Source organism: Streptomyces sp. MUSC 14 (genome assembly GCF_001866675.1).
Taxonomy (GTDB): Bacteria; Actinomycetota; Actinomycetes; order Streptomycetales; family Streptomycetaceae; genus Streptomyces.
Window position 1 is genome coordinate 1 of sequence record NZ_MLYN01000021.1, and the last position, 56856, is coordinate 56856.

Here is a 56856-nt window from a genome sequence, read left to right on the forward strand (position 1 = left end):
GCGGTGGGGGCCGGGCGGGCGGGTCTCCGGTCCGGTGCTGGTGTTGATCGGGTGTCTGCCCGGCGTCTGCGCCCTGCTGGCGCTCGTGCTGTTCGTCCGCGGGGTCGACGGCCCCGCCACCGTGCGGACCGACCGGCACGGCGCGGGGCCGGCCATGACCACGTACCGCGCCGCCCGGCCGGCCATCGTGCCGCGCTCCGCCTGGCTGGGCCCCGAAGCCGGCCATCAGCCGCCCCCGCGTTACGACGACAAGGTGGTCGCCGTCTTCCTGCACCACACCGACTCGCCGAGCAACTACGACTGCGCGGACGCGCCCGCCATCATCCGGCACCTGTACGCCGGCCAGCGCGGCGACCGCAAGTGGGACGACCTCGGCTACAACTTCGTCGTCGACCGCTGCGGCACCATCTACGAGGGCCGCGCCGGAGGCGTCGACCGGCCCGTCACCGGCGCGCACACCCTGGGCTTCAACCACCGCACCGCCGGCATCGCCGCCCTCGGCACCTTCACCGCCGGCGTCCCGGTGCCCCGCGCCATGACCGACGCGATCGCCGCCCTGGCCGCCTGGAAGCTCGGTCTCGCCGGGATCGACCCGCGCGCCACCATCCGGCTGCTCTCCAGCAGCGACCACAGCCGCTACCGGGCCGGCACCACCGCCACCCTGCCCGTCCTGGCCGGCCACGACGCCGGCTACATGACCAGCTGCCCCGGCGCCGCGCTCAGCGCCCGCCTCCCCGAGATCCGCCGGCAGGCCGCCCGCCTCCAGGGCCGCCCCGTCGCCCCGCCGATCCCGCCCCGCACCTCGACCCCGGTGCACGTCCCCGCCCCGTCCCACCGGCCCGCCACACCTCACACACCCACCGCGGCCCGTACGGCGTCCAGAGCAACGCCTTAGGCGTCGAGCAGGCGAGCTCCCCAAGTCCCTTGTACGACAGGGAAGTCGGGCCCGGATCGGGCTTGTTCGCAACTTGGCGCAACGGGCCTGGGGAGCCTACCCTTTCAGGGCAAAAGTGGGGCAGGAGTGTGTGACCGGCGGTTCGGTTCGTGCCGTGCACTGGCCACTCCCGCCGTCCTCCTGCGGGCGTCCGCACGTGTGCGATACGGTGCGTGCGGACCGGCGAAAGCGGGAAATACGGGGGTTTCCAGGCATGGGCGGCCTTGCACCGACCGGTCTTTTCCGACCGCATGGTGAGGGGTAGTCAGCGGTGGGCGAGGGGGATCTGCTCGGGCTCGACTGGCACCGGAGCAGTGCCTGCGACCCGTACGAGTGTGTGGAGGTCGCCGTGACGGGCGGGGGAGTTCGTGTACGTGAGTCCCATCGCCCCGACACGCATGGCGTCGCCTTCGCGGGGCCGGCCTGGCGGGCATTCCTGGGCGCGTTATGCGGTAGAACCCGGATGGAGCCGACGGTGCCGAAGGAGCTTCGATGACAAGCGACTTCCGGCCACGGGGCGGGGTGGAGAGCGGCGACGGGGGGTGGCTGTGGTTCGATTGGGCCCAGCGCTGAGACGACATCCGCAGCACGGCCAGAGTCCATTTCGGCTACGTGATCAGCCGCATGATCAGTTACGTGGGGGCGAGATGGGGGAATCCGCGAAGACGCCGCTCGCGGTCGCGCACGCGACCCGGCCCCGCGGCAGAGCGCTCCTGCCGCTGCTCCCGCTGATCGCCGTCGTCTTCGTGATATCCGGCGGCGCGGCCACGCTGATCGGCGTCCTGCTCTCGCTCGCGGTGACGGGGGCGCTGCGCCCCTGGGTGTGGGCCCTGTCCGGCGCGCTGACGGCGGTCGTCGCCGGGGTGCTGCTCGACCGCGGGGCTACGGCCGCGACTCGTCGCTTTCCGCAGCTGACGGAGTGGTTCCGGCCGGGCGGCTGACGGGGTCCTGCGGCCGGTTCCTGAACCACCGGCGTATTCGCAGACCGCCGAAGACGGCCGTGCCGGTCCCGCCGAGGATCCACCCGCTGCGCTCCAGCGTGCCCAGCGACGGAGTGGAGTGCGGCGCGAACGAGTGCACCAGCGCCTGGATGACGACAACGACCAGCAGCGAACCGGCGTACATCAGCAGGAACACCAGGACGAGGCTCAGCAGGGCGACGACGAACCTGCGCAGCGCGGCCGTGGAGCCGAGGACCGCGGTCTGCAGGTACATCAGCAGGTCGACGGGCGTGGAGGGCCGGTCCGGCAGGATCTCCCGGGGCGTGGGGATGTCGATGCCGGGCCGGGGGCCGGCCGGGGCACCGCCGACGGCCGCGCCCGCGGGGATGACCGCGGTCGGTACGAGCGGCGCCGGCGGGTCGGCCGGCTCCGGGTCCGCCGAGGGCGGTTCGGGCTCCGCGGCGCCCGGGTCCGAGGCCTGCGCCCGGTCGCCGGCGTCGTCGGCCCGGGGTGCCGGCTGCCCGGTGGTCCCCGGCTGCGGCTGCCCGGCCGGGGGCGAAGCGGGGTCCGGCACAGGGGTGCCGGGGCGGGGGGCGCCGTTGCCCGCCCGCCACTGCCGTATCCAGGTGAGCACACCCGCCACGGGCCCTCTCCGATCTCTGCCCGGCTGTCTCCAGTCCGGTCGGAACTGCTAGGACGGGTACTGGCCCAGCACCTCGTCGATGAACGCGATCGCCTCGTCCCCGGAGACCGCCTCCTTGCGGGACGCCTCGAACCTCGTCAGGAACTCGTCGACCGCGGTCTGGTCGTCACGCGTGGTCAGCGCGCCGTTCGGGCCCTCCACGAACAGCACGTCGTCGCCGCTCTGGAAGGTCAGCGCGATCGAACCCTCGCGCAGCACCGGGTACGCGCCCCGGGTGAAGGGCACGACGCTCAGCTCCACGTGCGCCAGCGCGGCGTCGGACTTCAGGCGGGCCAGCTGCTCGCGCATCGTGGCCGCCCCGCCGACCGCACGGCGCAGCGCCGCCTCGTCGAGCAGGAACCGCAGCCGGGGTTCGGTCGCCGTCGCGCGCAGCAGCCGGCGCTGCCGCTCGGCCCGCAGCCGGACGATCGCGTCGGTCCGCTCGGGCGGCAGCTTGCTCAGCAGCGCGCGGGTGTACGCCTCGGTCTGGAGGAGGCCGGGGACGAGCGTCGGGTCGAAGGCGGACAGTTCGCTCGCCGCGCCCTCCAGTCCGAGGAACACCGCGAACGGCGGGCTCACCACGTCCCGGAACCGGTGCCACCACGGCGGGCGCCGGCTCTCCCGGGTGGCCTGCTCCAGGTCACGGCGGATGGTGGCGTCCGTGACGCCGTAGAGATCGAGAAGGGCGCGCAGGTCGGTCACGGACACCCCGACGGAGCCGCCCTCGATCCGGATGACCTTGGAGGGCGACCAGTCGAGGTGCTCGGCCACCTCGGGCTGGCTCATGCGCGCGTCATTGCGGAAGGCGCGCAGGGCGAACCGCACCCTGCGGCGCTCCAGAGCCGGATCTATCGATGTCATCTCCTCGCGGTCCCGATTCTTTGTCGAGGGTGACTTCGAGCCGCCGCCGGCAGAAGGCCCGGAGCGCGTCTGCCAGGTGGCAACCTGCTTCCGGGCGGCCTGCTACCTGGCTGCCCTGTGGATTGCGCTCAGCCTACCTCCGGCGCACACCGAACACGGAACACGCCCCGTGCGCGCGCTTTCTGACGGTGTGTCCTGTGGGGCGCAAGATAAGGAGGGAACGGCTGAAGCCCCAGGTCAGGGGGGATCGTGGGGCCGTGGAGATCTTCTACGGGCCAGGAGGGAATGTTTTCGGTCGAATTCAGGGCACGAATCAGCCCTTGAAACGATCCCAGAGTTTGGGGTAACGCTCCGCCAGGACAGCTTCGTTCTCGAAGTCGATCGACGTGCCCTCGGGCTCGCCGGGCGCCGGGGCGATGCCCAGCTCGGGCGCGACCGTGCCGGTCAGCTGCTCGTACGCCTCGTCCGCGGCGTAGCCCAGCTCCTCGCCGTCGCCGTCGATCTCCTCGTCGAACTCGCCCAGCAGGTCGGCCAGTGCGTCCGGGTCGTGCAGCCCGCCCTCGAAGACCTCCCGGCCCTGGCCGATCAGCCAGCACCGGAAGAAGTCGAACGCGTCGTCGCTGGCCCCGTCCAGCAGCACCCACGCGGCGCCCCACAGATCCCAGCGGTAGGCGCGGTTGTAGCGGGCCTCGAAGTGACGGGCGAAGTCCAGCACCAGGTCCGGCTCCAGCTGGAGCAGCCGGTCCACGAGCAGGTCGGCCTGCTCCTCGGCGTCGCCCTCGGCGCCCTCGCGGCTGGCGTCGATCAGCTCCCAGAACTCCGTCTCGTCCATCACGGCACCAGCATCGGGCCTCGGCCCGTGCGACGCACGCGGAGTGCGCCGGAGTACGCGGATCGTTATCCGGCACCGCCGCGGCCGTACCGCGCGGCGAGCCGGGCGGCGTCCGCCGCGAACCGCTCCCGCAGACGCGCCGGTGCCAGCACCTCGGCCTCCGCGCCGAGCGCCGTCAGCTGCGCGTACGCCACCTCCTCGGACTCCACCGGGACCGTCGCCGTCACCCAGCCCTCGCCGTCCGGCTCGCCCCCGCCGCCGAGCGCCTCACGCGCGGCCGCCGGATCGACGGCGTGCCGCAGCCGCCGCACCCCCTCCGGGGACAGCCGTACGACGACCTCGGCACACAGGATCGAACGCGCGAACCGCTCGGCCTGCCCGGCCCAGTACCCGGGCAGATCGAACCCGGAGTCCCGCACGAACCCCTCGGCCAGAACCTCCACAACACCGAACCGATCGAGCCGATACGTCCGGTAGCCCCCAGCCCCAGCCCCAGCTCCGACTCCGGCTCCGGTCTCGGTTCTCGCGTCAGCTCCGGCTGCCGCTCCCGCGTCGGTCCCGGTCTCGATCCCGACCGCAGCTCCGGCCCCGGCTCCGGCTCCGGCCCCGGCCCCGGCTCCGGCTCCGGCTCCGGCTCCGGCCCCGGCTCCGGCTCCGGCTCCGGTTTTGCCCCCGGCTCCGGTCTCGGTTCTCGCGTCAGCTCCGGCTGCCGCTCCCGCGTCGGTCCCGGTCTCGATCCCGACCGCAGCTCCGGCCCCGGCCCCAGTTCTGCCCCCGGCTCCGGTCCCGGTTCTCGCGGCAGCCCCGGATGCCGTTCCCGCCTCGGTCCCGGTCCCGGCTGCCGCTCCGGTTCCTGCTCCGGTCCCGGTTCCCGTGGTGGTCGCGGCTCCGGGGCCCGTTTCGGCGTCGGTGATGCGGGCGCACAGGTACCAGACCCCGGCTTTCAGTACGAGTCCGTAGGGCTCCAGTTGTCGGTCGACCGTGATGTCCGCGCGCCGGTAGAGCGCGCGGATGCGGCGGTCGGACCACACCGCCTCGGCCACCACCGGCAGCAGCGCGGGTGTCCGCGGCTCGCGGAACCAGGCCGGCGCGTCCAGGTGAAAGCGCTGGGCCGCGCTGTCCGGGGCGTCTCGCAGCGAGGGCAGCAGGGCGGCCGACACCTTCAGCCGGGCGGCGGAGGCGGCGTCCTCCAGGCCCATCTCCCGCAGCGCCCCCGGCACCCCGCTCAGGAACAGTGCCTCGGCCTCGCTCCGGGCCAGCCCGGTCAGCCGTGTACGGTACCCGCCGACCAGGCGGTAGCCGCCGGCCCGCCCCCGGTCGGCGTACACCGGCACCCCTGCCTCCGACAGCGCCTGCGCGTCCCGGGTGACCGTCCGCTCCGACACCTCCAGCTCCCGCGCCAGCTCGGCCGCGGTCATGACGGGCCGGGACTGGAGGAGGAGCACCATCTTGATGAGCCGGGCGGCGCGCATACGGCCATCATGCAACGAGGCCCCCGCCGCGGTGTCCGCGGCGGGGGCCTCGTCGGAAGGCTCTTACGGCCCGTTCTTACAGCCCGTACTTCTCCCGGGCCTCCTTGACCGCCGTGGCCTTGACCTCGCCGCGCCGGGCGAGCTGGGCCAGGGCCGCGACGACGATCGACTTGGCGTCGACGCCGAAGTGGCGGCGGGCCGCGTCGCGGGTGTCCGACAGGCCGAAGCCGTCGGCGCCCAGCGAGGAGTAGTCCTGCTCCACCCACTGCGCGATCTGGTCCGGGACCTGGCGCATGTAGTCGGAGACGGCCAGCACCGGGCCCTCGGCGCCCTGCAGCGCCTGGCGGACGTAGGGCACGCGCTCCTCGCCGCGCAGGAGGGCCGCGTCGGCCTCCATGGCGTCCCGGCGCAGCTCCGTCCAGGAGGTCGCGGACCAGACGTCGGCCGCGACACCCCACTCCTCGGCGAGCAGCTTCTGCGCGTCGAGGGCCCAGTGGATCGCCGTACCCGAGCCCAGCAGCTGGATGCGCGCGGCGTTGGCGGCCGGGGACAGGCCCGCGGACTCCGCGGTGTTGAAGCGGTACAGACCCTTGACGATGCCCTCGTCGATGCCGAGGCCCTGCGGCTTCGCGGGCTGCGGCAGCGGCTCGTTGTAGACCGTCAGGTAGTAGAAGACGTTCTGGTCCTCGCCCGGCTTGGCCTCGCCGTACATCCGGCGCAGACCCTCGCGGACGATCACCGCGATCTCGTAGGCGAAGGCCGGGTCGTAGGAGAGGGCGGCGGGGTTCGTCGCCGCGATCACCGGGGAGTGGCCGTCGGCGTGCTGCAGGCCCTCGCCCGTCAGGGTCGTACGGCCCGCCGTGGCGCCCACGAGGAAGCCGCGGCCGAGCTGGTCGCCGAGCTGCCACATCTGGTCGGCCGTGCGCTGCCAGCCGAACATCGAGTAGAAGATGTAGAAGGGGATCATCGCCTCGCCGTGCGTCGCGTACGACGACGAAGCGGCGATGAAGTCGGCCATCGAACCGGCCTCGGTGATCCCCTCGTTGAGGATCTGGCCGTTCTTGGCCTCCTTGTAGTACATCAGCTGGTCGCGGTCGACCGGCTCGTACGTCTGGCCCTTGGGGGAGTAGATGCCCAGCGAGGGGAACAGGGACTCCATGCCGAAGGTGCGCGCCTCGTCGGGGACGATCGGCACCCAGCGCTTGCCCGTCTCCTTGTCGCGGACCAGATCCTTGACCAGGCGGACGAAGGCCATGGTGGTGGCCACGTTCTGCGAGCCGGAGCCCTTGTCGAAGGAGGCGAAGGCCTTCTCGGCGGGGGCGGGCAGCGGGGCGAGGGCGTGCGTGCGGCGGGCGGGGGCCGGGCCGCCGAGGGCCGCGCGGCGCTCCTGGAGGTAGCGGACCTCGGGGGAGTCGGCGCCCGGGTGGCCGTAGGGGACCACGCCGTCGGTGAACTGGCTGTCGGAGATGGGCAGTTCAAGGAGATCGCGCATCGTCTTGAACTCGTCCACCGTCAGCTTCTTCATCTGGTGGTTGGCGTTCTTCGACGCGAAGCCGTCGCCCAGGGTGTGGCCCTTGACCGTCTGGGCCAGGATCACGGTCGGCGCGCCCTTGTGCTCGACGGCGGCCTTGTACGCGGCGTAGACCTTGCGCGCCTCGTGACCGCCGCGCGAGAGGTGGAAGCACTCCAGGATCTTGTCGTCGCTCAGCAGCTTCGCCAGCTCGGCGAGCGCGGGGTCCGTGCCGAAGAAGTCCTGGCGGATGTAGGCGGCGTCGCGGGTCTGGTACGTCTGGACCTGCGCGTCCGGTACCTCGCGCAGGCGGCGTACCAGCGCGCCCGTCGTGTCGAGGGCGAACAGCTCGTCCCAGGCGGAACCCCAGAGCGTCTTGACGACGTTCCAGCCGGCGCCGCGGAACTGGGCCTCCAGCTCCTGCACGATCTTGAAGTTGGCGCGGACCGGGCCGTCGAGGCGCTGCAGGTTGCAGTTGATGACGAAGGTCAGGTTGTCCAGGCCCTCGCGGGAGGCGAGCGCGAGTGCGGCCGTCGACTCCGGCTCGTCCATCTCGCCGTCGCCGAGGAACGCCCACACGTGCGAGGCGGAGACGTCCTTGATGCCGCGGTTGGTCAGGTAGCGGTTGAAGCGCGCCTGGTAGATCGCGGAGAGCGGGCCGAGGCCCATCGACACCGTCGGGAACTCCCACAGCCAGGGCAGCCGGCGCGGGTGCGGGTACGACGGCAGGCCGTTGCCGCCGGCCTCCTGGCGGAAGTTGTCGAGGTGCGCCTCGGTCAGGCGGCCGTCGAGGAAGGCGCGGGCGTAGATGCCGGGGGAGGCGTGGCCCTGGATGTACAGCTGGTCGCCGGAACCGTCGCCCTCCTTGCCCTTGAAGAAGTGGTTGAAGCCGGTCTCGTACAGCCACGCGGCCGACGCGAAGGTGGCGATGTGGCCGCCCACACCGTGCTTCGAGCCGCGGGTCACCATGGCGGCCGCGTTCCAGCGGTTCCAGGCGGTGATCCGGGCCTCCATCTCCGGGTCACCGGGCAGGCCCGGCTCCGCGGAGGTGGGGATGGTGTTGACGTAGTCCGTCTCGAGAAGCTTCGGCAGCGCGATGCCGCCCGCCTCGGCACGCTCCAGCGTCCGGCGCATCAGGTACGCGGCACGGTGCGGCCCGGCCTGCTGGGCGACGGCGTCCAGAGAGGCCTGCCATTCGGCGGTCTCCTCCGGGTCGCGGTCCGGGAGCTGGTCGAGCGCGCTCGGCTGGATGGCGTTGGGGTCGGTCATGTCGCCGCCTTCCTCAGTCGAAGGGGGTTCCCTCATCGGTAAAGGGTTCGGGGGTGCCCTTGGTCTTTGGCAGGACAGGGCGAGGACTTCGGTGGAAGTCCGTCGAAGACCATAACTCCTTGATCGATGATCGATCAAAGGGTTGAGGGGCAAAACTTCTCGATGGGAAGAAAGTCGGCACCCGGTGCCCTGGGTGGTGGCACCGGGTGACGCTGATTCGCCTTGTTTTCGCAGGTGGGGCGGCGTATGAGCGAGGGCTTGCTCGACTGAATCAGGCGCGCGGGGCGCAGCCGAGGACGTGGGCCTTCACCAGCTCCGCGATCCGCGGATCCCGGCGCTTGAAGGCCTGCACCAGCTCCTCGTGCTCCTCCGCGTACGACTGCTGGACCGTGCCCAGCCAGCGGATGGACAGCGCCGTGAAGACCTCGATACCGAGGCCCTCCCAGGTGTGCAGCAGCACCGAGTTGTCCGCCGCGCGGACCAGCTCGCGGTGGAAGCCGACCGTGTGGCGGACCTGGGCGGTGCCGTCGGCGTCGCGGTCGGCCTCGTACAGGGCCAGGACGTGCGGCTCCAGGGCCGAGCAGTCCTCGGCGAGGCGGTCGGCCGCCAGCTCCGCGGCGATGGCCTCCAGCCCGGCCCGGACCGGGTAGCTCTCCTCCAGGTCGGCCGCGGTCAGATTGCGCACCCGGACGCCCTTGTTCGGCGCCGACTCGATCAGCCGCAGCGACTCCAGCTCGCGCAGGGCCTCGCGGACCGGGGTCTGGCTCACCTCCAGCTCGGTCGCGATCCGCCGCTCCACGATGCGCTCGCCCGGCTGCCAGCGCCCGCTCACGATTCCCTCCACGATGTGCTCGCGGATCTGTTCGCGCAGCGAGTGGACGACGGGCGCGGTCATGGAGGCTCCTTAGGGAGGGCTGACGTTTAGACAATACGGCGGGTTCGCTCCGCGGGCTGGACGTGTGGGGGTGCTTTTGCGCAGGTGAGACGAGGCTTACACGTACCGTGTGCCGACAAACACGAACACCCCGTCCGGAAGGGTTCCGGACGGGGTGCCGTACTGCCTGATCAGGTCAGGAAAGCCAGAGACCTAGATCGACTTCGTTGAGATCCTCGGCCCTTTACAGCCCGAGCTCGACCTCGAACTCGCCCGCCTCCAGGATCGCCTTGACGGCCGTCAGGTAGCGGGCCGCGTCGGCGCCGTCGACCAGACGGTGGTCGTAGGAGAGGGTCAGGTAGGTCATGTCGCGGACGCCGATGACCGTACCCTCCTCGGTCTCGATGACGGCCGGACGCTTGACCGTGGCACCGATGCCGAGGATCGCGACCTGGTTCGGCGGCACGATGATCGTGTCGAACAGCGCGCCGCGCGAGCCGGTGTTGGAGATGGTGAAGGTCGCGCCGGACAGCTCGTCCGGGGTGATCTTGTTGGCGCGCACCTTGCCGGCCAGGTCGGCCGTGGCCTTGGAGATACCGGCGATGTTGAGGTCACCGGCACCCTTGATGACCGGGGTCATCAGGCCCTTCTCGGAGTCCACCGCGATACCGATGTTCTCGGTGTCGAAGTAGGTGATGGTGCCCTCGGCCTCGTTGATCCGGGCGTTGATGACCGGGTGGGCCTTCAGCGCCTGGGCGGCGGCCTTGACGAAGAACGGCATCGGGGAGAGCTTGACGCCCTCGCGGGCCGCGAACGAGTCCTTGGCCTGGTTGCGCAGACGCATCAGGCGGGTCACGTCGACCTCGACGACGGAGGACAGCTGGGCCTGCTCGTGCAGCGCCTTGACCATGTTGTCGCCGATGACCTTGCGGATGCGGGTCATCTTGACGGTCTGGCCGCGCAGGGGGGAGACCTCCAGCGCCGGGGCCTTCTTGGCGGCAGGGCCTCCGGCAGTCACAGCTGCGGCCACGGGGGCCGGGGCAGCGGCGGCCTTCGCGGCCTCGGCGGCGGCGATGACGTCCTGCTTGCGGATACGGCCGCCGACGCCGGTGCCCTTGACGGCGCCCAGGTCGACGCCGTTCTCGGCGGCGAGCTTGCGCACCAGCGGGGTGACGTACGCGCCCTCGTCCGTCGCCTGGGCGGCGGCCGGAGCGGGAGCGGCGGGGGCCGGGGCGACCGGAGCCGGAGCGGCCGGGGCCACCGGAGCGGCCGGGGCAGCGGCGACCGGGGCGGGCGCCGGAGCCGGAGCGGCGGGCGCGGGGGCGACCGGAGCCGGGGCAGCCGGAGCGGCCGGGGCAGCGGCGGCGGGGGCCGGGGCGGCAGCAGGGGGCGCGGCGACAGCCGCTCCAGTGGAGCCGGTGCTTGCACCGGGGGCACCCGGGGCGCCGATGACGGCGAGCTTGGCGCCGACCTCGGCGGTCTCGTCCTCGCCGACCACGATCTCCAGCAGGACACCGGCGACAGGCGCCGGGATCTCGGTGTCGACCTTGTCGGTGGAGACCTCGAGCAGGGGCTCGTCCTCCGCGACCTCCTCGCCGACCTGCTTCAGCCAGCGGGTGACGGTGCCCTCGGTGACGGACTCACCGAGGGCGGGGAGGACCACGTCCGTGCCGGTGGCGCCGGCGGCGGCCGGGGCAGCGGCGGGGGCGGCCGGGGCAGCCGGAGCCGCGGGGGCCTCGGCGACCGGGGCCGGGGCAGGCTCGGCGGCCGGGGCCGGAGCGGCAGCGGGCGCGCCCGTGCCGTCGTCGATGATGGCCAGCTCGGCGCCGACCTCGACCGTCTCGTCCTCGGCGACCTTGATGGAGGACAGCACACCGGAGACGGGCGAGGGGATCTCGGTGTCGACCTTGTCGGTCGACACCTCCAGCAGCGGCTCGTCGGCCTCGACGCGCTCGCCCTCGGCCTTCAGCCAGCGGGTGACAGTGCCCTCGGTGACGCTCTCACCGAGCGCCGGAAGGGTTACGGAAACCGCCATGGTTTCGGTTGCTCCTTACGAAATTGCGGAAGTCTGTGTCGTCGCGCCCGTTGACCGAAGGCTCAGTCGTGGGAGTGCAGCGGCTTGCCGGCCAGCGCCAGGTGCGCCTCGCCCATCGCCTCGTTCTGCGTCGGGTGGGCGTGGATGAGCTGGGCGACCTCGGCCGGCAGCGCCTCCCAGTTGTAGATCAGCTGGGCCTCGCCGACCTGCTCGCCCATGCGGTCGCCGACCATGTGGACGCCGACCACGGCACCGTCCTTCACCTGGACGAGCTTGATCTCGCCCGCGGTGTTGAGGATCTTGCTCTTGCCGTTGCCCGCCAGGTTGTACTTCAGAGCGACGACCTTGTCCGCGCCGTAGATCTCCTTGGCCTTGGCCTCGGTGATACCGACGGAGGCGACCTCCGGGTGGCAGTACGTCACCCGCGGGACACCGTCGTAGTCGATCGGAACGACCTTCAGACCGGCCAGACGCTCCGCCACCAGGATGCCCTCGGCGAAGCCGACGTGCGCGAGCTGGAGCGTCGGGACCAGGTCACCGACGGCGGAGATGGTCGGGACGTTCGTCCGCATGTACTCGTCGACCAGGACGTAGCCGCGGTCCATGGCGACGCCCTGCTCCTCGTAGCCCAGGCCCTGGGAGACCGGGCCACGGCCGACGGCGACGAGGAGGACCTCGGCCTCGAACTCCTTGCCGTCGGCGAGGGTGACCTTCACGCCGTCCTGCGTGTACTCGGCCTTCTGGAAGAAGGTGCCGAGGTTGAACTTGATGCCGCGCTTGCGGAACGCGCGCTCAAGAAGCTTCGAAGAGTTCTCGTCCTCGACCGGGACGAGGTGCTTCAGGCCCTCGATGACCGTGACGTCGGCACCGAAGGACTTCCACGCCGAGGCGAACTCGACGCCGATGACACCGCCGCCCAGGATGATCGCGGACTTCGGCACGCGGTCCAGGACGAGGGCGTGGTCGGAGGAGATGATGCGGTTGCCGTCGATCTCCAGGCCCGGCAGCGACTTCGGCACGGAGCCGGTCGCCAGCAGGACGTGGCGGCCCTGGACGCGCTGGCCGTTCACGTCGACGGAGGTGGGGGAGGACAGCCGGCCCTCACCCTCGATGTAGGTCACCTTGCGGGAGGCGATCAGACCCTGCAGGCCCTTGTACAGGCCCGCGATGACGCCGTCCTTGTACTTGTGGACGGCCGGGACGTCGATGCCCTCGAAGGTGGCCTTGACGCCGAACTGCTCGCTCTCGCGGGCCTGGTCGGCGATCTCGCCCGCGTGGAGCAGGGCCTTGGTGGGGATGCAACCCCGGTGCAGGCAGGTGCCGCCGACCTTGTCCTTCTCGATCAGGGCGACGTCCAGGCCCAGCTGCGCCCCGCGCAGGGCCGCGGCGTAACCACCGCTACCACCGCCGAGGATCACTAGGTCGAAAACGGTGCTGGCGTCGTTCGCCACGTCACGTCCTCCATGCATGTGCGCCTTGCGCCGATCTCCAGTGACCGACGGGCGGCTGGTGTCCGGCCGCTTGATGCTTCGGCCCTTCGGTGGGGCCCTGTCCTGCCGGGCTCCATCTTTGCACTTGTTCGAGGCGTACGAGACGCCGGGCCGGGGTGTGAGACGCCCCACTAGAGCGCCCGAAGGGGCGCGGGGCTGTATTTGATATGCGGCTCCGCCGCGCGGGCGCGACCAGCCCCCACGCGGCGGAACGGCGATACGACAGTGAGCCCCGAATCAGCCCAAGTCGCCGGAGGCGGTCTGCTCCGCCAGCCGGACCAGCGTCCGCACCGCCGACCCCGTACCACCCTTCGGCGTGTACCCGAACGCCCCGCCCTCGTTGAACGCCGGGCCGGCGATGTCGAGGTGCGCCCAGGTGATGCCCTCGCCCACGAACTCGCGCAGGAACAGACCGGCGACCAGGCCGCCGCCCATCCGCTCGCCCATGTTCGCGATGTCGGCGACCTGGGACTCCATGCCCTTGCGCAGGTGCTCCGGCAGCGGCATCGGCCAGGCCGGCTCGCCGACCTCCTCGGCCGCCTCGTGCAGCGCGGAGCGGAACGCGTCGTCGTTGGCCATGACACCGAAGGTGCGGCTGCCCAGCGCCAGCATCATCGCGCCGGTGAGGGTCGCGACGTCCACGATCGCGTCCGGCTTCTCCAGCGAGGCCGCCCACAGCGCGTCGGCGAGCACCAGCCGGCCCTCGGCGTCGGTGTTGAGCACCTCCACCGTCTTGCCGCTGAACATGCGCAGCACGTCACCCGGGCGCACCGCGGAGCCGGAGGGCATGTTCTCGGCCAGCGCGAGCCAGCCGGTGACGTTGACCTCCAGGCCGAGGCGCGCGGCGGCGACGACCGCGGCGAACACGGCGGCGGCACCGCTCATGTCGCACTTCATGGTCTCGTTGTGGCCGGCCGGCTTCAGCGAGATGCCGCCCGAGTCGTAGGTGATGCCCTTGCCGACGAAGGCCAGGTGCTTGTCCGCCTTCGGGTGCTTGTACGTCAGCTTCACCAGGCGCGGGGTCGCGGCCGAGCCGCCGCCGACGCCGAGGATGCCGCCGTAACCGCCCTTGACCAGCGCCTTGTCGTCGAGCACCTGCACCTTGAGGCCGTGCTCCTTGGCCGCGGTCTGCGCGATGTCCGCGAAGATGGCAGGCGTCAGGTCGTTCGGCGGGGTGTTGATCAGGTCGCGGGCGCGGTTCAGCTCCTCGGAGACCGCGACGGCGCGGGCGACGGCGCTCTTGTGGGCGGCGTCGCGCGGCTTGCCGCCGAGCAGAGCGGCCTCGGCGAGCGGCGCCTTGCCGTTCTTGCCCTTGGCGGCGCCGTTCGCCGCCTCCTTGTAGGCGTCGAAGGCGTACGCGCCGAGCAGCACGCCCTCGGCGATCGCGCCGACGGCGCCCGGGCCGTCGACGGGCAGCGCGAACGCGGCCTTCTTGGCACCGGCGAGCGCCCGGGCGGCCACGCCGGCCGCCTTGCGCAGCGCGTCGGCGCCGAAGCCGTCCGTCTCGTCCTTGGCGTCGGACTCGGCGCCCAGACCCACCGCCACCACGAGCGGGGCCTTGAAGTCCGCCGGAGCGGGCAGCTTGGTCAGCTCACCCTCGGCACCCGAGGCGCCGAGGGTCTCCAGGACGCCGGCCAGCTTGCCGTCGTACGCCTTGTCCACGGCCTCGGCGCCCGGCGCCACGACGGGGCCCTTGGTTCCCTTGGCGACACCGATCACGATCGCGTCGGCCCGGAGGCCGGGCGCCGCGGAGGTGCTGAGAGTCAGAGCAGTCACGGTGGTGAATTCTCGCTTCCGATGTGAAGTTGCTGTGGCCGATGCGGGGTGGGTCGACCGGGCCCGAGAGCCGACCCTAGGTCCAGGCCTGAGGACAGGTGGCAACCGGGGCCTTCACCGTGTCGGCGAACACCCGCAACGAGACTACGCGCGTGCGGGCGTCCACTCATTCCCCCGGGTATTCACCGGACTGTGATGTCACGGCCATGTCCCGCCCTCGGGCACGCCGCCCGGCGCATCGGCACCGGCCCGCCGGAAGGTCCCCTCGACGGAGGTGCCGGCCAGTCGGTCGGCCAGCGAACGGCGGCCGGGGAGGAACACCGGCACCGCGTTGACCAGGAACAACACCACGGCGGCCGCCCAGACCAGCAACGACAGCAGGAAGTGGCCCTCGATCAGCAGCACGCAGGCCAGCGCGAACACGGCGACGTCGGCGGCGGTGGTGACGGCCGCGCGGCGCAGGGTGTGGCGGGACCGCTGCGGGGTGACCTGCAGGCCGAGCAGGCCCTTGCCGAGGGTGCGGCCGAGCAGCCGCAGACAGGCCCACTGGTACAGGAACGTGACGAGCACGAGTGCTCCGAAGGCCTCCTCCACGTCCAGCACCACCGAGTTCCACAGGGACAGTCCGAGGTGCTCGGAGGCACCGACGACGTCGCCGCGCGAGGTCACGAGGTCGAGGCCGCCCTTCGTGGCCAGGGACGGGACGTCGGTGACGAGGGCGGTGATGCGGTGGAAGGTGAGGACGGCCAGCAGCACGGCCGCGCCCGTCACGAGTGCGAAATCTATGAACCAGGCCATGCCGCGGCGCAGCTTCAACACGGAGATCCCCCGATCGTGCTCACTTGTCCGTGTACGGGCGGAGAGCTTAGCGCTCAGTGGCCGAGAGCCAGTACCACCAGCGCCGCCGTGGCCGCCGTCTCCTCCAGTGCCCCGAAGACGTCCCCCGTCACCCCGCCGAACCGCCGTACGCAGCGCCGCAGCAGCAGTTCGGCCGCGGCCAGGGCCAGCAGCACGGCGGCCGCCGCGCGGACGGTGCCGTACGTCCCGAACGGCGCGCCCCCGGCCGCCGCCGCGAGCGTGCACAGCGCCGCGGCCGCCAGCGCGCCCCCTACCGGCACCACTTCGGCGACCGCCGCGCCGAGTCCCTCCGGACGGGCCGCCGGTACGCCGGTGCGGGCGGCCAGGGTGAGGGCGAGGCGGGCGGCCACCGCGCAGGTCAGGGCGGCCGCCGCGCCCCGGCCCCAGGAGTCGCCGTAGAGCTGGGCCAGCACGGCGACCTGGGCCAGCAGGGTGAGGACCAGGGTGATGACGCCGAAGGGGCCGATGTCCGACTGCTTCATGATCCGCAGGGCGTCGTCCGCGGGCTTGCCGCTGCCCAGCCCGTCCGCCGTGTCCGCGAGGCCGTCGAGGTGCAGGCCGCGGGTGAGCGCCGCCGGAACGGCGGCGGAGCCGACGGCGGCGAGCAGCGGGCCGGCGCCGAGGGCAAGCAGCAGCAGGCCGAGGCCGGCCGCCGCCGCGCCGACGACCAGCCCGGCCGCCGGCGCGGCCAGCATGCCGCCGCGCGCGGCCCCACGGTCCCAGCGGTGCACCCGGACGGGCAGCACGGTGAGGGTGCCGAAGGCGAAACGGAGGCCGTCGAGGGGCGAGGGTGACGAGGTCGTGGGCATCGGCGCAGGGTATCCGGCGGCCGCCGGGCTCCCCAGGGGCGTCAGGGATAAAGTGCGCACATGGGGCACTGGTGGGAGCGGAACATCCTCGAACCGGGCAAACTCCCGCTGCTGCTCGCCCTCACGGCCTTCGTGCTGACTTTCCTGGTCACCCGGGTGATCACCCGCCTGATCCGGGCCGGCAAGGGGCCGTTCGGCAACGTCAGGGCGGGCGGGCTGCACATCCACCATGTCGTGCCCGGGGTCGTCCTCACCGTCGTCGGCGGCTTCGGCGCCGTCGCCAGCGACCGGCACGGTGTCGCGGGAGCGGGCTCCGCGGTGCTCTTCGGCATGGGTGCCGGGCTGGTCCTGGACGAGTTCGCGCTGATCCTGCACCTGGACGACGTGTACTGGAGCGAGGAGGGCCGCAAGAGCGTCGAGGCCGTCGTCCTCACCGCGGCGCTCGTCGGGCTGCTGCTCGCCGGGTTCTCCCCGTTCGGCGTCAACGACCTGTCCCAGCAGGAACTCCAGAGCCGGGGCACGGTCGCCGCCAGCATCGCCGGGAACTTCCTCCTCTCGCTCATCGCGCTGAGCAAGGGCAAGGCCCGCACCGCGGTCTTCGGCGTGATCGTGCCGCTGGTCGCGCTCGTGGGCGCCGTCCGACTGGCCCGCCCCGGCTCCCCCTGGGCCCGCCGCTTCTACGTCCGCCGCCCCCGCACCCGTGCCCGAGCGACCCTGCGCGCCTACCACCACGACCGCCGCTGGGCCGGCCCCCGGCGTGCCTTCCAGGACTTGATCGGCGGCAGGCCGGATCCGCGTCCGGTGCGGTTGCCGGGTGGTCGTGGTTGAGGGTGTCGTGGGCGGCGGCTGCGCGGCTGCCGTGGCCGTGCCTCGGTGGGCCGGTGCCCGGCGGGCGTTTCGGGCCTGCCCCGCGTCCGGCGGTCACCGTCCCCCCGGCGCATCCGCCTGCGTGCCTACCACCACGACCGCTGCTGGCCGGCCCCCGGCGTGCCTTCCAGGACTTGATCGGCGGCAGGCCGGATCCGCGTCCGGTGCGGTTGCCGGGTGGTCGTGGTTGAGGGTGTCGTGGGCGGCGGCTGCGCGGCTGCCGTGGCCGTGCCTCGGTGGGCCGGTGCCCGGCGGGCGTTTCGGGCCTGCCCCGCGTCCGGCGGTCACCGTCCCCCCGGCGCATCCGCCTGCGTGCCTACCACCACGACCGCTGCTCGCCGGTTCCCGGCCTGCCTTCCAGGACTTGATCGGCGGCAAGCCGGATCCGCGTCCGGTGCGGCTGCCGGGTCGTCGCTGACGCCGCCGCTTCTGGGGGGGCATCGTCCCCCCGGCGCATCCGCTTACGTGCCTACCGCCGCGGCCGCCGCCGCTGGGCCGGTTCCCGGGCGGCCTTTCAGGATTTGATCGGCGGCAAGCCGGATCCCGGGCGGCGTTGGCCGCGGCGCATGCGGTGGGTGTAGGTGTGGTGCAGTTCGCGGCCGAAGCGGTGGTGGACCGCCACCATCAGGCACAGGGTGCCGACGGCCATCAGCGCGGCCAGGTGCTCCTTGCCCGCGAGGTTCTCCTTGACGAGCACCTCGGCCACCATGGCGACGGTCACCGCGCCCGCCGTCGCGTACGCGCCGTACCGCCAGGCCACGTACACGGCGAGGCCCACCACGGCCGCCGACGGGCCGGTGTCCACCACCTCCGCGTCCGTCCAGGGCAGCCCGAACGGGGCGTGCGTGCCGAGGGAGATGCCCACGCGCGCGTACAGGGTCCCGGCGAGCGTGGCGACGTACGCGATGGTCAGTGTCCGCCACCAGCCGATGCAGACCTCGGCGATCCCGAACACCAGCAGGATCTGCGCGAGCGCGCCCCACACCGGCAGGTCCAGCGCGGGCACGAAGAGCGAGAGCGGGGTGCGCAGCAGGGCCAGCCACAGGGGGTCCTCGGCCCGTACGGCGCCCATGTTCTGCACGAGCTGATAGCCCCACTGCTGGTTCTGCACCCACTGGAGCAGGGCCGTCAGGCCCACCGCCGTCAGCGTCATCGGGATCGCCCGCAGGCGCCGCTTCAGCACGGCTTCGCGCAGAGTGACGCACAGCAGCCCCCACTCCTCGCGGGCCCAGCCGGCGAACGTGCTCATCAGGTGTTCCTCATCCCCGGCGTCCCCGGCGTCCCCGTACGGTCATCGGTGCGTGCCGAGGTGTCTGCGGTGCAGCCACTTCGGCAGTCCCGGCGCCTCCAGGAAGCCCTCCGCGCGGGCCGAGGCGAGGCCGATGCGCAGCAGGTCCGCGCTCTTCTCGAAGAGCAGGAACCGCGGCTCCCAGATGGGCCGGTACTTGGCGTTGGCGCGGTACAGCGACTCGATCTGCCACCAGCGGGAGAAGAAGCTGAGCAGCGACCGCCACAGCCGCAGCACCGGACCGGCACCGAGGCGCGCGCCACGTTCGAAGACCGAACGGAACATCGCGAAGTTCAGTGAGACCTGCGTGATCCTGATCTCGCCCGCCCGGCGCAGCAGTTCGATGACCATGAACTCCATCAGCCCGTTGTCGGAGTCGCGGTCCCGGCGCATCAGGTCCAGGGACAGCCCGTGCGGCCCCCACGGCACGAAGGACAGCAGCGCGCGCAGCCTGCCCTCGGCGTCGGAGCACTCCAGCATCACGCACTGCCCGTCCTCGGGGTCCCCGAGCCGGCCGAGCGCCATGCTGAACCCGCGCTCGGTCGCCCCGTCGCGCCAGTCGTCCGCCCTCTCCACCAGCTGCGCCATCTCGTCCGCCGGGATGTCCGCGTGGCGCCGGATGCGCACCGTGTAGCCGGCCCGCTTCACCCGGTTGTGCGCCTGGCGCACCGTGCGCATGGCCCGGCCCTCCAGGGTGAACTCGGCCACCTCCACGAGCGCCTCGTCGCCGAGTTCGAGCGCGTCCAGGCCGTGCCGGGCGTAGATCGTGCCCGCCTCCTCGCTCGCGCCCATCACCGCCGGGATCCAGCCGTGCGCCCGCGCCTCGGCCAGCCACGGATCGATCGCCCCCGGCCAGGCCTCGGGGTCCCCGATCGGGTCCCCGGAGGCGAGCGAGACCCCGCCGACGACCCGGTAGGCGACGGCGGCCTTCCCGGTCGGCGACCACACCACGCTCTTCTCCCGGCGCAGCGCGAAGTAACCCAGCGAGTCCCGCTCGCCGTGCCGCTCCAGCAGGGTCCGCAGCCGCTTCTCGTCGTCCTCGGTCAGCGGGTCGACGGCGCGCCGGGAGCGGAAGGCGGCGTAGAAGACGGCGAGGACGAGGGCCGTGCTGAGCACGTTGATCGCGACGTTGGCCCAGTTCGGCGGGTTGACGCCGGGGAAGCGGGACTCGTCGGCGGCCACCGACACCAGGCGCAGGGCGCCGTAGTGCCAGCGCTCCAGGAAGGTCGAACGGGCCGCGTCCGGCGCCTCGTTGGTGACCGTGATCAGCAGCCCGGCGAGCAGGGAGGAGGCGACCCCGCCGCCGACGGCGACCGTCGCGGCGAGCCGGGGGTTGGAGCGGTCGCCCTTGGCGTAGAACTCCCGGCGGCCGGCCAGCAGCGCGCCGACGAAGACGGCCGTGAGGCCGAGCGAGATCCAGTTCTGCGCGTACCGCCGGATCTCCGGGAACACCATGGCGAACGCGAACAGCGCCAGGAACGCCCCGCTCATCACCAGGTTGAGGATCCACGCCGCCCGCTTGCGGCGGCGCATGGTGATCGCGAGGAACGCGGTGAAGACGCCGGAGGCGAAGCCGGCCGTCAGCAGGTATGGCGTGAAGTAGTCGTCCTGGTTGTGCCGGCGCACGTCCTGTCCGAGCGAGACCCAGACCGCGCTGAGGAAGTTGATGAAGGTGACGGTCCGCAGGTACCAGACGGCGAAGGCGGCGGCCCGTCGGGAAGCCCCGGTGGACCGCCGCCCCTCCTCACCCGGCCGCCCCGGTTCGGCGTGCGGTGGTACGGCAATTCGGGCATCTCCCATGGGTCAGGATCATATGGGGGCTGCCCTGGCGAACCACACTTTTCCGCCGGGGTGCCCCCCCTGTCCCGGGACCGTGCCGCGCTACTCCTCCGCCCCGGATTCCCCGGAGACCTCCTCCGGCTCCTCCGGCTCCTCCGGCTCCTCCGGCTTCTCGGGCTTCTCCGGCAGCTCCGCCGCCAGCGCCGCCGCGGACCGGACCAGGGGCAGCGCGAGCAGCGCGCCCGTCCCCTCGCCGACCTCGACGCCCTGCCGCAGCAGTGGCTCCAGCGCCATCCGGTCCAGCGCCTTCGCCTGCCCCGGCTCCCCGCTGTCGTGCCCGGCCAGCCACCAGTCCGGCGCCCGGAAGGCGATCCGCTGACCGACCAGCGCACAGGCCGCGGCCACCACGCCGTCCAGGATCACCGGCAGCTTCCGTACGGCGCACTGGAGCAGGAACCCGGTCATCGCGGCCAGGTCCGCCCCGCCCACGGCCGCCAGCAGCTGCAGCTGGTCCCCGAGCACCGGCCGGGCCCGCCGCAGCGCGTCCCGGATCGCCGCGCACTTGCGCATCCACGCCAGGTCGTCGATCGCGAGCCCGCCGCGTCCGGTCACCACCGACGCGTCGGTCCCGCACAGCGCCGCGATCAGGACCGCCGCCGCCGTGGTCCCGCCCACGCTGATGTCGCCGAGCACGACCAGGTCCGTACCCGAGTCGGCCTCCTCGTCGGCGATCGCCATGCCCGCCCGCAGGGCCGCCTCGGCCTCGTCCTCGGTGAGGGCGTCCTCGATGTCGATACGGCCGCTGCCGCGCCGCACCCGGTGCCGTACGACGTCCTCGGGGAAGGCGTCCGGGTCGCAGTCCAGGGCCATGTCCACGACCCGTACGGGGACCTCCTGGCGCCGCGCGAGCACGGACACGGGGCTCGCGCCCTCCAGCACCGCCCGCACCAGCTGCGCCGCGCCGCCCGCCGGCCGTGCCGAGACGCCGAGCTCGGCGACCCCGTGGTCACCGGCGAAGAGGACCACCCGTGGCCGCTCGACCGGCCGTACCGGTGTGGCGCTCTGTGCGGCGGCCAGCCACTCGCCCAGCTCGTCGAGGCGCCCCAGTGCCCCGGGGGGCACGATCTGGCGCTCCCGCCGGGCCTCGGCGTCACGGCGAACGCCCCCGTCCGGGCGCTCGATCAGATCGGTGAAGTCGTCCAGATTAAGCCTGCTCATTCGCCGAACAGTACCGCTCGCCGACGGCTCCTTCCGCGCCACATCGCCACCACGCCCGCATGACGTCTTTGCACCCAAGATCGGTATCCCATACGTTCCGTTTTGCAGCGGAATGTCGCACAGGGAGCCGCCCATGCCGACCTCGCCCCCCACCCCGCACACCGGGCCGCCCGCCGACCCGCACCACGAGCCGCGCCGCACGGACTGCCCCTGGTGCGGCGGCAGGCGGCTGCGCACCCGGGCGCGGGCCACGCCGCCGCGCCGCCGCGGCCCGGGCACCTGCGCCGTGGAGCAGTGCCGCGACTGCGGGCACGCCTTCCAGAACCCCCGGCTCACGGCGGAGGGCCTCGCCCTGCGCCACCTGGCCTTCTACGCCAGCCACCTGGGCGACTTCGCCGGCCGGACGCTGTCCCCGGGCGCCGTCCGCCGCCGGTACCTGGCCGTGGCCCACACCGTGCTGGCGCTGACCGAGCCGGAGAGCTGGCTGGACGTGGGCACGGGGCACGCCCGCTTCCCGGAGACGGCCAGGGAGGTCTTCCCGTACACGTCCTTCGACGGCCTGGACCCGACCCCGCGCGTCGAGCAGGCCCGCCGGGCGGGCCGCGTCGAGGAGGCGCACATCGGCGATCTCACGAACCCCCGGGTCCTGCCCCGCCTGCGCTCGCGCTACGACGTGGTCAGCGTGTTCCACCACCTGGAGCACAGTCCCGACCCGCGCGCCGAACTCCGCGCGGCCCTGACGGCGCTGCGCCCCGGCGGCCTCCTGCTGCTCGAACTCCCGGACCCGCGCAGCCTGTTCGGGACGCTGCTGGGCCGCCGCTGGCTCCCGTACGGCCAGCCCCGCCATCTCCACCTGCTGCCCCTGGCCAACCTGTGCGCGGAGCTGGAGGCCCAGGGCTGCACGATCCTCGCGACGGACCGCCGGACACCCCACATCCCCTACGACCTGTCGGCGGCGCTGTCCCTCTCCCTGGCCCAGGCGCCCCCGTTCCTGCGACGGGTCCTCGGCCCCCTCGTCGCCACGGCCTCGGCCCTGGACCACATGCTGGCGCCGCTGCTGCGCCGCACCCGCTTCTCGAACGCGTACCGCGTCATCGCCCGGCGCGGTCAGCCCCGCAGCACCAGCGCCTGACCCGCCACCACCAGCAGCACCTGTTCGCACTCGGCCGCGAACGCCGCGTTCAGCCGCCCGAGTTCGTCCCGGTAGCGCCGCCCGGAGGCGGTGGCCGGGACGATGCCCGAGCCCACCTCGTTCGAGACCGCCACCACCGTCCGGCGCGTGGCGCGCACGGCGTCCGTCAGTTCGCGCACCCGCTCCCGCAGCAGCTTCTCGCCGCCGCCCGCCCACTCCGCGTCGTCCCACGCCCCCACGGCGTCCATCGCGTCCGTCAGCCACAGCGACAGACAGTCGATCAGCAGTGGCGGGCCGTCCCGGCCCAGCAGGGGCACCAGGTCGGTCGTCTCCGTCGTACGCCACGAGCCCGGCCGCCGGTCGCGGTGCAGGGCCACCCGGGCCGCCCACTCGGAGTCCGCGCCGCGCGTGCCGCCCGTCGCCACGTACAGCACGTCCGGGAAGGACTCCAGGCGCCGTTCGGCCTCCACGGACTTGCCCGAGCGCGCGCCGCCCAGCACCAGGGTGCGGCGCGGCACGTCCGGCACGTCCTCGTACACCCCGACCGTCAGCGTCGAACCGTCCGGCACCGCCCGCGCCCCGGCGGCCGCCAGCCGCCGTCGCGTCTCCGGGCCGGGCGGCACGTCGTGGTCCAGGTGGACGGCGACCACGTCCGTCGTCGGGCCGGCCGAACCCACCGCCCGCAGCCGGGCCAGCGCGTCGGGCCGGGCCACCACGTCCGCGAGGACCAGGTGGTACGACTCCGCCCGCGGCTCCTCCAGACCGGCCGGCGCGCCGCCCGGCGGCAGGTACAGCAGCCGCTGCCCGTCCGGTCCCGTCACCGCGTACCCGGTGCCGCCCGCGTCCATCGCGACCGCCCGCACCCGATGCCCCGTCAGCAGCGCCAACTCCCGCCCGTCCGGCACCCGGACGGGCTGCGGCAGCCCGGCCGGCACCTCCACCGCCGGGCCGTCGTGCGGATGCGACAGCAGCACCTGGCGCACCCCGCCCAGCGAATGCCCGGCCCGCGCCGCCGCGAACGCCACGCCCGGCGTCAGATCGAGCAGCAGCGCCCCGTCCACCAGCACGGCGGTCGCCGCCCGGGCGTCCGGTCCGAGTGCACTCGCGCAGGCGGCACAGGGGCAGTCGGGGCGGGGCAGGCCGGCCGGGGCGCCGGTACCGAGCAGAGTCACTTCCACGGAATCGATTTTCGCCCGTCTGATCAGGTCTTGCGCTTCCGGCTAGTCTGCCAGCACGTGTCGGATCGAAGGAGGCCTGCATGACGGCATGGACGTGGCGGTTCGAGAAGGCCGACGGGACGGAGGCCGAGCCCGCCGTGGAGCCCGAGGAGTTCACCACGCAGGGCGATGCCGAGTCCTGGATCGGCGAGCAGTGGCGGGCGCTGCTGGACGGCGGCGTCGACCAGGTCCGGTTGTTCGAGGACGGCACCGAGATCTACCCGGCCCCGATGAGCCTGCGCGCCGCCGCCGAGAGCTGAGGGTGGCGGGGGTACGGCCGCACGGCCGTGCCCCCGGTCTCCCGCTCGCCGGTTCCTCACTGCTCGCCGAGCGTCACGTGCACCGTCTTCTCGGTGCCGCCCCGCTCGTACGTCACCGACGTCCTCTGGCCCGGCCGGTCCGCCGCCAGCGCCTCCGAGAGGGAGGTGATGGTGCTGATGGGCTGCTTGCCCAGCCGGGTGATGATGTCGCCCTGCCGCAGGCCCGCCCTGGCCGCCGCGCTGCCGGGCCTGACGCTGACCACCGCCACCCCGGCCGGCCGGTAGCTCGCGTTCACGACCGTCCGCCCGATGACGCCGAGCGCGGCCCGCCCCGAGTCGACGACCCTGCCGTCCTTCACGATCTGGCCGGCGATCGTCCGCACCATCGACGCCGGGATGGCGAACCCGATGCCGGGCGCCGCGCTGCCCCCGAGGGCGGGGTCGGCGGCGGCGAGCGTCGGGATGCCGATGACCTCCCCGTTCAGATTGACCAGCGCGCCGCCGCTGTTGCCGGGGTTGATGGGGGCCGAGGTCTGCACCAGGTTGGCGAGCGTCGCGCCCGTACCGCCGCGGGAGCGGCTCTCGCTGACGGTCCGTCCGACCGCCGAGACGATGCCCTGCGTCACGCTGGACGACAGCCCGAGCGGCGAGCCCATGGCCAGCACGATCTGGCCGACGTCCACCTTCTCGGAGTCGCCGAACGTCGCCGCCCGCAGCCCGTCCGGCACCCTGTCCAGCTTGATCACGGCCAGGTCCTGCACGGGATACGAGTACACCAGGCTCGCGGTGAGCGGCTCCTCGCTGTTGGCCGTGGTCACCCTGAAGGTCTTGTCCTGCCCGACCACGTGCGCGTTGGTGACGATGTGCCCCCGGTCGTCGTACACCACACCGGAGCCCAGCTCGTCGCGCGCCTGGATCTGCACGACCGACGGCAGGACCTCCTTGATCACCCTCTGGTACTGGCCCTGGAGATCGCCCGCGGCCATCGGTACGTCCGCCCGCGCGGTCGTCGCGGAGTCCCGCTCCGCCGGGGCGGAGGCGGGGGAGCAGCCGGCGACGAGGGCCGCGCAGCACACCAGTGCGACGGCGGCCACGGCCCGGCCGAGGGCACGGGTACGGGAAGCGTCCATGCCCCGAGTCTCACCGGGCGCCGGTCACCCGGCCCGCGCTGTTCCTCCGAACGGGCGCGGGCACCCGGCCCAGCCGTCGCCGCCGGCCGTGTCCGTGAGGACCCCGCACCCCGTGCCGGGCGTGCGGCGGGGTCGTGAGGTCGGCGAGTGTTTCGGTCGGCCGGTCGGTTTGGACGTTCGGGTCGAGGTGGGTGGGGTGGGGGTACGGCGTTGTCCGGACGGGCGGGGTGTCTGGTTCAGCCGCGTACGCCGCACAGGTGCAGCAGTGCCGCCACGCGGCGGTAGGGGTCGGTGCGGCCGGCTCGTTCCTCGGCTGCCAGGAGGGCGTCCAGGTCGTCCGGGACCGGTGCGTCGTCGGCGGCCGTGTCCGTGAAGACCCGCACCCTGTGCCGGGCGTGCGGCGGGGTCGTGAGGTCGGCGAGTGTTTCGGTCGGGCGTGCGGACGGGCGGGGTGTCTGGTTCAGCCGCGTACGCCGCACAGGTGCAGCAGTGCCGCCACGCGGCGGTAGGGGTCGGTGCGGCCGGCTCGTTCCTCGGCTGCCAGGAGGGCGTCCAGGTCGTCCGGGACCGGTGCGTCGTCGGCGGCCGTGTCCGTGAAGACCCGCACCCCGTACCAGGCGTGCAGCGGGGCCGCGAGACCGGCGAGCGTCGCGGTCAGCGTGGCCAGCCGGTCGGCCCGGACGTTCAGGCCGAGGCGGTTGTCGTACTGCGTCGTGTCGTACGCGGCCAGGGCGCCCGCCCAGTCGCCGGACAGGCCCGGACGCATGGCGAGCGCGTCGCCGTTGCGCACCAGCAGCGAGAGCAGGCCGCCGGGGGCCAGCATCCGGGCGAGGCCCGCCACCAGCGGGTCGGGCTCCTCGACGTACATCAGCACGCCGTGGCACAGCACCACGTCGAAGCTGCCCGGCAGGAAGTGCACGCCCGTGTCACGCCCGTCGCCCTGCACCAGCCGGACCCGCTCGCGGATCCCCTCGGGCTGCGCGGCCAGCGCCTCACGGGCGGCGTCGATCATCGCCGTGTCCTGCTCGACGCCGGTGACCTGATGGCCGAGGCGGGCCAGCCGCAGCGCCTGCGTGCCCTGGCCCATCCCCACGTCGAGCACCCGCAGCCGCCGGCCGACCGGGAACCGCGCGGCTATCTGCTCGTCGAGCTGCCGGGCCACCAGCTCCTGGCGGACGACGTCACGCAGCCCGCCCAGTCTGCGCAGCCAGGCCCCCGCCGCATCCCCGGTGAAGGCGTCTGCGCTCAGGGCCGCTCTCCGCGCTTGACCTGCGGCTTGGGCAGCCGGAGCCGACGCATCTGGAGGGAGCGCATCAGGGCGTAGGCGACGGCGCCCCGGGTGTTCTGGTCGGGGAACTTCTCCTTGAGGCGCTTCTTCAGCCGGAACGCGCTGATCGCCCCGTCCAGCACGATGAGCACGATCACGACCAGCCACAGCAGCAGCGCGATGCTCTGGATCGCGCCCACACGCACGATGCTCAGCACGAGGATGATCACGGCCAGCGGCAGGAAGAACTCCGCCACGTTGAACCGCGAGTCCACCCAGTCCCGGGCGAAGCGGCGCACCGGGCCCTTGTCGCGGGCCGGCAGATACCGCTCGTCGCCGGTGGTCAGGGCCTGGCGCTGGCGCTCCAGCGCCTGGCGCCGATCCTCGCGCTGGCGCTTGGCGGCGTCCTTGCGGGTCGTCGGCGTGTTGGCGACACTGCGGCGCTGGGACTGGGCCTCACTGCGCTTGGGCGTGGGCCTCCCCTTCTTGGCCTGCGGGTCACGGGGCTGCTTGGAGTCGGTCACCTGCGCCTTGTCGGCGAGGGCCTTCTCTTCCTTGGCACGGCTACGGAACACAAAGACCAAGGGTAAGCGCTGCACCGGCATGGACCCCAGCCGAGTGGGGAACGATCCGGCAACGCCAGTCGTCGTAGGGGGACAGAGGGGACGTCACGACAGGGGGTCACCTACTCCTCACGCCGGAGCGGTACGGTCCGTAGTCGTCCTTGGGGATGAGCGCATCACTCCCCGAACAGTGCGGTAATGGAGTCAGGGCCCGTACTGTGGGTCCTGTCGCAGGATCTGTGAGCTGGAGTCCGTCAGAAGGGGGCGCGCGAAGCCCATGAGCGGTGTCATGAAGCGTATGGGGATGATCTTCCGCGCGAAGGCGAACAAGGCCCTTGACCGGGCCGAGGACCCGCGCGAGACCCTCGATTACTCGTACCAGAAGCAGCTGGAGCTGCTCCAGAAGGTGCGCCGGGGCGTCGCCGACGTGGCGACCAGCCGCAAGCGTCTGGAACTCCAGCTCAACCAGCTGCAGCAGCAGTCCTCCAAGCTGGAGGACCAGGGCCGCAAGGCGCTCGCGCTCGGCCGCGAGGACCTGGCCCGCGAGGCGCTGTCCCGCCGCGCCGCGCTCCAGCAGCAGGTCACCGACCTGGAGACGCAGCACGCGACCCTCCAGGGCGAGGAGGAGAAGCTCACCCTCGCGGCCCAGCGCCTCCAGGCCAAGGTGGACGCCTTCCGCACGAAGAAGGAGACCATCAAGGCCACCTACACCGCCGCCCAGGCCCAGACCCGCATCGGCGAGGCCTTCACCGGCATCTCCGAGGAGATGGGCGACGTCGGCCTGGCCATCCAGCGCGCCGAGGACAAGACGCAGCAGCTCCAGGCCCGCGCCGGCGCCATCGACGAACTGCTCGCCTCCGGCGCCCTCGACGACCCGACCGGCACGGCCAAGGACGACATCGCCGCCGAGCTGGACCGCCTCTCCGGTGGTACGGATGTGGAGCTGGAGCTCCAGCGGATGAAGGCCGAGCTGGCCGGAGGCTCTCCGCAGCAGGCCATCGAGGGCGGTACCGCGCAGGGGCAGCCCCAGCAGCACCCGCAGGACACCCCGCGCTTCGACAAGCAGTAGTCCGGCGCCGGGGCCCGAGCCGAGGAGGCCGACGTGATCGTGCGGATCATGGGGGAGGGCCAGTGGCAGCTGGCCGACTCCCACTTCCCCGAGCTGAACAAGCTCGACGACGAGCTGCTGGACGAGATGGAGAGCGGCGACGAGGAAGGCTTCCGCCGTGTCCTCGGCGCCCTTCTCGACTCCGTCCGCCGCCTCGGCGCTCCGCTTGCGGACGATGCGCTGGAGCCCTCGGAGCTGATCCTTCCGTCGCCGGACGCCTCGCTGGAGGAGGTCCGGGAGATGCTCGGTGACGAGGGGTTGATTCCGGGGTAGCGCCGCCCGGGTGCTTGTCGTTTCCGGGTGCGGGTGCCGGTGCACCGTGGTCGCGCGCGCAGTTCCCCGCGCTCCTTCGGGGCACTCACCGGCACAGGGTGTTACAAAGCCCCCGTACTGTTCCTCTCGTGAGCACTCTCGAACGCGCCCGCTGCAGCGTCAGGGCGCATCCGTGGGCCCTGGACGCGGGCGTCGCCGCGGGCGTGCTGGGATGCATGATCGCGGGCTCGTTCGTGACGCCGCGCGGCACCGACGGGGTCGCCTGGGGTGCCCGCACCCCGGCCGCCCTGAGCCTCCTCCTCATGCTGCTCGCCGCGGGCGCGCTCGTCTTCCGGCGCCGCGCCCCCATGCCGGTGCTGGCCGTCACCAGCACGCTCGCCGTCGTCGAGTGCGTCACCGGTGACCCGCGTGCCCCGGTCACGATGGCCGCCGTCGTCGCCCTCTACACCGTCGCCTCGACCACCGACCGGACCACCACCCTGCGCGTCGGCCTGCTCACCATGACCGTGCTGACGGCCGCCGCCATGCTCGGCGGCCCCCTGCCCTGGTACGCGCAGGAGAACCTGGGCGTACTCGCCTGGACCGGGATCGGCGCCACCGCCGGGGACGCCGTGCGCAGCCGGCGCGCGGTCGTGCAGGCCATCCGCGAGCGCGCCGAGCGGGCCGAGCGGACCCGCGAGGAGGAGGCCCGGCGCCGGGTCGCCGAGGAGCGGCTGCGCATCGCCCGTGATCTGCACGACGTCGTCGCCCATCACATCGCCTTGGTGAACGTGCAGGCAGGGGTCGCCGCGCACGTCATGGACAAGCGGCCGGACCAGGCCAAGGAGGCCCTCGCCCACGTCCGCGAGGCCAGCCGCAGCGCCCTCGACGAGCTGCGCGCGACCGTCGGCCTGCTCCGGCAGTCCGGCGACCCCGAGGCGCCCACCGAGCCCGCGCCTGGGCTGAGCCGGCTGGAGGAGCTCGCGGGCACCTTCCGCAGCGCCGGGCTCCCGGTGGAGGTGGCCCGCGCCGGACCGGACGCCGATCTGCCGGCCGCCGTCGAGCTGGCCGCCTACCGCATCGTCCAGGAGGGCCTGACCAACGTGCAGAAGCACGCCGGGACCGGTGCCAGGGCCGAGGTCAGCGTCGTACGCGTGGGACCGGACATCGAGGTGACCGTGGTGGACGACGGTCCGGGCGGGCCGAGCGCGCCCGGCACCGGCGGCGGGCACGGGCTGCTCGGCATGCGCGAGCGGGTCACCGCCCTCGGCGGCACCCTCACCACCGGACCCCGCTACGGCGGCGGCTTCCGCGTCCATGCGATCCTGCCCGTCAAGACCCGCACCGAGACCCCTACGGCCTGAGCGCCGTACGACGGCCCCCGGGGGAGCCCGCATGACGATCCGTGTCCTGCTCGCCGACGACCAGGCCCTGCTGCGCAGCGCGTTCCGGGTGCTCGTCGACTCCGAGCCCGACATGGAGGTGATCGGCGAGGCCTCCGACGGCGCGGAGGCGGTCCGGCTGGCCAGAGAGCAGGGCGCCGACGTCGTCCTCATGGACATCCGGATGCCGGGCACGGACGGGCTCGCCGCCACCCGGATGATCAGCGTCGATCCCTCCCTCTCCGAGGTCCGCGTGGTCATCCTGACGACCTTTGAGGTCGACGACTACGTCGTCCAGGCGCTGCGCGCGGGCGCCTCCGGCTTCCTCGGCAAGGGCAGCGAGCCGGAGGAGCTGCTGAACGCCATCCGGGTCGCGGCGGGTGGCGAGGCCCTGCTGTCCCCGGTGGCCACCAAGGGGCTGATCGCCCGCTTCCTCGCCCAGGGCGACGGCGACGACGGCCGCGACCCCGCCCGCTCCGAGCGGCTCGGCGCGCTCACCGGACGGGAGCGGGAGGTGCTGATCCAGGTCGCCGGCGGCCACTCCAACGACGAGATCGCCGAGCGCCTGGAGGTCAGCCCGCTCACGGTCAAGACGCACGTCAACCGGGCCATGGCCAAGCTGGGCGCCCGCGACCGGGCCCAGCTCGTGGTGATCGCCTACGAGTCGGGGCTGGTCAGGCCGCGCACGGACTGATCTCCACCCCGGGGCCGAGCCACGGTGTACTCCGCTCTCCACCCGGCGTACTGCGGGCGGAGTAGGGAGCGGATAAGGAAATGGACTCTGGGGCTACGGTTTCGCCCTCCGTGATGGGCGAGGGTGAGAGGGTCTGCCGCTCATAGATTGAGAGACCCTGACCCATGTCCTGGCTGTCGAGGTTCAGCCTGCGCCAGAGGGCCCTGATCGGCCTGATGTCGCTCATCGCGCTCGTCTTCGGGCTGATCGCGATACCCCAGATCAAGCAGCAGCTGCTGCCCACCATCAACCTGCCCATGGTCTCGGTGATCGCGCCGTACCAGGGCGCCTCGCCCGATGTGGTCGAGAAGCAGGTCATCGAGCCGATCGAGAACAACCTCCAGGGCGTCGACGGCGTCAAGGGCGTCACCTCGACCGCCAGCGAGGGCAACGCCGTGATCATGGCGTCCTTCGACTACGGCAACGACACCAAGCAGCTCGTCTCCGACGTCCAGCAGGCCGTCAACCGGGCCCGCAACCAGCTCCCGTCCGACGTCGACCCGCAGGTCGTCTCCGGCTCGACCGACGACATGCCGACCGTCGTCCTCGCCGTCACCTCCGACAAGGACCAGCAGGCCCTCGCCGACCAGCTGGACAAGACCGTCGTACCGACGCTGAAGGACATCTCCGGTGTCGGCCGCGTCGCGGTCACCGGCGTGCGCGATCTCCAGGTCACGGTCACCCCGGACGACGCGAAGCTGGCGCGGGCCGGTCTCACCCCCGCCGCACTCGGCCAGGCCCTCCAGGCGGGCGGCGCGACCGTCCCGGCCGGCTCCTTCGACGAGGGCGGCGCCAACCGCACCGTCCAGGTCGGCGGCGGCTTCACCTCGCTCGCGCAGATCCAGGACCTGACGGTCACCGGCGAGGGCGGCGGCAAGCCCGTGCGCCTCGGTGACGTGGCCGCGGTCAGGGAGCAGCCGGCCCCGGCCGACTCCATCACCCGCACCGACGGCAGGCCCAGCCTCGCCGTCAGCGTGACCATGGACCACGACGGCAGCGCGGTCACCATCTCGAACGCCGTCAAGGACAAGCTGTCCGACCTGCGCACGCAGCTCGGCTCGGGTGCCGAGCTGACGGTCGTCAGCGACCAGGGTCCGGCCGTCTCCAAGTCCATCAACGGCCTGACCACCGAGGGCGCGCTCGGCCTGCTCTTCGCGGTCCTCGTCATCCTGGTCTTCCTCGCGTCGATCCGCTCGACGCTGGTCACGGCGGTGTCCATCCCGCTGTCCGTCGTCCTCGCCCTGATCGTGCTGTGGACGCGCGGCCTGTCCCTGAACATGCTCACGCTGGGCGCGCTGACCATCGCCATCGGCCGGGTCGTGGACGACTCGATCGTGGTCCTGGAGAACATCAAGCGGCACCTGGGCTACGGCGAGGAGCGGCAGGAGGCGATCATCACCGCGGTGCGCGAGGTGGCCGGCGCGGTCACCTCCTCGACCCTCACCACGGTCGCCGTGTTCCTGCCGATCGGCCTGGTCGGCGGCATGGTGGGCGCCCTGTTCGGCTCGTTCAGCATCACGGTGACGGCGGCCCTGCTGGCCTCGCTGGTCGTGTCGCTGACAGTCGTCCCGGTCCTGTCGTACTGGTTCGTGCGCGCCCCCAAGGGCACCCCGGACGACGCGGCCGAGGCCCGGCGCCGGGCCGAGGAGAAGGAGGCGAACAGCCGCCTGCAGCGCGTCTACGTCCCGGTCCTGCGCTTCGCCACGCGCCGCCGTCTGACCAGCCTGCTGATCGCGGTCGTGGTCCTCGTGCTCACGTTCGGCATGGGCGGCATGCTGAAGACCAACTTCTTCGACCAGGGCGAGCAGGAAGTCCTCACGGTCAAGCAGGAGTTGAAGCCCGGCACCAGCCTCGCGGCCACCGACGTCCAGGCGAAGAAGGTCGAGCGGCTCATCGCCTCGACCAAGGGCGTCAAGGACTACCAGGTCACCGTCGGCTCCTCCGGCTTCATGGCGGCCTTCGGCGGCGGCACCGACACCAACCAGGCGTCGTACCAGATCATGCTGAAGGACTCGAAGTCGTACGACGACGTCCAGAAGCACCTGGAGGACGGGCTGAAGAAGCTCCAGGGCATCGGCACGACCACCGTGTCCGCCGGTGGCGGCTTCGGCAACCAGGACCTGAGCGTGGTGGTCAAGGCGGCCGACCCGCAGGCGCTGCGCACGGCGGCGGACCAGGTCCGCGCCACGGTCGCGGGCCTCGGCGGCGTCACCGACGTCACCAGCGACCTCTCGACCAGCGTGCCGCGGATCTCGGTCAGGGCGAACGCCAAGGCGGCGGCCGCCGGTCTGGACGACCAGAAGCTCGGTGCGGTGGTCGCGGAGGCGGTGCGCGGTACGACGGCGGCGAAGGCGGTCCTCGACGACACCGAGCGCGATGTCGTGGTGCGGTCGGCCGAGCCCGCGACCACGCTGGCCCAGCTGAAGAACCTGCGGGTGGGCCCGGCCAGGCTGGGTGACATCGCCACGGTGCAGGTGGTGGACGGGCCGGTGTCGCTGACCCGGATCGACGGGCAGCGCGCCGCGACGATCACGGCGAAGCCGACCGGTGACAACACCGGTGCGATCAACACCAAGCTCCAGTCGAAGATCAAGGCGCTGAAGCTGCCGACGGGTGCCACGGCCGAGATCGGCGGTGTCACCTCCGACCAGAACGACGCGTTCAAGAACCTGGGCCTGGCCATGCTGGCGGCGATCGCGATCGTCTTCATGCTGCTGGTCGCGACGTTCCGTTCGCTTGTCCAGCCGCTGATCCTGCTGGTCTCGATCCCGTTCGCGGCGACGGGCGCGATCGGCCTGCTGGTCGCCACCGGCACCCCGATGGGCGTCCCGGCGATGATCGGCATGCTGATGCTGATCGGCATCGTGGTCACCAACGCGATCGTGCTGATCGACCTGATCAACCAGTACCGCGGACAGGGCTACGGCGTGGTCGAGGCCGTGATCGAGGGCGGCCGCCACCGGCTGCGCCCGATCCTGATGACGGCCCTGGCGACGATCTTCGCCCTGCTGCCGATGGCCCTGGGCGTCACGGGCGAGGGCGGCTTCATCGCCCAGCCCCTCGCGGTGGTCGTCATCGGCGGCCTGATCACGTCCACCCTGCTGACCCTGCTCCTCGTCCCGACGCTCTACGCCATGCTGGAACTCCGCAAGGAGCGCCGGGCGAAGAAGCGGGCGGCGAAGAAGGGCACACCGGTCCAGACCGAGTCCGCCGTGGACGAACCGGAGCCGGCCGGAGTGTAGAAGCCGGTCGTGCCGTCGGCCGGGCCCGCCTCGCAGCGCGGGCCCGGCCGACGCGTGTGTCAGGACCGCTCCACCGAGACGACGGCGTCGAGCGGTTCACCCCGTGTCCTTGCCCGTGCGACGGGCGTCGAAGGACCTGCTGGCCGACCGGCGGGCGGGAGTGCGGGAGCTGCGCTTCGCCGGGGTCCGGCTTGCCGGGGTGCTGCGGGACGCGGTGCGCATCGCCGCCGGCAGGGGCGCTCGGCTTTCGGAGAGGTGATCGGTCAGAGGAGGTCGGTGGTCTTCAGCTCGAAGCCGAAGGGCTCCGGGAGGGCGAGGGGTTTGCCGAAACTGACCGTGTATCGCTGGCGGTATTCCTCGTTCTTGGGGTCGCTGAACAGCGTGATCGAGGAGGCGTCCCGGTCCACCAGCAGGTACAGAGGGATGGCCGCGCGGGCGTGACAGCGGCGCTTGGCCTCGCGGTCCCTCCCCGGCTTGGCGGAGGTCACTTCCAGGACCATGGTGACGCCCTCGGAGGGCATCCAGGGATCCGCGGTGCGGTAGAGGTGCAGGTGGGCGGGGGCGAAGGTGCCGTCTGGGATCACGTGGTCCCTCGTGCCGTCGTCTCCCTTTCTCAGCTTCAGTCCTTTGTTGCCCGAGAAATCCATGTCGATCCGGGACCGCCTGATCACCTGTTTCATAAGCCGGGTGATGTAGTGCTCGTGCTCCCCGTCCGGCGGCGGTGTCACGACGATCTCCCCCTCGATCAGTTCGGCCCGGAAGCCCTCCGGGGTGTCGAGGGACAGGAAGATGTCCAGCAGTCCCTCAGCCGGCGTGGTGGGCTCATGCGCCACGGCAGTCATGTCACGCCCCTCCTTCGGTCGCTCGCCAGACTGGGACATCGCAAGATCACCTGTTCATGGGATCGGAAACCGTTCCCTCGATCGTGGCACGACAGGGGCGCCCCCCGACACCGGGAGGCGCCCCTGTCCTGCGTACAGCCGAAGCTGCCTACGGCAGCGCCAGCATCCGCTCCAGGGCCAGCTTGGCGAACGCCTCGGTCTCCTTGTCGACCTCGATCCGGTTGACCAGGGTGCCCTCGGCCAGGGACTCCAGGGTCCAGACCAGGTGGGGCAGGTCGATGCGGTTCATGGTCGAGCAGAAGCAGACCGTCTTGTCGAGGAAGACGATCTCCTTGCCCTCGGGAGCGAAACGGTTCGCCAGTCGGCGGACCAGGTTCAGCTCCGTGCCGATGGCCCACTTGGACCCGGCCGGCGCGGCCTCCAGGGCCTTGATGATGTACTCGGTCGAGCCGACGTGGTCCGCCGCGGCCACGACCTCGTGCTTGCACTCCGGGTGCACCAGCACGTTCACGCCGGGGATGCGCTCACGGACGTCGTTCACCGAGTCCAGGCTGAAGCGGCCGTGCACGGAGCAGTGCCCGCGCCACAGGATCATCTTCGCGGCCCGCAGTTCGTCCGCCGTCAGACCGCCGTTCGGCTTGTGCGGGTTGTAGACGACGCAGTCGTCCAGGGACATCCCCATGTCACGGACGGCGGTGTTGCGGCCCAGGTGCTGGTCCGGCAGGAAGAGGACCTTCTCGCCCTGCTCGAACGCCCAGTCCAGGGCGCGCTTGGCGTTGGACGAGGTGCAGATCGTGCCGCCGTGCTTGCCGGTGAACGCCTTGATGTCGGCGGAGGAGTTCATGTACGAGACCGGCACGACCTGCGCGGCCACGCCCGCCTCGGTCAGCACGTCCCAGCACTCGGCGACCTGCTCGGCCGTCGCCATGTCGGCCATGGAGCAGCCGGCGGCGAGGTCGGGCAGGACGACCTTCTGGTCGTCGGAGGTGAGGATGTCCGCCGACTCGGCCATGAAGTGCACACCGCAGAAGACGATGTACTCGGCCTCCGGGCGCGCCGCGGCGTCCCGGGCCAGCTTGAAGGAGTCACCCGTGACGTCGGCGAACTGGATGACCTCGTCGCGCTGGTAGTGGTGGCCGAGTACGAAGACCTTGTCGCCGAGCTTCTCCTTGGCCGCGCGGGCGCGCTCGACCAGGTCCGGGTCGGAGGGCGACGGCAGGTCACCGGGACACTCGACGCCCCGCTCGCTCTTCGGGTCGGCCTCACGGCCGAGCAGCAGCAGGGCGAGCGGAGTCGGCTGCACGTCGAGCTCCGGGGTCTGGGCGGTGGTCACGACACGCACCCTTTCTACTTTTCGTCTAACTGACGCTATCTATCATATCCGCTTCACGTCACTTTGACGATGGCCATAGCGTCGATGTGACATGAATCCCCATGAGGCGTTTTCCGCTCCGCAGGCCATGTGCGAGCATGAAGAAGGAGCCGAAAGACAGGCGCCCGGCCCGGAATGAATCCGCGGCCTTGCCGGTTGCACTCGTCGGCAAGCAGTCTCCGTACAACCCGGGAGAGATGTAGATGTCCGTATCGGACGAGACCACCACCGTCACCGACGGCATCATCCTGACCGACGCCGCCGCGGCCAAGGTCAAGGCCCTGCTCGACCAGGAAGGCCGTGACGACCTCGCGCTGCGTGTCGCCGTCCAGCCCGGCGGCTGCTCCGGCCTGCGCTACCAGCTCTTCTTCGACGAGCGCTCGCTCGACGGCGACGTGGTGAAGGACTTCGGCGGGGTCAAGGTCGTCACCGACCGCATGAGCGCTCCGTACCTGGGCGGCGCCACCGTCGACTTCGTGGACACCATCGAGAAGCAGGGCTTCACGATCGACAACCCGAACGCGACCGGCTCCTGCGCCTGCGGCGACTCCTTCAGCTGAGCCCGCCACGGCATGAGAAAGGCGGCGGCCCCCTCCGCGGGACCGCCGCCTTCGTCGTACACGGGGCTACCGCACCGGTGCCCCGCTCTGCGGCCGCGGCGCGCCCGCGTCGGCCCGGGGGACCGGCGTGCCGTCCGCACCGACCACCGTCCGCCCGTCCAGCGGCGCGGCCAGCCGTACGGTCTTCACGTACTCCTTGGCGATCATCACGCACACCTTGTCCGGCCAGGGATGCTCGGTGACGGTGACGGTCACCTTGCCGCCGCTCTCCTTCGCCGCCGCCGTGTAGTCCGCGCAGACCCCGCCGTAGAAGCTCACGGTCAGCTCCCGGCCGTCGGCCGTGTACCCCTCGACCTTCACGGTGTGCGGCTTCGGCGCCGTACTCGGTCCGCCGGAGGGAGCCCCGCCGGACGGGGCCCCGATGGAGGGAGCGGGCGCCAGATACGCGGGATCGACCGCCGGATACGTCACCGTGTACGCGCCGCCCGCCGCGTCGCCCTTCACCCGGAACAGCCAGGACGGCACCAGCGCCTGCTTCCCGGCGACGGAGTGTGCGGCGAGCCCGAACACCGCCGTGCCGACGGTGGCGGTGTCCGCCGGGGAGGTGCCGGCGCCCGCACCGCAGGGCTGCTCGAACCGGTCCTTGACCGGTACCGGGCGCGTGCAGCCGCCGATCCCCATCCGGTGGTCGCCCTTCGGCGCCGCGTTCATCAGCTTCAGCGTCTTCGCCGCGTCCAGGACCGGGTACGTGTCGCCCTTCACCGGCGCCGCGAGCATCCCGTGCCCGCCGACCACCTCGCCCTGCCCGCCGACCGTCAGACCGGTCGTCCAGCCGTACGTCGGCAGCCCGCCGACCACCGGCTCGGCGTTCACCACCCGCTGGACGCCCATCACCTGGCTCGCGTCGACCTTCGCGTCGTCCAGCCCGGCCGCCTTCAGCACGGGAGCCGCCGCCGCGGTCGCCTTCGCCACGCTCACCGCGCCGCCCGCCGGACCCATCGGGTCGTGCGTGCACAGGGCGCCCTTCGCGCAGTTGTCGGTGCCCGGCGCGTAGCGGCTGAAGGTCCAGCTGCCCGGCGCGTCGCGGTTCACCGTCAGGCTCGGGCCCGTGCCGTCCTTGCCGCCGACCCGCCAGATCCCGCCCTCGGCCACCGGCGTCCCGGCCACCCCGAGCGCCCGGGCGAGCCTGGCCACCGCGTCCTTGCCGACCTCGCCCCGCGGGGCGTACACCGGCGCGGAGCCGGGGCCGGCCGGCAGCCTGCCCTGGGCCACGTACGTCGCGCCGTACGGGTCCTCGCCGCTCAGGCGGTCGAGGGCGAGCGGCGGGGGAGCGGCACCCGAGCCGGCCGCGCCGGGTCCGTCCGTACGGCCGCCCGTGGCGCCGCTCGCCGCGACGTAGGCGCCACCGCCGCCGACCAGCAGCACGGCGGCGGCCACGGTGAGGACGGCGACCCGGGACCGGTGCCGCCCGCCGCGCTCGTCGTCGGCGCGCTCGGCACGGCTCCCGGTGCGTTCGGAGCCCTCAAGGTGCTCGCGGTCCTCGGGTCGCTCGGTGTTCACCGCATCGCTCCTCGTCGGTCGAGGGAGGTCGTATCCCGCCTCCCCCCGGTGGGGGACGGCGATGGGACGTACGAGGGGAGCGTGCGGTTCCCGGGCAGTGCGCCCGGCGCGTCAGTCGCCGTAGTCGGACATCTCGTCCAGCAACCGCGCGGAGCGCGTCGGCACCCTCACCCCATGGATACGGGACGGCGGCACCGGCCGCGACTCGGCATGCGCGGGCACCGACCACCGCGCCGCCATCCGGGCGCAGTCGCCGCGCAGCGTGGCGAGGTCGCCCTCCAGGTCGGCCGGGGCGGGGGAGTGGACCCTGAGGTTCGTCATGCTGGCACCGTAGGCACGGTCGACGGTGCGAAGAAAGACCTACTATCGGGTAGTTTTGCCAACTACAACGGTGTCGCCCGACCGGATAGCGTGAACTGTCAATCCCCCCTCCCGCAGGAGAATGCCCGTCGTGCGCATCGCAGTCACCGGCTCCATCGCCACCGACCACCTCATGACCTTCCCCGGCCGCTTCGCCGACCAGTTGGTCGCGGACCAGCTGCACACGGTGTCGCTCTCCTTCCTGGTCGACAACCTCGACGTGCGCCGCGGCGGCGTCGCCGCCAACATCGCCTTCGGCATGGGCCAGCTGGGTACGCGGCCGATCCTGGTCGGTGCCGCCGGCTTCGACTTCGACGAGTACCGGGCCTGGCTCGACCGGCACGGCGTGGACACCGCTTCGGTCCGGATCTCCGAGACCCTGCACACCGCCCGCTTCGTGTGCACCACCGACGCCGACCACAACCAGATCGGCTCCTTCTACACCGGCGCGATGAGCGAGGCCCGCCTCATCGAGCTGAAGACCGTCGCGGACCGCGTGGGCGGCCTCGACCTGGTCCTCATCGGCGCCGACGACCCGGAGGGCATGCTCCGCCACACGGAGGAGTGCCGCTCCCGCGCCATCCCCTTCGCCGCCGACTTCTCCCAGCAGATCGCCCGCATGGAGGGCGACGAGATCCGGATGCTGATGGAGGGGGCGACGTACCTCTTCTCCAACGAGTACGAGAAGGGCCTCATCGAGACCAAGACCGGCTGGAGCGACGCCGAGATCCTGGAGAAGGTCGGCCACCGCGTCACCACGCTCGGCTCGCGGGGCGTGCGCATCGAGCGGACCGGCGAGGACCCGATCGAGGTCGGCTGCGCCGAGGAGGAGCGCAAGGCCGACCCCACGGGCGTCGGCGACGCCTTCCGCGCCGGCTTCCTGTCCGGGCTGGCCTGGGGCGTGTCCCTGGAGCGGGCGGCGCAGGTCGGCTGCATGCTCGCCACGCTGGTCATCGAGACGGTCGGCACGCAGGAGTACCAGCTGCGCCGGGTCCACTTCATGGAGCGCTTCACCAAGGCGTACGGCGACGAGGCCGCGCAGGAGGTCCAGGCCCACCTGGGCTGAGCCCCGCGCGGCTCAGCCCACCCTGCGCACCACGTACGCCGTCCCCCGCTCCGCCGGCTCCTCCCCGACGTACTCCTGCCCGCGCATCTCGCACCACGCCGGAATGTCCAGCCGGGCGGCCTCGTCGTCGGAGAGGACGCGTACGGTGCCGCCCACCGGCACGTCACCGAACACCCTGGCCAGTTCGATGACCGGGATCGGGCAGCGCTTGCCGAGGGAGTCGACGACGAGTTCCCCGGCTCCCCCTGCCGCCGCGGCCGGCGCGGGGACCGGGGCGCCCAGCTTCTCCCGGACGCCCGCCACGGCCCCCGGCAGCACCTCCAGGAACCGCTCCACGTCCGCCTCGGCCGCCCCCGGCGGCAGGGACACCCGGACGTTGCCCTCGCTCAGCACCCCCATCGCCTTGAGCACATGGCTGGGCGTCAGCGTGCTGCTCGTGCACGACGATCCGGAGGAGACGGCGAAACCCGCCTCGTCCAGCGCATGCAGCAGAGCCTCTCCATCGACATAGAGACACGAGAAGGTGACGATCCCCGGCAGCCGCCGCTCGGGGTCGCCGACGACCTCCACGTCGGGCACCGACTCCGCCACCCGCGCCCGGATCCGTGCCGTCAGCTCCCGCAGCCGCACCGCCTCCTGGGCCGCCTCGGCGCGCACCGCGCGCAGCGAGGCCACGGCCGCCACGATCGCCGGGATGTTCTCGAACCCGGGTGCCCGGCCCGACTCCCGTTCGCCGGCCGGTCCTTGGGCGGCGAACCGCACTCCCTTGCGGACGACGAGCAGCCCGACCCCGGGCGGCCCGCCCCACTTGTGCGCACTGGCCGCGAGCAGCGACCAGTCGCCCCCGACCGGTCCCCAGCCCAGCGACTGCGCCGCGTCCACCAGCAACGGCACCCCGGCCGCCCGGCACACCTCGGCCACCTCGGCCACCGGCTGCACGGTCCCGACCTCGTGGTTGGCCGACTGCAGCACGGCGAGCGCGGTGTCCTCGCGCAGCGCGGCCGCGTAGCCGGCGGGGACGACGCCTCCGGTCCGGCCGACGGCCACCTGCGTGACGGTCCCGCCGCCCGACGCGTGCAGGTCGGCCGAATGGAGCACGGAGGAGTGTTCGACGGACGACACGATCAGGTGGCTCCCGACCCGCCGCCGCCCCGCCAACGCGCCTGCGACACCGGTGTGTACGGCCTGTGTCCCGGACGCCGTGAACACCACCTCGTCCGCCCGGCACCCCACCGCCTCGGCCGCCGCATCCCGCGCCGCGTCCAGCAGCATCCGCGCCTTGCGCCCCTCCCTGTAGAGCCGGGCGGGATCGGCCCACCCGTCGTCCAGGGAGGCCAACAGGGCCTGACGGGCGACCGGGTGAAGAGGAGCGCTGGAGGCAGCGTCAAAGTAGGCCATACGGCAACGTTAAGACCCCGGACGGGGCAGCCGGCCAAGGGGCGCGGGGAACTGCGCGACCAGCCACGACGAGCCCGCGCCCGCCAATTCAGCGAACCACCCACTTCAGTAGGCACCCCTCCCCGCGAACCCTCGGAGAGGGTGGGCTAGGGTTTGGTCCGCATAAACATCCAAACCCCTGCCCGCCGCAGGGCGGCGACCGACCAGCGAGAAGGCCGCAGCCGACCGCGCGGGCGAGACTCTCGGGAAGGCGCTACGTGAGTCCCAACGGCTCCGACCGCTCGCCGCGGCGCCCGATGCGGCGGAAGCTGCTGCAGGCACTGACCGCGGGCCTGGTCCTGGCGACCGCAACCGGTTGCACATACAAGGACTTCCCCCGCCTTGGCATGCCCACCCCGACCACGGAAGAGGCTCCGCGGATCCTCTCCCTGTGGCAGGGCTCCTGGGCTGCCGCGCTGGCCACCGGCGTGCTGGTGTGGGGCCTGATCCTGTGGAGTGCTTTCTTCCACCGGCGCAGCCGCACCAAGGTCGAGGTACCTCCGCAGACTCGGTACAACATGCCGATCGAGGCCCTGTACACGGTGGTCCCGATCATCATCATCTCGGTGCTCTTCTACTTCACGGCCCGGGACGAGTCGAAGCTCCTGGACCTCTCAAAGAAGCCCGACGTCACGGTCAACGTGGTGGGCTTCCAGTGGAGCTGGGGCTTCAACTACGTCGAGAACGTTCCCGGTGTCTCCGGCGACGCGAAGACCGACAAGAACCTGGACGCCATTCCGGACCGGTTCAAGAAGGACTTCCCGGCGAACGCCGGCGGCGTCTACGACGTCGGCACGCCCGCCACGAAGAACCCGCAGACGGGCAACCCCGGTCCGACCCTCTGGCTGCCCAAGGGCAAGACGGTCCGCTTCGTCCTCACGTCCCGTGACGTCATCCACTCCTTCTGGGTGGTGCCGTTCCTGATGAAGATGGACGTCATCCCGGGCCACACCAACTCGTTCCAGGTGACCCCCAACCATGAGGGCACCTTCCTCGGCAAGTGCGCCGAGCTCTGCGGTGTCGACCACTCCCGGATGCTGTTCAACGTGAAGGTCGTTTCCCCGGCAGCGTACGAGGCGCACCTCAAGGACCTCGCCAAGAAGGGGCAGACCGGTTACATTCCCGCCGGCATCGCGCAGACGAGCCACGAGAAGAACCGGGAGACGAACAACCTGTGAGCATCCTCAACGAACCCCAGGGTGCCGCGGCAGCCGCAGGCTCGTACGCGGACGAGCTGCCGGTCAGGCGCAAGCAGCCCGGTAACGTCATGGTCAAGTGGATGACGACCACCGACCACAAGACGATCGGCACGATGTACCTCGTGACGTCGTTCGCGTTCTTCCTGATCGGCGGCGTGATGGCGCTGCTCATGCGCGCCGAGCTGGCCCGGCCGGGCCTGCAGATCATGTCGAACGAGCAGTTCAACCAGGCGTTCACGATGCACGGCACGATCATGCTGCTGATGTTCGCGACGCCGCTGTTCGCCGGTTTCGCCAACTGGATCATGCCGCTGCAGATCGGCGCGCCCGACGTGGCGTTCCCCCGGCTGAACATGTTCGCCTACTGGCTCTACCTGTTCGGCTCGCTCACCGCGGTGGGCGGCTTCCTCACCCCGCAGGGCGCGGCCGACTTCGGCTGGTTCGCCTACTCGCCGCTGTCGGACGCGGTCCGCTCGCCGGGCGTCGGCTCCGACATGTGGATCATGGGTCTGGCCCTCTCCGGCTTCGGCACCATCCTCGGCTCGGTCAACTTCATCACCACCATCATCTGCATGCGTGCCCCGGGCATGACCATGTTCCGCATGCCGATCTTCGTGTGGAACGTGCTGCTGACCGCCGTTCTGGTCCTGCTCGCCTTCCCGGTCCTCGCGGCCGCGCTGTTCGCCCTGGAGGCGGACCGGAAATTCGGCGCCCATGTATTCGACGCCGCAAATGGCGGAGCATTGCTATGGCAACACCTCTTCTGGTTCTTCGGACATCCAGAGGTGTACATCATCGCGCTACCGTTCTTCGGCATCATTTCCGAGGTCATTCCGGTCTTCTCGCGTAAGCCGATGTTCGGCTACATGGGTCTGATCGCCGCGACCATCTCCATCGCCGGTCTGTCCGTGACCGTGTGGGCCCACCACATGTACGTCACCGGTGGTGTGCTGCTGCCGTTCTTCTCCTTCATGACCTTCCTGATCGCCGTACCGACCGGTGTGAAGTTCTTCAACTGGATCGGCACGATGTGGAAGGGCTCGCTGTCCTTCGAGACACCGATGCTGTGGGCCGTCGGCTTCCTGATCACCTTCACGTTCGGTGGTCTGACCGGTGTCATCCTGGCCTCGCCGCCGATGGACTTCCACGTCTCCGACTCGTACTTCGTGGTGGCCCACTTCCACTACGTGGTCTTCGGCACGGTCGTCTTCGCCATGTTCTCCGGCTTCCACTTCTGGTGGCCGAAGATGACCGGCAAGATGCTGGACGAGCGGCTCGGCAAGATCACCTTCTGGACGCTGTTCGTCGGCTTCCACGGCACCTTCCTGGTCCAGCACTGGCTGGGCGTCGAGGGCATGCCGCGTCGTTACGCCGACTACCTGGCGGCCGACGGCTTCACCGCGCTGAACACGGTCTCGACCATCAGCTCCTTCCTGCTCGGCCTGTCGATCCTGCCGTTCCTCTACAACGTGTGGAAGACCGCCAAGTACGGCAAGAAGGTCGACGTCGACGACCCGTGGGGCTACGGCCGTTCGCTGGAGTGGGCGACCTCCTGCCCGCCGCCCCGGCACAACTTCCTCACCCTGCCGCGGATCCGCAGCGAATCCCCGGCGTTCGACCTGCACCACCCTGAGATCGCCGCTCTGGAGCAGCTGGAGCACTCCGGCGTCGGTGCCATCGCGGGCAGCAAGGAGGCCGGCAAGTGAAGATCCAGGGTCGGATGTTCATCTGGCTGAGCGTCTTCATCCTGATCATGGCCATCGTGTATGGCGTGTGGTCGAAGGAGCCGGCCGGTACCACCGCACTGTTCCTGGCCTTCGGCCTGAGCGTCATGATCGGCTTCTACCTGGGCTTCACCGCCCGGCGGGTCGACGCGGGCGCCCAGGACGACAAGGAGGCCGATGTCGCGGACGACGCGGGCGAGCTGGGCTTCTTCAGCCCGCACAGCTGGCAGCCGCTGCTGCTGGGCTTCGGCGGTGCGATCGCCTTCCTCAGCATCGCGGTCGGCTGGTGGCTGATCTACTTCGCGGCGCCGTTCATCATCCTCGGCCTGTTCGGCTGGGTCTTCGAGTACTACCACGGTGAGAACCGCACCCAGTAGCACACGAGAACGCGCGCCGGAAGCCCGGACACTCCATGTGGAGCGTCCGGGCTTCCGGCTGTCGTCGTTCAGATGGAGCAGTGTCGATCCCTCGTACGGGTTACGTACCGGGTAAATGGGGTCAACACCTCATAGCGTGATCGTATGAACCACACTCCGCGGACCCGCACCGTCGTCAGCTGCACGCTGCTGGTGACCGCCCTCGGCGTGGGCGTCACCGCCTGCGGTTCGGACGGCAACCCCCTGTCGGCCAAGCCGTACGACGCGGCGGACCAGATCTCCGTCAGCGGCCCCGCCGGTGCGGGAAAGCGGGCCGACCCGGACAAGCCCCTGGAGATCACCGCCAACGACGGCGAGGGCCGGATCACCGACGTGACCGCCCAGGACGCCGCAGGACGCTATGTGGCGGGCGAACTCACCGCCGACGGCAGCCGATGGCACAGCACCTCCCCGCTGGCCGCCGACGCCCACTACACGGTCACGGTGAGCACGGAGGACGAGGACGGCGCCCCCGGCCGCAAGGTCCTCTCGTTCGACACCGGCAAGCCCACGGCCAAGAAGCGGCTGACCCTCAAGCTCGGCCCGGACTCGGGCGAGTACGGCGTCGGGCAGCCCATCACCGCCCAACTCGACCAGGAGATCAAGGACAAGGCGCAACGGGCCGTCATCGAGCGCGCCCTGCGCGTGGAGTCCACACCGTCCGTACAGGGCTCCTGGTACTGGGTCAGCGGCAAGGAACTCCACTACCGGCCCAAGGAGTACTGGCCCGTCCACGCCACCATCACGGTGCACAGCAACCTCGACGGCATCAAGATCAGCGACCGGCTGTGGGGCGGTCCGTCCAAGCCGCTGAAGATCACCACCGGTGACCGGGTCGTGGCCGTCACGGACGCCGCCGCGCACCGGCTGACGCTCTACAAGAACGGCCAGTCGATCCGGCAGATCCCCGTCACCACGGGCAGGCCCGGCTTCGAGACCCGCAACGGCGTCAAGGTCGTCCTGAACAAGAGCTACCTCGTACGGATGCGCGGCACCACGATCGGCATCGCCGAGGGCACCTCCGACTCCTACGACCTGAACGTCTACTGGGCCACCCGGGTGACCTGGTCCGGCGAATACGTGCACGCCGCGCCCTGGTCCGTGGGCTCACAGGGCTCCGCGAACGTCAGCCACGGCTGCACCGGCATGAGCACCGCGAACGCCGAGTGGTTCTTCCACAACGTCCGCGAGGGCGACATCGTGCAGGTCGTCAACTCCAACGGCAAGCAGATGGAACCCTTCGGCAACGGCTTCGGCGACTGGAACGTCGACTGGAAGAAGTGGCGCCAGGGCACCGCCCTGGCGAGCGGCACCCCCGCCGGTCAGTCGGCGGCGGACACGGTGAGACTCGTACCAACGGCCCAGTGAGAGTGCCCCGCAGGGGCGCGGGGCCACCGCGCCCCGAGCCGCTAGGCGCTCAACAACCGCTTGTGCCGCAGCAGGGAGGCGAGCGCGGACGCGAACTCCACCGGATCCACGGGAAGGGTCACCGCGGCGTCCGCACGGCTCCACGTGGCCAGCCAGGCGTCCTGCGGCCGGCCCATCAGCAGCAGCACCGGCGGGCAGTTGAACACCTCGTCCTTGATCTGCCGGCACACGCCCATGCCCCCCATCGGCACGGCCTCGCCGTCGAGCACGCACACGTCGATGCCGCCGCGGTCCAGCTCGCGCAGCACGGCGTCCGGGGTCGCGCACTCCACGAACTCGACAAAGGGGACGTCGGGAGCGGGCCTGCGCCCGGCTGCCAGCCGTACCTGCTCGCGGGTGTTGGAGTCGTCGCTGTAGACCAGCACGGTGGCGGTCGGCTGCATTGTTCCTCCGGGACGTCAGCGTCGTACGGACGGGACGGACAGGGCCGTTCGGGCGGAGCTTACTCCGGTCAAAGCGCCCATGAACACCACGTCAACACCGGTTCGGCGGGCAGCAACACTCCGAACGGCACCCCCCGGAGTGAGGGCGGGATAAGCGACCGACATAATGTCGGTCGTGGCGACAGCAACGACAGTAGAAACCGGGCACGCGCACCCGTCGGTCAACCGGCCGAACCTCACCAGCGTCGGAACCATCATCTGGCTGAGTTCCGAGCTGATGTTCTTCGCGGCCCTCTTCGCGATGTACTTCACCCTGCGATCGGTGACGGGTCCGGCGCACTGGAAGCACATGGCCGAAGCACTCAATGTGCCCTTCTCGGCGACGAACACCACGATCCTGGTGCTCTCCTCACTCACCTGCCAGCTCGGCGTCTTCGCGGCCGAGCGCGGGGACGTGAAGAAGCTCCGTGGCTGGTTCATCGTCACCTTCATCATGGGTGCGATCTTCATCGGCGGTCAGATCTACGAGTACACCGAGCTGGTGAAGAAGGACGGCATCTCGCTGTCCTCCGACCCGTACGGCTCGGTGTTCTACCTGACCACCGGCTTCCACGGCCTGCACGTGACAGGCGGTCTCATCGCCTTCCTGCTGGTCCTCGGCCGCACCTACATGGCCAAGAGGTTCACTCACGAGCAGGCGACCGCCGCCATCGTCGTGTCCTACTACTGGCACTTCGTCGACGTGGTCTGGATCGGCCTCTTCGCCACGATCTACTTGATCAAGTAGCGGGACCTCCCGCATCCAGAAGCATCGACGCTGAAGATCCTGACACCGGGGTAATCCGTGAAAAAGCTCTCCGCACGACGACGCCATCCGCTGGCGGCGGTCGTCGTCCTACTCCTCGCGCTGGCGGCCACTGGGGGGCTGTACGCCGCGTTCGCACCCGCGGGCAAGGCGCAGGCCGATGAAACCTCCCAGTCCCTGACCATCACAGAGGGCAAGAAGCTCTACGAGGTCGGCTGCGCCAGCTGCCACGGCACCGGTGGACAGGGCTCCTCCGACGGCCCGAGCCTGGTCGGCGTGGGCGCCGCGGCGGTCGACTTCCAGGTCGGCACCGGCCGTATGCCGGCGGCCACCATGCAGGGCGCCCAGGTCCCGCGCAAGAAGGTCATCTACAACCAGACGCAGATCGACCAGCTCGCCGCGTACATCGCCTCGCTGGGCGCCGGCCCGAGCGTCCCCACCAAGGACCAGTACGGTCCTGACGGCGCGGACATCGCCAAGGGTGGCGAGCTGTTCCGTACCAACTGCGCGCAGTGCCACAACTTCGTCGGCAAGGGCGGCGCCCTGACCGAGGGCAAGTTCGCACCGGACCTGTCGGGCGTCGCTCCGAAGCACATCTACGAGGCCATGCAGACGGGCCCGCAGAACATGCCGTCCTTCCCCGACAGCACGATGTCGTCGAAGAACAAGAAGGACATCATCGCGTACCTGAACGCGGTCAATGGCGACAAGACGGAGAACCCGGGCGGTCTGGAGCTGGGCGGCCTCGGGCCGGTCAGTGAGGGTCTGTTCGCCTGGATCTTCGGCCTCGGCGCACTGATCGCGGTCGCCGTCTGGGTCGCCGCTCGGACCGCAAAGGCCAAGAAGTCATGAGTAGCCAAGACATTCCAGAAGAGAACCTGCCCGCTGAGCAGGAGCACGCGCACGGCGCCGTAAGCGTCGCGGACGAGGAGAACCCGTTCTCCGACCCCGGGCTGCCCCCGCACGAGCACCGGATCCAGGACATCGACGAGCGGGCCGCCAAGCGGTCCGAGCGCGTCGTCGCCCTGCTGTTCACGGTGTCGATGCTGGCCACCGTCGCCTTCATCGCCTCGTACCTGGCGATCCCGCACACCAAGTCGATCTTCGTCTTCCCGATCGGTCACATCAGCGCGCTGAACTTCGCGCTGGGTGTCTCGCTCGCCCTGGCGCTGTTCTGCATCGGCGCGGGCGCGGTCCACTGGGCCCGCACCCTGATGTCCGACGTGGAGGTCGCCGACGACCGGCACGCGATCGAGGCCTCGCCCGAGGTGCGCGCGAAGGTCATGGCCGACTTCCGCCAGGGCGCCGCCGAGTCCGGCTTCGGCCGCCGCAAGCTGATCCGCAACACGATGTTCGGCGCGATGGCCATGGTGCCGCTCTCCGGTGTCTTCCTGCTCGGCGGTCTCGGCCCCGCGCCGAAGGACAAGCTGCGGCACACCATGTGGGCCAAGGGCAAGCGCCTGGTCAACGTGAACACGAACCAGCCGCTGCGCCCCGAGGACGTCGCGGTCGGCTCGCTCACCTTCGCCAAGCCCGACGGCCTGGAGGAGACCAACGAGGACTTCCAGAACGAGATCGCCAAGGCGGCCCTGATGATCGTCCGGCTCCAGCCGGACAACATCAAGGACAAGCGCGAGCTCGACTGGTCGCACCAGGGCATCGTCGCCTTCTCGAAGATCTGCACCCACGTCGGCTGCCCGATCTCGCTGTACGAGCAGCAGACGCACCACGTGCTGTGCCCGTGCCACCAGTCCACCTTCGACCTCTCCGACGGCGCCCGAGTGATCTTCGGTCCCGCCGGCCACGCCCTGCCGCAGCTGCGCATCGGCGTGGACAGCGATGGTTACCTCGAAGCGCTCGGCGACTTCGAGGAGCCCGTCGGTCCTGCATTCTGGGAGCGCGGATGAGTACTGCAGCGAACGAACCCTCCCGCGCACGCGGGGACGCCCCGGCCGGCGAGCGCGTCGCCGACTGGGTCGACGGCCGACTGGGGATCTACTCCCTGGCCAAGAGCAACATGCGCAAGATCTTCCCCGACCACTGGTCGTTCATGTTGGGCGAAGTGTGCATGTACAGCTTCATCATCATCATCCTGACGGGTGTCTATCTGACACTGTTCTTCCACCCGTCGATGAACGAGGTCGTGTACCACGGCTCGTATGTCCCGCTCCAGGGACAGCTGATGTCCGAGGCGTTCAACTCGACCCTGCACATCTCCTTCGACGTGCGCGGTGGTCTGCTCATGCGGCAGATCCACCACTGGGCCGCGCTGATCTTCCTCGCCGGCATGTTCGTGCACATGATGCGCGTGTTCTTCACCGGCGCTTTCCGCAAGCCGCGTGAGATCAACTGGCTGTTCGGCTTCCTGCTGTTCGCCCTGGGCATGTTCACCGGCTTCACCGGTTACTCGCTCCCGGACGACCTGCTCTCCGGCACCGGTGTCCGCTTCACCGAGGGCGCGATCCTGTCCATGCCGATCGTCGGCACGTACATCTCGATGTTCCTCTTCGGCGGGGAGTTCCCCGGCCACGACTTCGTGGCCCGGTTCTACTCCATCCACATCCTGCTGCTGCCGGGCATCATGCTCGGCCTGATGGTGGGCCACCTGATCCTGGTCTTCTACCACAAGCACACGCAGTTCGCGGGTCCCGGAAAGACCGAGAAGAACGTCGTCGGCATGCCGCTGCTGCCGGTCTACATGGCCAAGGCCGGAGGCTTCTTCTTCCTGGTCTTCGGTGTCATCGCGTTCATCGCGGCGATCGCCCAGATCAACCCGATCTGGGCCATGGGCCCCTACCGTCCGGACCAGGTGTCCACCGGCGCCCAGCCCGACTGGTACATGGGCTTCGCCGAGGGTCTGATCCGCTTCATGCCGGGCTGGGAGATCAACATCTGGGGTCACACACTCGTCCTGGGTGTGTTCATCCCGCTCGTGCTCTTCGGCGTGGTCCTGGCGGCGATGGCGGTCTACCCGTTCATCGAGTCCTGGGTCACCGGCGACAAGAGCGAGCACCACATCCTGGACCGCCCGCGCAACGCCCCGACCCGTACCGGTCTGGGTGTCGCCTGGGTCACGATGTACATGATCACGCTCGTGGGCGGCGGCAACGACCTGTGGGCCACGCACTTCCACCTGTCGATCAACGCCGTGACCTGGTTCGTCCGGATCTTCTTCTTCGTCGGTCCGGTCATCGCGTTCATCGTCACCAAGCGGATCTGCCTGGGCCTCCAGCGCCGCGACCGCGAGAAGGTGCTGCACGGTCGCGAGACCGGCATCATCAAGCGGCTGCCGCACGGTGAGTTCATCGAGGTGCACGAGCCGCTCAGCCAGGAGCAGCTGCACACGCTCACCGCGCACAAGCAGTACGAGCCGGCCGAGATCGGTCCGGTGGTCGACGAGAACGGGGTCCAGCGCAAGGTCGGGGCCTCGGAGAAGCTGCGGGCCAAGCTGTCCGACGCCTACTACGGCGAGGACAGCCAGATCCCGAAGCCGACCGTCGACGAGTACAAGGAGATCGCGAGCGGCCACGGCCACCACTGATCACCGCGTCGCCACACCACGCTGAGGGGCCCCGTCCGGCTTGCGGACGGGGCCCTTCGCCGTGTCCCGGGGCCGATAGGGTGGGATCGACCGACGAATTCGCAGGTACGACACTCAGGAGCGACCATGAGCGCTGTGACCCCCGCTGGAGGCGACACCGCGGCGGGCCGCTCCTGGCCCGTCCTGCTGAACGGCCTGCTGAACGGCGAGAACCTGTCCGCCGACGACACCGCCTGGGCCATGGACCGGATCATGCGCGGCGAGGCGACCGACGCCCAGATCGCCGGGTTCGCGGTGGCCCTGCGGGCCAAGGGACAGACGGTCGAGGAGATCACCGGCCTCGTCCGCACGATGTACGAGCACGCGAACGTGATCGAGGTGCCGGGCCGCACCGTCGACATCGTCGGCACGGGCGGCGACGGGGCGCGGACGGTGAACATCTCCACGATGTCCTCGCTGGTCGTCGCCGGTACCGGCGCCAAGGTCGTGAAGCACGGCAACCGCGCCGCCTCCTCCGCCTCCGGGGCCTCCGACGTCCTGGAGAAGCTGGGCGTCAACCTCGACCTCACGCCCCGGCGGGTGGCCGAGGTCGCCGAGGAGGCCGGCATCACCTTCTGCTTCGCCGTCAAGTTCCATCCGGCGCTGCGTCATGTCGGCGCCGCCCGCGGCCAGTTGGGCATCCGGACGGTCTTCAACCTGCTCGGCCCCCTCACCAACCCGGCGAAGGTGCGGTCCCAGGCGGTCGGCGTGGCCGTCGCGCGGGAGGCGCCGATCGTCGCCGGCGTGCTCGCGGAGCGCGGCAACTCCGCGCTGGTCTTCCGCGGTGACGACGGCCTGGACGAGCTGACGACGACGGCCACGTCCCATGTCTGGGTCGTGCGGGACGGCAAGGTCACCGAGGAGGTCTTCGACCCCCGCGAGGTGGGCATCGGCCTCGTCCCCGTGGAGGCCCTGCGCGGCGGCGACCCGGCCCACAACGCGGACGTGGCCCGGCGGCTGCTGGACGGCGAGCGGGGCCCGGTGCGGGACGCCGTCGTACTGAACTCGGCGGCGGCCCTCGTCGCCCTGGACCCGACGGACGCCCCGCTCGCCGAACAGCTCGGCGCCGGTATGGCCCGGGCCGTCGAGTCCATCGACTCGGGTGCGGCGAAGGGGGCGCTGGAGCGCTGGGTGGCGGCGACCAACGCACAGCGGTCATGACGAGCGTCCCGCGATCCGGACCAGGGTTGCGGGACGACGATCAGTTGACGTAGTTTCCTGAACCAGGTCATGAGTGACAGTCATGAGGCCCCGGCCGACTGTCCGGCAACCCTCCGTCCGTGGCGGGGTGCCCCGGGTGAGGACCAGGTCGTGGGCAGCGAGGTCCACGGCAAGCGCGGACCCCTCGGCAAACCAGGGGTCCTGGTCGTCGAGGAGCCTTCCGTGAGCAAGCGAATGCGATAGGGCCGCCGAGCCCCGCCTCCGCACCCCCTCTTTCTCTTCTTTCCGTACGCCTTGCTGCCGTACGTCCTCACGGGAGTCCACCCATGTCTGTCTCCGCCGTCGCCGCTGCCCAGTCCGTTTGTGCCCCGCTGCCCGTTCTGGGACGGGATGTCACCGTCCCGCTCGTGACCGGAGGCGAAGTCACCTACGCGGCGCTCGACTACGCGGCCAGCGCCCCCGCGCTCCAGCGCGTCTGGGACGACGTCGCCGCCTACGCGCCGTACTACGGCAGCGTCCACCGCGGTGCCGGCTACCTCTCGCAGCTCTCGACCGACCTGTTCGAGAACGCCCGCAGGACGGTCGCCGAGTTCCTCGGCTGCCGCGCCGACGACCAGGTGGTCTTCACCCGCTCGACCACGGACTCGCTCAACCTGCTCGCCCGCGCCCTGCCCGCCGGCTGCCAGGTCTTCGTCTTCGAGACCGAGCACCACGCCTCCCTGCTGCCCTGGCAGGACGCGCGGGTCACCTACCTCGACGCGCCGCGCACCCCGCGCCAGGCCGTCGAGACCCTGGAGCGGGCTCTCGCCGACCGCGACCCGTACGGCCCGGCCCTGGTCTGCGTCACCGGCGCCTCCAACGTCACCGGCGAGCTGTGGCCGGTGCGCGAGCTCGCCGCCGCCGCACACGCCCACGGCGCCCGGATCGTCCTGGACGCCGCCCAGCTGGCCCCGCACCACCGGGTGGACGTGCGCGACCTGGACGTCGACTGGGTCGCCTTCTCCGGGCACAAGCTGTACGCCCCCTTCGGCTCCGGCGTCCTCGCGGGCCGCGCCGACTGGCTGCGCGCGGCCGAGCCGTACCTCGCGGGCGGCGGCGCCAGCCGCACGGTCACCCGGCGGCCTGACGGGTCGGTGGCCGTGGAGTGGCACGAGAGCGCCGCCCGGCACGAGGCGGGCTCCCCGAACGTCATCGGCGCCTACTCCATCGCGTCGGCCTGCAAGGCGCTCGCCGAGGCCGGCTGGGAGAACCTGGTGGCCCGTGAGGAGCACCTGATCGCGAAGGTCCGCGCGGGTCTGGCCGAGGTGCCGCAGGTGAGGGTGCTGTCCCTGTTCGGCGACGACGCCCCGCGGGTCGGCGTGCTCTCCTTCGTGGTGGCGGGCTGGAACAGCTCCCACTTCGCCGCCGCGCTCTCCGCCGAGTACGGCATCGGCGTCCGTGACGGCCTCTTCTGCGCCCACCCCCTGGTCCGCACCCTGCTCGGCAGCGACCCCCAGACCCAGGGCGAGTGCGGCGCTCCGGAGGCGGCCCCCGGCGAGAAGTCCCTCAACGCCATCCGCGTCAGCTTCGGCGCGGGCACGCCGGACGAGCACGTCGAGCGCTTCGTGACCGCCGTGCGGGAACTGGTGACCGAGGGTGCCAAGTGGCAGTACCGCACGGAGGACGGCCGCTGCGTCCCGGCGGTGTGAGGGTCCGGCCCTCCGGCCGAGGCGGCGTCCGTCCGGTCAGCTCTCCAGCCCGATGGAGAACGCCGCCTCAAGGTCGTGCTGGGAGTACGTCCGGAACGCCACATGCGTGTCCGTGCCCTCGACGCCGGGAATCTTGCTGATCCGTCCCGGGATGACATCGGCGAGGTCATCGTGCCGGCGCACCCGGACCATCGCGATCAGGTCGTAGGTACCGGTGACGGAGAAGACCTCGCTCACCGACTCCAGCGAAGCGATCTGCTCCGCGATCTCGGGGATCCGGTCCACGCTGGTCTTGATGAGGACGATCGCGGTGATCACGGCTGGTTCTCTCCCTCGGGGGCCGGAGCTGGGGTGCACTTCACTCTAGTCCCACGCCCGTAGCGCACCCACGCGTAGAGGAAGCCCAGCCCGAACCCCACCAGGTGCGCCAGATACGCCACCCCGGGCCCCTCGGAGGCCTGGCTCGCCGCCGCCCACTGCACCGCCACCCAGAACGGCAGCACGACCCAGGCGGGGAACCGCAGCGGCACGAAGAGGAGGAACGGCAGCAGACTGGTCACCCGGGCCCGGGGGAAGAGATACAGGAACGCGCCGAGGACCGCCGAGATGGCGCCCGAGGCGCCCACCAGCGACTGTGCGGAGTCGGCGTTGGCGAGCGCGTACCCCAGCAGGGCCAGATAGCCGCATCCGGCGTAGAACAGGGTGAACTCGATCCGGCCCATCCGCTCCTCCGTCATCGCCCCGAAGACGAAGAGGAACAGCATGTTGCCGAGCAGATGGACCCAGTTGCCGTGCACGAACAGGGCCGTGGCGGGCGTGAGGAGCTCGCGGGCCGGCCCGTCGAACAACTCGGCCGGCACCACGCCCCAGTGCCGGAAGTAGGCCTGCTGGGCGGCCGCGAGGCCCTCCGCGGAGCCGTAGCCGGGGGTGAGCCCCGAGGCCGGGCCGAGCGCGAAGATCAGGCTGCACAGCGCGATGAGCCCGTAGGTGACGGGTGCCGAGGCGCCCCGCACCGCTCTGAGAGTCCGGCCGGCCGTCGTGCTCCACTCGCTGATCATGAACACAGAGCATGACGTAAGGGGACGCATGCCGACAGACCGCCTCGCCGTCGCGGACGGACGGGCGGCGAGTCCCTGCCAGGCCGTAGGGTTACGGCCACACGCGTCGGCCGACGGCGCACAACAGAGCACGAGAAGGAAGCGGACTGCCACGATGACGGTTCCCCTGCCGACCGCGACCACCCGGTGGCGCTGCACCCTGTGCGGCAACCTGACCCGGTTCGACGTGACCCGTTCGTCGAAGGTCGTCGAGTACGTCCATCTCGATCTGGCCGGGGACCCGACGGTGGAGGAGCGCGAGGTGGTCAGTGAGACCATCGAATCGGTGCGCTGCCGCTGGTGCAACGCGGTGGACCAGGTGGAGCTCGTGGACAGGCCGGGCGCCGACTCCTGAGAGGGAGGCGGCCCCGTAGAGGCATTGGGGTGTGACGGATGGTGGAGACCGCAGGCGGGGGGCCGGGCGACGGCACCGCCGAGGTGCTTGACCGTCCGCTGCCCGACGGCGTGCGCCGGCGGGTCGTGCAGATCGTCTCGGACGGCTTCGGCGGTCTCACCCTGTCCGAATTGCCCGCCCAATTGCGGCAGTACGCCCGGTTCACCCCCAATCGCCGGGCCAAGTTCGCCGGAAACGCGATGGCGGCGGCGCTGGAGACCGATCCGCTGTTCCGGCAGCGGATCGGGGAGAAGCTCAGAGAGGCGCAGCCGGAACTCGCCGGCGCCCTCGACTCCGGCTCCCCGCCTCCGGCCGCGGACCCGCTCGACGTGGCGGCCGCGGCCTACGTACTGCGCCCGGCGGGCTGGGTGAAGCTGGTCGCCGCGGCCGGTGAGGAGGCCCAGCGCGCGGACGCCGAGCGGGCGGACGAGGAGAGCCGGGTCGAGCTGGAGCGGCTGCGCGCCGAGCTGGCGCACGCCCGCGAGCACACCCGCGCCGAGGCCGAACGGCTGCGCGTGGAGCTGGAGTCGGCGAAGAAGGAGGCGGAGTCGCTGCACCGCAAGCTCCGGGCCGCCCACAGCGACGTCAAGCGCGGCGAGGCGGCTCTGCGCAAGGCGCAGACCGAGATGGACGCCGTACGGGCCGAGGCGCAGACGCAGGTGTCGGCCGCCGAGAGCGAGTCGCGGCGGCTCAAGGCCCGGCTCGGCGAGGCGGAGGCGGCCCTGGAGGCCACCCGGCGCGCCGCCCGCGAGGGCCGCAGTGTGGAGGACATGCGGGTACGGCTGTTGCTGGACACCCTGCTGGACGCCGCGCAGGGCCTGCGGCGCGAGCTCGCCCTGCCGCCGGTGTCCGTGCGGCCGGCCGAGACCGTGGACGCCGTCGAGCCGGGCCGGATGACCCCGAAGGACATCGCGGCCCGGGCCCTGTCCGAGCACGATCCGGCCATTCTCGACCAGTTGCTCGCGCTGCCGCAGGCGCATCTGGTGGTCGACGGCTACAACGTCACCAAGACCGGCTATCCGCAGATGCCGCTGGAGAAGCAGCGGCTGCGGCTCCTCGGCCAGCTCTCGGCGCTCGCCGCGCAGACCGGCGCCGAGGTGACGTGTGTCTTCGACGGCGCCGAGCTGGCCGCGCCCGTGCTGCTCGCACCGCCGCGCGGCGTGCGGGTGCTGTTCTCGAAGCCGGGCGTGACGGCCGACGAGCTGATCCGGCAACTCGTGCGCGCGGAGCCGCCGGGCCGTCCGGTGATCGTCGCCTCCACCGACCGTGAGGTGGCCGACGGCGTCGCCAAGGCGGGTGCCCGACCGGTCGCGTCTGCGGTGCTTCTGAAGCGACTGTCCTGAAGGTTCAACGGGTATACCCAATGCCCGAATTGGCATGATCTTCGTGCGACGTAGGGTCAACCGCGTCTCACGCCCCGTGAATTGTGTGCAAAGAATGCATAGAGTGACGGGATTTTTTGCCGTTGGGATTTGAACTGATCACGAGCGGGTCACTAGGGTCAGGGCTCGAACCTCCGAACGGGTGATCACTCACTCACTCACACGAAGGAGTTCGTCCCCCGTGGCGTCCCACCGTCGACCCAAGCAGCAGAGTCGCGCCCGCGTGACCGTGCTGACCACCGCAGCCGCCGCAGCCGTCGTGCTGAGCGCGAACGCCGCCAATGCCGCGCCGAGCGAGAAGCTCAGCAAGGACCAGGTCAAGGCCAAGGTCGACGACCTCTACTCGAAGGCCGAGCAGGCCTCCGAGAAGTACGACGGGGCGAAGGAGAAGCAGCAGAAGCTGCAAAAGGAGATATCCACCATCCAGGACAATGTCGCGCGGGGTCAGCAGGACCTCAACAAGCTGCGCGACAGCCTGGGTTCGCTGGCCACCTCGCAGTACCGCTCCGGCGGCATCGACCCCTCGGTCCAGCTCTTCCTGTCCTCCAACCCGGACAACTTCCTCGACAAGGCCTCCACGCTCGACCAGTTGAGCGCCCAGCAGGTCGACGCGCTGAAGAA

General features: G+C 71.3%; 53 protein-coding genes, 2 pseudogenes and 1 riboswitch (1 of these 56 only partly in view). Of the genes and pseudogenes, 27 read left to right on the forward strand and 28 right to left on the reverse strand.

The genetic code is table 11. The features are described from left to right. Positions 1-34: 34 nt before the first annotated feature. The 3 genes from BIV25_RS12560 to BIV25_RS12565 all read left to right on the forward strand — a co-directional run bounded on the left by BIV25_RS12560 (position 35) and on the right by BIV25_RS12565 (position 1875). Positions 35-895 (forward strand): peptidoglycan recognition protein, encoded by an 861-nt coding sequence (locus BIV25_RS12560; RefSeq protein WP_107486084.1) that lies wholly within the window; start codon positions 35-37, stop codon positions 893-895. Positions 896-1205: 310 nt separating this feature from the next. Then, positions 1206-1430, forward strand: a complete 225-nt coding sequence (locus BIV25_RS54325; protein WP_079176596.1) for a DUF397 domain-containing protein — start codon at positions 1206-1208, stop codon at positions 1428-1430. Between the two features lie 151 nt (positions 1431-1581). Next, positions 1582-1875: a hypothetical protein gene (locus tag BIV25_RS12565; RefSeq protein ID WP_071372349.1), complete on the forward strand. Its 294-nt coding sequence runs from the start codon at positions 1582-1584 to the stop codon at positions 1873-1875. On the opposite strand, the gene BIV25_RS12570 is transcribed toward BIV25_RS12565, so the two are convergent. The 12 genes and pseudogenes from BIV25_RS12570 to BIV25_RS12625 all read right to left on the reverse strand — a co-directional run bounded on the left by BIV25_RS12570 (position 1817) and on the right by BIV25_RS12625 (position 16343). Further along, positions 1817-2518 (reverse strand): hypothetical protein, encoded by a 702-nt coding sequence (locus tag BIV25_RS12570; protein WP_071372350.1) that lies wholly within the window; start codon positions 2516-2518, stop codon positions 1817-1819. The two genes, BIV25_RS12565 and BIV25_RS12570, sit on opposite strands and share 59 nt — an antisense overlap. Before the next feature lie 48 nt (positions 2519-2566). Next, positions 2567-3418 (reverse strand): helix-turn-helix transcriptional regulator, encoded by an 852-nt coding sequence (locus BIV25_RS12575; protein WP_071372351.1) that lies wholly within the window; start codon positions 3416-3418, stop codon positions 2567-2569. 313 nt (positions 3419-3731) lie between these two features. Beyond that, positions 3732-4250, reverse strand: a complete 519-nt coding sequence (locus tag BIV25_RS12580) for a DUF4240 domain-containing protein (RefSeq protein WP_071372352.1) — start codon at positions 4248-4250, stop codon at positions 3732-3734. Positions 4251-4315: 65 nt separating this feature from the next. Continuing rightward, positions 4316-5176, reverse strand: coding sequence for a WYL domain-containing protein (locus BIV25_RS54330; RefSeq protein ID WP_371273016.1), 861 nt, complete (start codon positions 5174-5176; stop codon positions 4316-4318). Further along, positions 5156-5722 (reverse strand): annotated as a pseudogene (locus BIV25_RS52665) (helix-turn-helix transcriptional regulator); the annotation flags it as partial. The gene BIV25_RS54330 and the pseudogene BIV25_RS52665, both read right to left, overlap by 21 nt. Before the next feature lie 76 nt (positions 5723-5798). Next, on the reverse strand, positions 5799-8501 hold the full coding sequence (aceE, locus tag BIV25_RS12595) for a pyruvate dehydrogenase (acetyl-transferring), homodimeric type (protein WP_071372353.1): 2703 nt from the start codon (positions 8499-8501) through the stop codon (positions 5799-5801). A 271-nt stretch (positions 8502-8772) separates the two neighbouring features. Then, positions 8773-9396, reverse strand: coding sequence for a GntR family transcriptional regulator (locus tag BIV25_RS12600; protein WP_071372354.1), 624 nt, complete (start codon positions 9394-9396; stop codon positions 8773-8775). Between the two features lie 223 nt (positions 9397-9619). Next, positions 9620-11410: a 2-oxoglutarate dehydrogenase, E2 component, dihydrolipoamide succinyltransferase gene (gene sucB / locus BIV25_RS12605; protein ID WP_071372355.1), complete on the reverse strand. Its 1791-nt coding sequence runs from the start codon at positions 11408-11410 to the stop codon at positions 9620-9622. 62 nt (positions 11411-11472) lie between these two features. After that, complete coding sequence (lpdA, locus tag BIV25_RS12610; protein ID WP_071372356.1) at positions 11473-12861, reverse strand: dihydrolipoyl dehydrogenase; 1389 nt, start codon at positions 12859-12861, stop codon at positions 11473-11475. A 276-nt stretch (positions 12862-13137) separates the two neighbouring features. Further along, positions 13138-14676 carry a leucyl aminopeptidase gene (locus tag BIV25_RS12615; protein ID WP_071372357.1) on the reverse strand — a complete coding sequence of 513 codons (1539 nt, stop codon included), beginning with the start codon at positions 14674-14676 and terminating at the stop codon, positions 13138-13140. A 198-nt stretch (positions 14677-14874) separates the two neighbouring features. After that, on the reverse strand, positions 14875-15495 hold the full coding sequence (locus BIV25_RS12620; RefSeq protein ID WP_256255777.1) for an RDD family protein: 621 nt from the start codon (positions 15493-15495) through the stop codon (positions 14875-14877). Positions 15496-15548: 53 nt separating this feature from the next. Continuing rightward, positions 15549-16343: an adenosylcobinamide-GDP ribazoletransferase gene (locus BIV25_RS12625; RefSeq protein ID WP_071372358.1), complete on the reverse strand. Its 795-nt coding sequence runs from the start codon at positions 16341-16343 to the stop codon at positions 15549-15551. Positions 16344-16403: 60 nt separating this feature from the next. Here BIV25_RS12625 and BIV25_RS12630 point away from each other — a divergent pair, with 60 nt between their 5' ends. Beyond that, positions 16404-17171, forward strand: a complete 768-nt coding sequence (locus BIV25_RS12630) for a hypothetical protein (RefSeq protein WP_071372359.1) — start codon at positions 16404-16406, stop codon at positions 17169-17171. Between the two features lie 553 nt (positions 17172-17724). Here the strand turns inward: BIV25_RS12630 and BIV25_RS50960 are convergent. From BIV25_RS50960 to cobT, 3 genes are all read right to left on the reverse strand, one after another. After that, on the reverse strand, positions 17725-18459 hold the full coding sequence (locus tag BIV25_RS50960) for a hypothetical protein (protein WP_071372360.1): 735 nt from the start codon (positions 18457-18459) through the stop codon (positions 17725-17727). Positions 18460-18501: 42 nt separating this feature from the next. Next, entirely contained in the window at positions 18502-20298 is a 1797-nt protein-coding gene (locus BIV25_RS12640; protein ID WP_071372361.1) for a phosphatidylglycerol lysyltransferase domain-containing protein, read from the reverse strand. A gap of 81 nt (positions 20299-20379) precedes the next feature. Beyond that, positions 20380-21495, reverse strand: coding sequence for a nicotinate-nucleotide--dimethylbenzimidazole phosphoribosyltransferase (gene cobT, locus BIV25_RS12645; protein ID WP_071372362.1), 1116 nt, complete (start codon positions 21493-21495; stop codon positions 20380-20382). 133 nt (positions 21496-21628) lie between these two features. Between cobT and BIV25_RS12650 the strand changes: the two genes are divergently transcribed. Further along, a complete protein-coding gene (locus tag BIV25_RS12650) occupies positions 21629-22627 on the forward strand; it encodes a methyltransferase domain-containing protein (protein WP_071372363.1) in 999 nt (332 codons plus the stop codon). On the opposite strand, the gene BIV25_RS12655 is transcribed toward BIV25_RS12650, so the two are convergent. Next, positions 22603-23805 carry a bifunctional adenosylcobinamide kinase/adenosylcobinamide-phosphate guanylyltransferase gene (locus BIV25_RS12655; RefSeq protein ID WP_071372364.1) on the reverse strand — a complete coding sequence of 401 codons (1203 nt, stop codon included), beginning with the start codon at positions 23803-23805 and terminating at the stop codon, positions 22603-22605. The genes BIV25_RS12650 and BIV25_RS12655 overlap by 25 nt on opposite strands. 80 nt (positions 23806-23885) lie before the next feature. Between BIV25_RS12655 and BIV25_RS12660 the strand changes: the two genes are divergently transcribed. After that, entirely contained in the window at positions 23886-24104 is a 219-nt protein-coding gene (locus BIV25_RS12660; RefSeq protein WP_071372365.1) for a hypothetical protein, read from the forward strand. A gap of 56 nt (positions 24105-24160) precedes the next feature. Here BIV25_RS12660 and BIV25_RS12665 read toward each other — a convergent pair whose 3' ends face one another. From BIV25_RS12665 to BIV25_RS12680, 4 genes and pseudogenes are all read right to left on the reverse strand, one after another. After that, a complete protein-coding gene (locus BIV25_RS12665; protein ID WP_071372366.1) occupies positions 24161-25234 on the reverse strand; it encodes a S1C family serine protease in 1074 nt (357 codons plus the stop codon). 236 nt (positions 25235-25470) lie between these two features. Then, positions 25471-25575: pseudogene (locus tag BIV25_RS12670) on the reverse strand (SAM-dependent methyltransferase); the annotation flags it as partial. Between the two features lie 119 nt (positions 25576-25694). Next, a complete protein-coding gene (locus BIV25_RS12675; RefSeq protein ID WP_071372368.1) occupies positions 25695-26396 on the reverse strand; it encodes a bifunctional 2-polyprenyl-6-hydroxyphenol methylase/3-demethylubiquinol 3-O-methyltransferase UbiG in 702 nt (233 codons plus the stop codon). 83 nt (positions 26397-26479) lie between these two features. After that, positions 26480-27106, reverse strand: coding sequence for a DUF3043 domain-containing protein (locus BIV25_RS12680; protein ID WP_107486085.1), 627 nt, complete (start codon positions 27104-27106; stop codon positions 26480-26482). 235 nt (positions 27107-27341) lie between these two features. On the opposite strand from BIV25_RS12680, the gene BIV25_RS12685 reads away from it, so the two are divergent. The 6 genes from BIV25_RS12685 (at position 27342) to BIV25_RS50965 (ending at position 34040) form a co-directional block, all read left to right on the forward strand. Beyond that, positions 27342-28133, forward strand: a complete 792-nt coding sequence (locus BIV25_RS12685; RefSeq protein ID WP_079176599.1) for a PspA/IM30 family protein — start codon at positions 27342-27344, stop codon at positions 28131-28133. 33 nt (positions 28134-28166) lie between these two features. Continuing rightward, complete coding sequence (locus tag BIV25_RS12690) at positions 28167-28445, forward strand: hypothetical protein (protein WP_071372371.1); 279 nt, start codon at positions 28167-28169, stop codon at positions 28443-28445. Positions 28446-28573: 128 nt separating this feature from the next. Beyond that, positions 28574-29788 carry a sensor histidine kinase gene (locus BIV25_RS12695; RefSeq protein WP_071372372.1) on the forward strand — a complete coding sequence of 405 codons (1215 nt, stop codon included), beginning with the start codon at positions 28574-28576 and terminating at the stop codon, positions 29786-29788. 31 nt (positions 29789-29819) lie between these two features. Then, positions 29820-30500, forward strand: a complete 681-nt coding sequence (locus BIV25_RS12700; protein ID WP_071372373.1) for a response regulator transcription factor — start codon at positions 29820-29822, stop codon at positions 30498-30500. Positions 30501-30664: 164 nt separating this feature from the next. Next, positions 30665-33781: an efflux RND transporter permease subunit gene (locus tag BIV25_RS12705; protein ID WP_071372374.1), complete on the forward strand. Its 3117-nt coding sequence runs from the start codon at positions 30665-30667 to the stop codon at positions 33779-33781. Between the two features lie 109 nt (positions 33782-33890). Continuing rightward, a complete protein-coding gene (locus BIV25_RS50965; RefSeq protein ID WP_177235249.1) occupies positions 33891-34040 on the forward strand; it encodes a hypothetical protein in 150 nt (49 codons plus the stop codon). A 4-nt stretch (positions 34041-34044) separates the two neighbouring features. Here the strand turns inward: BIV25_RS50965 and BIV25_RS12710 are convergent, their stop codons facing one another. Together BIV25_RS12710 and nadA are read right to left on the reverse strand one after the other, a co-directional pair. Then, the gene (locus BIV25_RS12710) at positions 34045-34623 is read right to left on the reverse strand and encodes a Uma2 family endonuclease (RefSeq protein WP_071372375.1); all 579 of its coding nucleotides are present in this window, start codon (positions 34621-34623) and stop codon (positions 34045-34047) included. A gap of 148 nt (positions 34624-34771) precedes the next feature. After that, positions 34772-35956: a quinolinate synthase NadA gene (nadA, locus tag BIV25_RS12715; protein WP_071372435.1), complete on the reverse strand. Its 1185-nt coding sequence runs from the start codon at positions 35954-35956 to the stop codon at positions 34772-34774. Between the two features lie 242 nt (positions 35957-36198). Here nadA and BIV25_RS12720 point away from each other — a divergent pair, with 242 nt between their 5' ends. Continuing rightward, complete coding sequence (locus BIV25_RS12720) at positions 36199-36555, forward strand: iron-sulfur cluster assembly accessory protein (RefSeq protein ID WP_030340884.1); 357 nt, start codon at positions 36199-36201, stop codon at positions 36553-36555. Between the two features lie 66 nt (positions 36556-36621). Here the strand turns inward: BIV25_RS12720 and BIV25_RS12725 are convergent, their stop codons facing one another. Together BIV25_RS12725 and BIV25_RS12730 are read right to left on the reverse strand one after the other, a co-directional pair. Then, positions 36622-38115, reverse strand: coding sequence for a hypothetical protein (locus BIV25_RS12725; RefSeq protein ID WP_071372376.1), 1494 nt, complete (start codon positions 38113-38115; stop codon positions 36622-36624). Between the two features lie 111 nt (positions 38116-38226). Beyond that, entirely contained in the window at positions 38227-38436 is a 210-nt protein-coding gene (locus BIV25_RS12730; RefSeq protein ID WP_071372377.1) for a hypothetical protein, read from the reverse strand. 130 nt (positions 38437-38566) lie between these two features. Between BIV25_RS12730 and BIV25_RS12735 the strand changes: the two genes are divergently transcribed. Next, entirely contained in the window at positions 38567-39541 is a 975-nt protein-coding gene (locus BIV25_RS12735) for a carbohydrate kinase family protein (RefSeq protein ID WP_071372436.1), read from the forward strand. Positions 39542-39553: 12 nt separating this feature from the next. On the opposite strand, the gene BIV25_RS12740 is transcribed toward BIV25_RS12735, so the two are convergent. Then, positions 39554-40939: a cysteine desulfurase/sulfurtransferase TusA family protein gene (locus BIV25_RS12740; protein ID WP_071372378.1), complete on the reverse strand. Its 1386-nt coding sequence runs from the start codon at positions 40937-40939 to the stop codon at positions 39554-39556. A 257-nt stretch (positions 40940-41196) separates the two neighbouring features. On the opposite strand from BIV25_RS12740, the gene coxB reads away from it, so the two are divergent. From coxB to BIV25_RS12760, 4 genes are all read left to right on the forward strand, one after another. Continuing rightward, complete coding sequence (coxB, locus tag BIV25_RS12745) at positions 41197-42156, forward strand: cytochrome c oxidase subunit II (protein WP_071372379.1); 960 nt, start codon at positions 41197-41199, stop codon at positions 42154-42156. Continuing rightward, positions 42153-43883: a cytochrome c oxidase subunit I gene (gene ctaD / locus BIV25_RS12750; protein ID WP_071372380.1), complete on the forward strand. Its 1731-nt coding sequence runs from the start codon at positions 42153-42155 to the stop codon at positions 43881-43883. The genes coxB and ctaD overlap by 4 nt, the downstream gene beginning before the upstream one ends. After that, positions 43880-44278, forward strand: coding sequence for a cytochrome c oxidase subunit 4 (locus tag BIV25_RS12755; protein WP_071372381.1), 399 nt, complete (start codon positions 43880-43882; stop codon positions 44276-44278). Before ctaD ends, BIV25_RS12755 begins: the two co-directional genes overlap by 4 nt. Before the next feature lie 144 nt (positions 44279-44422). Beyond that, positions 44423-45685, forward strand: a complete 1263-nt coding sequence (locus BIV25_RS12760) for an Ig-like domain-containing protein (RefSeq protein ID WP_071372382.1) — start codon at positions 44423-44425, stop codon at positions 45683-45685. 41 nt (positions 45686-45726) lie between these two features. Here BIV25_RS12760 and BIV25_RS12765 read toward each other — a convergent pair whose 3' ends face one another. Beyond that, positions 45727-46128 carry a response regulator transcription factor gene (locus tag BIV25_RS12765; protein ID WP_071372383.1) on the reverse strand — a complete coding sequence of 134 codons (402 nt, stop codon included), beginning with the start codon at positions 46126-46128 and terminating at the stop codon, positions 45727-45729. A gap of 166 nt (positions 46129-46294) precedes the next feature. On the opposite strand from BIV25_RS12765, the gene BIV25_RS12770 reads away from it, so the two are divergent. From BIV25_RS12770 to BIV25_RS12795, 6 genes are all read left to right on the forward strand, one after another. After that, positions 46295-46915, forward strand: a complete 621-nt coding sequence (locus BIV25_RS12770) for a heme-copper oxidase subunit III (protein WP_071372384.1) — start codon at positions 46295-46297, stop codon at positions 46913-46915. Between the two features lie 57 nt (positions 46916-46972). Continuing rightward, a complete protein-coding gene (locus BIV25_RS12775) occupies positions 46973-47785 on the forward strand; it encodes a c-type cytochrome (RefSeq protein WP_071372385.1) in 813 nt (270 codons plus the stop codon). Beyond that, positions 47782-48840: a ubiquinol-cytochrome c reductase iron-sulfur subunit gene (locus BIV25_RS12780; protein ID WP_071372386.1), complete on the forward strand. Its 1059-nt coding sequence runs from the start codon at positions 47782-47784 to the stop codon at positions 48838-48840. Before BIV25_RS12775 ends, BIV25_RS12780 begins: the two co-directional genes overlap by 4 nt. Continuing rightward, on the forward strand, positions 48837-50474 hold the full coding sequence (locus BIV25_RS12785) for a cytochrome bc complex cytochrome b subunit (protein WP_071372387.1): 1638 nt from the start codon (positions 48837-48839) through the stop codon (positions 50472-50474). The genes BIV25_RS12780 and BIV25_RS12785 overlap by 4 nt, the downstream gene beginning before the upstream one ends. A gap of 126 nt (positions 50475-50600) precedes the next feature. Beyond that, the gene (gene trpD, locus BIV25_RS12790; protein WP_071372388.1) at positions 50601-51674 is read left to right on the forward strand and encodes an anthranilate phosphoribosyltransferase; all 1074 of its coding nucleotides are present in this window, start codon (positions 50601-50603) and stop codon (positions 51672-51674) included. A 65-nt stretch (positions 51675-51739) separates the two neighbouring features. Beyond that, positions 51740-51856, forward strand: a riboswitch (SAM riboswitch). 144 nt (positions 51857-52000) lie between these two features. After that, positions 52001-53362, forward strand: coding sequence for an aminotransferase class V-fold PLP-dependent enzyme (locus tag BIV25_RS12795; RefSeq protein WP_071372389.1), 1362 nt, complete (start codon positions 52001-52003; stop codon positions 53360-53362). Between the two features lie 36 nt (positions 53363-53398). Here the strand turns inward: BIV25_RS12795 and BIV25_RS12800 are convergent, their stop codons facing one another. Next, complete coding sequence (locus BIV25_RS12800; protein WP_071372390.1) at positions 53399-53680, reverse strand: Lrp/AsnC family transcriptional regulator; 282 nt, start codon at positions 53678-53680, stop codon at positions 53399-53401. Further along, on the reverse strand, positions 53677-54420 hold the full coding sequence (locus tag BIV25_RS12805; protein ID WP_071372437.1) for a rhomboid family intramembrane serine protease: 744 nt from the start codon (positions 54418-54420) through the stop codon (positions 53677-53679). Before BIV25_RS12805 ends, BIV25_RS12800 begins: the two co-directional genes overlap by 4 nt. A gap of 154 nt (positions 54421-54574) precedes the next feature. On the opposite strand from BIV25_RS12805, the gene BIV25_RS12810 reads away from it, so the two are divergent. The 3 genes from BIV25_RS12810 to BIV25_RS12820 form a co-directional block, all read left to right on the forward strand. Beyond that, the gene (locus BIV25_RS12810) at positions 54575-54814 is read left to right on the forward strand and encodes a hypothetical protein (RefSeq protein ID WP_071372391.1); all 240 of its coding nucleotides are present in this window, start codon (positions 54575-54577) and stop codon (positions 54812-54814) included. Positions 54815-54852: 38 nt separating this feature from the next. Further along, on the forward strand, positions 54853-56196 hold the full coding sequence (locus tag BIV25_RS12815) for an NYN domain-containing protein (RefSeq protein WP_071372392.1): 1344 nt from the start codon (positions 54853-54855) through the stop codon (positions 56194-56196). A 220-nt stretch (positions 56197-56416) separates the two neighbouring features. Beyond that, positions 56417-56856 carry the 5' portion of a C40 family peptidase gene (locus BIV25_RS12820; RefSeq protein WP_071372393.1) on the forward strand. 595 nt of this gene lie beyond the right edge of the window, so 440 of the gene's 1035 nt are visible here — the first part of the coding sequence; its start codon is at positions 56417-56419; the stop codon falls past the right edge of the window.

Coding starts and splice junctions, on each gene's coding strand:
- BIV25_RS12795 (WP_071372389.1), top strand. CDS start 52,001: ATGTCTGTCTCCGCCGTCGCCGCTGCCCAGTCCGTTTGTGCCCCGCTG.
- BIV25_RS12600 (WP_071372354.1), bottom strand. CDS start 9,396: ATGACCGCGCCCGTCGTCCACTCGCTGCGCGAACAGATCCGCGAGCAC.
- cobT (WP_071372362.1), bottom strand. CDS start 21,495: ATGAGCAGGCTTAATCTGGACGACTTCACCGATCTGATCGAGCGCCCG.
- BIV25_RS12760 (WP_071372382.1), top strand. CDS start 44,423: ATGAACCACACTCCGCGGACCCGCACCGTCGTCAGCTGCACGCTGCTG.
- BIV25_RS12710 (WP_071372375.1), bottom strand. CDS start 34,623: ATGACTGCCGTGGCGCATGAGCCCACCACGCCGGCTGAGGGACTGCTG.
- BIV25_RS12810 (WP_071372391.1), top strand. CDS start 54,575: ATGACGGTTCCCCTGCCGACCGCGACCACCCGGTGGCGCTGCACCCTG.
- BIV25_RS12780 (WP_071372386.1), top strand. CDS start 47,782: ATGAGTAGCCAAGACATTCCAGAAGAGAACCTGCCCGCTGAGCAGGAG.
- BIV25_RS12580 (WP_071372352.1), bottom strand. CDS start 4,250: ATGGACGAGACGGAGTTCTGGGAGCTGATCGACGCCAGCCGCGAGGGC.
- BIV25_RS12730 (WP_071372377.1), bottom strand. CDS start 38,436: ATGACGAACCTCAGGGTCCACTCCCCCGCCCCGGCCGACCTGGAGGGC.
- BIV25_RS12665 (WP_071372366.1), bottom strand. CDS start 25,234: ATGGACGCTTCCCGTACCCGTGCCCTCGGCCGGGCCGTGGCCGCCGTC.
- BIV25_RS12815 (WP_071372392.1), top strand. CDS start 54,853: ATGGTGGAGACCGCAGGCGGGGGGCCGGGCGACGGCACCGCCGAGGTG.
- BIV25_RS12660 (WP_071372365.1), top strand. CDS start 23,886: ATGACGGCATGGACGTGGCGGTTCGAGAAGGCCGACGGGACGGAGGCC.
- BIV25_RS12805 (WP_071372437.1), bottom strand. CDS start 54,420: ATGATCAGCGAGTGGAGCACGACGGCCGGCCGGACTCTCAGAGCGGTG.
- BIV25_RS12765 (WP_071372383.1), bottom strand. CDS start 46,128: ATGCAGCCGACCGCCACCGTGCTGGTCTACAGCGACGACTCCAACACC.
- BIV25_RS12650 (WP_071372363.1), top strand. CDS start 21,629: ATGCCGACCTCGCCCCCCACCCCGCACACCGGGCCGCCCGCCGACCCG.
- BIV25_RS12685 (WP_079176599.1), top strand. CDS start 27,342: ATGAGCGGTGTCATGAAGCGTATGGGGATGATCTTCCGCGCGAAGGCG.
- BIV25_RS12680 (WP_107486085.1), bottom strand. CDS start 27,106: ATGCCGGTGCAGCGCTTACCCTTGGTCTTTGTGTTCCGTAGCCGTGCC.
- BIV25_RS12700 (WP_071372373.1), top strand. CDS start 29,820: ATGACGATCCGTGTCCTGCTCGCCGACGACCAGGCCCTGCTGCGCAGC.
- BIV25_RS12630 (WP_071372359.1), top strand. CDS start 16,404: ATGGGGCACTGGTGGGAGCGGAACATCCTCGAACCGGGCAAACTCCCG.
- aceE (WP_071372353.1), bottom strand. CDS start 8,501: ATGACCGACCCCAACGCCATCCAGCCGAGCGCGCTCGACCAGCTCCCG.
- BIV25_RS12770 (WP_071372384.1), top strand. CDS start 46,295: ATGTCGGTCGTGGCGACAGCAACGACAGTAGAAACCGGGCACGCGCAC.
- BIV25_RS12640 (WP_071372361.1), bottom strand. CDS start 20,298: ATGGGAGATGCCCGAATTGCCGTACCACCGCACGCCGAACCGGGGCGG.
- sucB (WP_071372355.1), bottom strand. CDS start 11,410: ATGGCGGTTTCCGTAACCCTTCCGGCGCTCGGTGAGAGCGTCACCGAG.
- BIV25_RS12740 (WP_071372378.1), bottom strand. CDS start 40,939: ATGGCCTACTTTGACGCTGCCTCCAGCGCTCCTCTTCACCCGGTCGCC.
- BIV25_RS12785 (WP_071372387.1), top strand. CDS start 48,837: ATGAGTACTGCAGCGAACGAACCCTCCCGCGCACGCGGGGACGCCCCG.
- BIV25_RS12565 (WP_071372349.1), top strand. CDS start 1,582: ATGGGGGAATCCGCGAAGACGCCGCTCGCGGTCGCGCACGCGACCCGG.
- BIV25_RS12705 (WP_071372374.1), top strand. CDS start 30,665: ATGTCCTGGCTGTCGAGGTTCAGCCTGCGCCAGAGGGCCCTGATCGGC.
- BIV25_RS12720 (WP_030340884.1), top strand. CDS start 36,199: ATGTCCGTATCGGACGAGACCACCACCGTCACCGACGGCATCATCCTG.
- BIV25_RS50960 (WP_071372360.1), bottom strand. CDS start 18,459: ATGAGCACGTTCGCCGGCTGGGCCCGCGAGGAGTGGGGGCTGCTGTGC.
- trpD (WP_071372388.1), top strand. CDS start 50,601: ATGAGCGCTGTGACCCCCGCTGGAGGCGACACCGCGGCGGGCCGCTCC.
- BIV25_RS12625 (WP_071372358.1), bottom strand. CDS start 16,343: ATGCCCACGACCTCGTCACCCTCGCCCCTCGACGGCCTCCGTTTCGCC.
- BIV25_RS12575 (WP_071372351.1), bottom strand. CDS start 3,418: ATGACATCGATAGATCCGGCTCTGGAGCGCCGCAGGGTGCGGTTCGCC.